37 protein-coding genes and 1 pseudogene are annotated in these 41948 nt (G+C 53.3%); 20 read left to right on the forward strand and 18 right to left on the reverse strand.

The features are described 5' to 3' along the window. Positions 1-460 precede the first annotated feature (460 nt). From FJ147_06590 to FJ147_06605, 4 genes are all read left to right on the forward strand, one after another. Positions 461-2206 carry an amidohydrolase family protein gene (locus FJ147_06590; GenBank protein MBM4255551.1) on the forward strand — a complete coding sequence of 582 codons (1746 nt, stop codon included), beginning with the start codon at positions 461-463 and terminating at the stop codon, positions 2204-2206. Positions 2207-2456: 250 nt separating this feature from the next. Next, complete coding sequence (locus FJ147_06595) at positions 2457-3434, forward strand: Tim44 domain-containing protein (protein MBM4255552.1); 978 nt, start codon at positions 2457-2459, stop codon at positions 3432-3434. Positions 3435-3579: 145 nt separating this feature from the next. Continuing rightward, positions 3580-4593 (forward strand): GTP 3',8-cyclase MoaA, encoded by a 1014-nt coding sequence (gene moaA / locus FJ147_06600; GenBank protein ID MBM4255553.1) that lies wholly within the window; start codon positions 3580-3582, stop codon positions 4591-4593. 59 nt (positions 4594-4652) lie between these two features. Further along, the gene (locus FJ147_06605) at positions 4653-5096 is read left to right on the forward strand and encodes a universal stress protein (GenBank protein MBM4255554.1); all 444 of its coding nucleotides are present in this window, start codon (positions 4653-4655) and stop codon (positions 5094-5096) included. Positions 5097-5150: 54 nt separating this feature from the next. Here FJ147_06605 and FJ147_06610 read toward each other — a convergent pair. Further along, positions 5151-5519, reverse strand: a pseudogene (locus FJ147_06610) (four helix bundle protein). 256 nt (positions 5520-5775) lie between these two features. Further along, positions 5776-6345, reverse strand: a complete 570-nt coding sequence (locus FJ147_06615) for a metallophosphoesterase family protein (GenBank protein MBM4255555.1) — start codon at positions 6343-6345, stop codon at positions 5776-5778. A 122-nt stretch (positions 6346-6467) separates the two neighbouring features. On the opposite strand from FJ147_06615, the gene FJ147_06620 reads away from it, so the two are divergent. The 3 genes from FJ147_06620 to FJ147_06630 all read left to right on the forward strand — a co-directional run bounded on the left by FJ147_06620 (position 6468) and on the right by FJ147_06630 (position 9015). Continuing rightward, positions 6468-7637 carry an acyl-CoA dehydrogenase gene (locus tag FJ147_06620; protein ID MBM4255556.1) on the forward strand — a complete coding sequence of 390 codons (1170 nt, stop codon included), beginning with the start codon at positions 6468-6470 and terminating at the stop codon, positions 7635-7637. Next, positions 7637-8518 carry a beta-lactamase-like protein 2 gene (locus tag FJ147_06625; protein ID MBM4255557.1) on the forward strand — a complete coding sequence of 294 codons (882 nt, stop codon included), beginning with the start codon at positions 7637-7639 and terminating at the stop codon, positions 8516-8518. Before FJ147_06620 ends, FJ147_06625 begins: the two co-directional genes overlap by 1 nt. A gap of 200 nt (positions 8519-8718) precedes the next feature. Next, complete coding sequence (locus FJ147_06630; GenBank protein ID MBM4255558.1) at positions 8719-9015, forward strand: hypothetical protein; 297 nt, start codon at positions 8719-8721, stop codon at positions 9013-9015. A gap of 4 nt (positions 9016-9019) precedes the next feature. On the opposite strand, the gene FJ147_06635 is transcribed toward FJ147_06630, so the two are convergent. Next, on the reverse strand, positions 9020-10603 hold the full coding sequence (locus FJ147_06635) for an ATP-binding protein (GenBank protein ID MBM4255559.1): 1584 nt from the start codon (positions 10601-10603) through the stop codon (positions 9020-9022). 259 nt (positions 10604-10862) lie between these two features. Further along, positions 10863-13925, reverse strand: coding sequence for a hypothetical protein (locus FJ147_06640; GenBank protein ID MBM4255560.1), 3063 nt, complete (start codon positions 13923-13925; stop codon positions 10863-10865). 467 nt (positions 13926-14392) lie between these two features. On the opposite strand from FJ147_06640, the gene FJ147_06645 reads away from it, so the two are divergent. Then, complete coding sequence (locus FJ147_06645) at positions 14393-14602, forward strand: hypothetical protein (GenBank protein ID MBM4255561.1); 210 nt, start codon at positions 14393-14395, stop codon at positions 14600-14602. A 139-nt stretch (positions 14603-14741) separates the two neighbouring features. Continuing rightward, positions 14742-18293 carry a PKD domain-containing protein gene (locus FJ147_06650; protein MBM4255562.1) on the forward strand — a complete coding sequence of 1184 codons (3552 nt, stop codon included), beginning with the start codon at positions 14742-14744 and terminating at the stop codon, positions 18291-18293. A 76-nt stretch (positions 18294-18369) separates the two neighbouring features. Here the strand turns inward: FJ147_06650 and FJ147_06655 are convergent, their stop codons facing one another. From FJ147_06655 to FJ147_06665, 3 genes are read right to left on the reverse strand one after another with little or no spacing between them, the layout of a single operon-like run. Further along, on the reverse strand, positions 18370-18708 hold the full coding sequence (locus tag FJ147_06655) for a hypothetical protein (GenBank protein ID MBM4255563.1): 339 nt from the start codon (positions 18706-18708) through the stop codon (positions 18370-18372). A 15-nt stretch (positions 18709-18723) separates the two neighbouring features. Next, the gene (locus tag FJ147_06660; protein ID MBM4255564.1) at positions 18724-19803 is read right to left on the reverse strand and encodes a radical SAM protein; all 1080 of its coding nucleotides are present in this window, start codon (positions 19801-19803) and stop codon (positions 18724-18726) included. Then, a complete protein-coding gene (locus tag FJ147_06665; protein ID MBM4255565.1) occupies positions 19800-20660 on the reverse strand; it encodes a co-chaperone YbbN in 861 nt (286 codons plus the stop codon). Before FJ147_06665 ends, FJ147_06660 begins: the two co-directional genes overlap by 4 nt. 175 nt (positions 20661-20835) lie before the next feature. Between FJ147_06665 and leuC the strand changes: the two genes are divergently transcribed. The 4 genes from leuC (at position 20836) to FJ147_06685 (ending at position 25498) form a co-directional block, all read left to right on the forward strand. Continuing rightward, entirely contained in the window at positions 20836-22239 is a 1404-nt protein-coding gene (gene leuC / locus FJ147_06670) for a 3-isopropylmalate dehydratase large subunit (protein ID MBM4255566.1), read from the forward strand. A 192-nt stretch (positions 22240-22431) separates the two neighbouring features. Continuing rightward, positions 22432-23049, forward strand: coding sequence for a 3-isopropylmalate dehydratase small subunit (gene leuD / locus FJ147_06675; protein MBM4255567.1), 618 nt, complete (start codon positions 22432-22434; stop codon positions 23047-23049). Between the two features lie 190 nt (positions 23050-23239). Further along, positions 23240-24085, forward strand: coding sequence for an LLM class F420-dependent oxidoreductase (locus FJ147_06680; GenBank protein MBM4255568.1), 846 nt, complete (start codon positions 23240-23242; stop codon positions 24083-24085). 102 nt (positions 24086-24187) lie between these two features. Beyond that, positions 24188-25498 carry a DUF1329 domain-containing protein gene (locus FJ147_06685; protein MBM4255569.1) on the forward strand — a complete coding sequence of 437 codons (1311 nt, stop codon included), beginning with the start codon at positions 24188-24190 and terminating at the stop codon, positions 25496-25498. 103 nt (positions 25499-25601) lie between these two features. Here FJ147_06685 and FJ147_06690 read toward each other — a convergent pair whose 3' ends face one another. After that, positions 25602-26540: a glycerophosphodiester phosphodiesterase gene (locus tag FJ147_06690; GenBank protein ID MBM4255570.1), complete on the reverse strand. Its 939-nt coding sequence runs from the start codon at positions 26538-26540 to the stop codon at positions 25602-25604. Between FJ147_06690 and FJ147_06695 the strand changes: the two genes are divergently transcribed. Next, positions 26449-27354 (forward strand): YihY/virulence factor BrkB family protein, encoded by a 906-nt coding sequence (locus tag FJ147_06695; GenBank protein MBM4255571.1) that lies wholly within the window; start codon positions 26449-26451, stop codon positions 27352-27354. The two genes, FJ147_06690 and FJ147_06695, sit on opposite strands and share 92 nt — an antisense overlap. Here the strand turns inward: FJ147_06695 and FJ147_06700 are convergent. Continuing rightward, positions 27305-28558, reverse strand: a complete 1254-nt coding sequence (locus FJ147_06700) for a hypothetical protein (GenBank protein ID MBM4255572.1) — start codon at positions 28556-28558, stop codon at positions 27305-27307. The two genes, FJ147_06695 and FJ147_06700, sit on opposite strands and share 50 nt — an antisense overlap. Before the next feature lie 310 nt (positions 28559-28868). Between FJ147_06700 and nthB the strand changes: the two genes are divergently transcribed. Together nthB and nthA are read left to right on the forward strand one after the other, a co-directional pair. Next, positions 28869-29654 (forward strand): nitrile hydratase subunit beta, encoded by a 786-nt coding sequence (gene nthB, locus FJ147_06705; GenBank protein ID MBM4255573.1) that lies wholly within the window; start codon positions 28869-28871, stop codon positions 29652-29654. Between the two features lie 51 nt (positions 29655-29705). Further along, positions 29706-30362, forward strand: a complete 657-nt coding sequence (gene nthA / locus FJ147_06710) for a nitrile hydratase subunit alpha (GenBank protein MBM4255574.1) — start codon at positions 29706-29708, stop codon at positions 30360-30362. A 605-nt stretch (positions 30363-30967) separates the two neighbouring features. Here the strand turns inward: nthA and FJ147_06715 are convergent. From FJ147_06715 to FJ147_06730, 4 genes are all read right to left on the reverse strand, one after another. After that, positions 30968-31225: a YgiT-type zinc finger protein gene (locus FJ147_06715; GenBank protein ID MBM4255575.1), complete on the reverse strand. Its 258-nt coding sequence runs from the start codon at positions 31223-31225 to the stop codon at positions 30968-30970. Further along, positions 31222-31557, reverse strand: coding sequence for a DUF4258 domain-containing protein (locus FJ147_06720; protein ID MBM4255576.1), 336 nt, complete (start codon positions 31555-31557; stop codon positions 31222-31224). Before FJ147_06720 ends, FJ147_06715 begins: the two co-directional genes overlap by 4 nt. A 169-nt stretch (positions 31558-31726) precedes the next feature. Further along, positions 31727-32200 carry an aromatic-ring-hydroxylating dioxygenase subunit beta gene (locus FJ147_06725; GenBank protein ID MBM4255577.1) on the reverse strand — a complete coding sequence of 158 codons (474 nt, stop codon included), beginning with the start codon at positions 32198-32200 and terminating at the stop codon, positions 31727-31729. Positions 32201-32253: 53 nt separating this feature from the next. After that, entirely contained in the window at positions 32254-33591 is a 1338-nt protein-coding gene (locus tag FJ147_06730; protein ID MBM4255578.1) for a Rieske 2Fe-2S domain-containing protein, read from the reverse strand. Between the two features lie 161 nt (positions 33592-33752). On the opposite strand from FJ147_06730, the gene FJ147_06735 reads away from it, so the two are divergent. The 4 genes from FJ147_06735 (at position 33753) to FJ147_06750 (ending at position 37371) form a co-directional block, all read left to right on the forward strand. Then, complete coding sequence (locus FJ147_06735) at positions 33753-34052, forward strand: nitrile hydratase accessory protein (protein MBM4255579.1); 300 nt, start codon at positions 33753-33755, stop codon at positions 34050-34052. 178 nt (positions 34053-34230) lie between these two features. Then, entirely contained in the window at positions 34231-35442 is a 1212-nt protein-coding gene (locus FJ147_06740) for an LLM class flavin-dependent oxidoreductase (GenBank protein MBM4255580.1), read from the forward strand. Positions 35443-35560: 118 nt separating this feature from the next. After that, the gene (locus FJ147_06745) at positions 35561-36346 is read left to right on the forward strand and encodes an alpha/beta fold hydrolase (protein MBM4255581.1); all 786 of its coding nucleotides are present in this window, start codon (positions 35561-35563) and stop codon (positions 36344-36346) included. Between the two features lie 95 nt (positions 36347-36441). Next, the gene (locus tag FJ147_06750) at positions 36442-37371 is read left to right on the forward strand and encodes an alpha/beta hydrolase (GenBank protein ID MBM4255582.1); all 930 of its coding nucleotides are present in this window, start codon (positions 36442-36444) and stop codon (positions 37369-37371) included. Between the two features lie 318 nt (positions 37372-37689). Here the strand turns inward: FJ147_06750 and FJ147_06755 are convergent, their stop codons facing one another. The 5 genes from FJ147_06755 to FJ147_06775 form a co-directional block, all read right to left on the reverse strand. Next, positions 37690-39186 carry a hypothetical protein gene (locus FJ147_06755; protein ID MBM4255583.1) on the reverse strand — a complete coding sequence of 499 codons (1497 nt, stop codon included), beginning with the start codon at positions 39184-39186 and terminating at the stop codon, positions 37690-37692. Positions 39187-39192: 6 nt separating this feature from the next. Then, positions 39193-39405, reverse strand: coding sequence for a hypothetical protein (locus tag FJ147_06760; protein ID MBM4255584.1), 213 nt, complete (start codon positions 39403-39405; stop codon positions 39193-39195). After that, the gene (locus tag FJ147_06765) at positions 39395-40366 is read right to left on the reverse strand and encodes an alpha-ketoacid dehydrogenase subunit beta (protein MBM4255585.1); all 972 of its coding nucleotides are present in this window, start codon (positions 40364-40366) and stop codon (positions 39395-39397) included. Before FJ147_06765 ends, FJ147_06760 begins: the two co-directional genes overlap by 11 nt. Positions 40367-40676: 310 nt before the next feature. Continuing rightward, positions 40677-40955 (reverse strand): four helix bundle protein, encoded by a 279-nt coding sequence (locus FJ147_06770; GenBank protein ID MBM4255586.1) that lies wholly within the window; start codon positions 40953-40955, stop codon positions 40677-40679. Positions 40956-41018: 63 nt separating this feature from the next. Beyond that, entirely contained in the window at positions 41019-41867 is an 849-nt protein-coding gene (locus tag FJ147_06775; GenBank protein ID MBM4255587.1) for a thiamine pyrophosphate-dependent dehydrogenase E1 component subunit alpha, read from the reverse strand. Positions 41868-41948: the final 81 nt, after the last annotated feature.

Raw genomic sequence — 41948 nt, forward strand, 5'->3', positions numbered from 1 at the left:
TGCGCGGCATTACCCTGAACAAGACAGCCATGCGGACGGTCGAAGCGCGACTGGAGCGTCATCCCAAGTTGCCCAAGTGGGACATCTTCATCCGCCCCGCTACTCCTGACTGATATAGGGGGATTTTCTTTTCCAGAATTCGCCTTAGATCTTCCCGAATTTCGCTGTGCTTCGTCCGAGCTACAGGAGAGGCAAAAAATTTCCTCTCCGCCCAAGCTTGACAGCAGATAGAGAGATAGTTCATTCTACTAGCCGGATAAGCAAGGTGAGGGATGTTGATCTTATCTGTCGTTCATCGTTTTATGAAAAGGGAGACTGCCATCATGAAACAGCAAGTTGAACATGAGCGAGAACCACCACAATAGACACAAAGAACGCAAGGCACCGCGCTTTCTCTGGCTCCTCTTGATGGATTCATAAAATTTTCGTAACCAATTACCAAACGCTGTAAGGAGGGATTATGCCGCAATTCGATACGATCATTAAAAACGGTACGGTTGTCGATGGAACTCGGGTTCCGCGTTACAAAGGCGACATTGGTATTAAGAATGGCAAAATCGTGCAGATTGGCCGTCTCAATGCCAGCGATGCCAAAAAAGTTGTCGATGCCACTGGCCTCATTGTCGCTCCAGGGTTCATTGACCTGCACACCCACTATGATGCCCAGCTCCATTGGGATCCCTATTGCTCAATCGGTAGCTGGCACGGTGTAACATCAGTCACGATTGGTAACTGCGGCTTCGGCTTTGCGCCGCTGCGCCCACAAGATGCTGACCGCGCGATGTTGGCTCTGTCACGCACTGAGGCCATTCCCTTGGAACCAATGCGCGTGTCGATGAAAGTTGACTGGGAAACCTTCCCGCAATATATGGATCGCCTCTCACGCATGCCGCTCGGCATTAACGTTTCCCACCTGTTCCCCATCGCCCCGGCCGTTGCCTATGTCATGGGCGGTTTCGATGCAGCCAAGAAACGTTTCCCCAATGAAAAAGAGATGGCCACCATCATTGGACATTTCAAAGAAGCCATGAAGTGTGGAGCAGCAGGCTGGTCAGCGCAGCGCTTGGTGCCCGAAGGCCGCGTGTCCGTGCAACGCGACTACGATGGTACGCCGATGATCACCGACATTCTGCCTGATGAATTCTATCTCACCATGGCAAAAGCGATGGCTGAAACTGGTGATGGCTGCATCCAGTTCACACAGTCCGGCGCCAGCGAAAGCTCGTTTGGTATTGAAGACGACTTCAAGTTCCTGGAAAAGATGACAGAGACTGCTGGACGTCCACTGCTCTACAATGCGATCCTGATCAGCGACCGTCATCCAGAATCCCACAAAGCGCAGTTGAATTGGGTTGAAGCTGCTAATGCACGTGGCGTACGTGTGTTCGGTCAGGCTGTCACTGCCCGCGCCCCTGTGCGTATGACATTGGAAGACTGGAACCTGTTCGACAGTATCCCAGCCTGGAAAGATGCGACCCTCGGCACTGTCGAAGAGCGCAAAGCCAAGATGTCGAAGCCGGAACTCCGCGCTGCCATGCGCGCCGACTACGATGCAGGCGGCATGGAAACGTTGAACATCGTCTTCGGCGAATTCCACAAGTTCATTGCTCGCAAAGTGCGTAACACAGACCTCAAGCTGAAATACGAAGGCATGTCAGTCACGCAGATCGCCGAGAAGGAAGGCAAACACGTCATTGACGCAATGCTCGACCTCTCTGTGGCTGACGACCTGCGCACCGAATGGGCAGGCCCAGTCGAGAACTCGAACATTGCTGGCTACAAAGACCTGATGAGTTCACCGTACATCATGCCAGGCGTGTCGGACGGTGGTGCGCACGTGAAGTTCATCACCCCAGCGATCTACCCAACCGAAGTGTTGTCGTGGCTCGTCCGTGAGACCAACACGTTGTCACTCGAAGAAGCGCACTTCCGCCTCAGCGGCTTGATGGCATGGGCGGCAGGCTTCAAGGATCGTGGCACGCTACGTGAAGGCCAAGCGGCGGACATCGTCGTCTACGACATCAACACCGTGAACTCACTCCCAAGTGAGATCCTTTACGATCTACCAGCTAACGAATGGCGGCGCGTGCAGAAGGCGACCGGCTACAAACACATCCTGATCAATGGTGAAGAAACCTTCCAGGATGGTAATTGCACCGGCGCAACCCCAGGCAAACTGCTCCGCAGTGGCCGCGCGGTTGACTAACCAATAGTTAGTCGCTGACTCAACGAACGGGGCAATGGAAACGTTGCCCCGTTTTGTTTGTAGAGAAGAAACAGCCGCAAGACGAAGAGATAAATCCTGCTGCTGGGACGGAAGGCCACACTATAGATTGAGAAAAGGGTGACTGAGCCATTTATTTTTTCTATGCATTAAGCACCTCCCCTATATTTTAGACGAGGGATGTTGGTGCTACCCTTGCTTCATTAACGTATGTCCTAAAAGGAGAGAGTCTATGACTGTATTGGTGCGTCGGCTGCTTCTTTCAGCAATAGGGTTCTTTGCTTTTCTTTTTGCTTCAGTTGTCGTCTTCGAGGAGTACGCAGAAGCCCGAGCTGGAGGGGGTCGTTCGGGAGGTTTTCGCGGTTCCCGCAGTTACGATTCCCCATCGCACTCAGCACCAGGCTATGCAAACCCGCAACGTCAAAATGCGGTTCCTTCAACTCCACAAGCTGCACCAATGGCACCACAAGCCGGTGGTTTCATGCGTGGCCTCGGCACGGCCATGCTCGGTGGGTTCTTAGGTTCCATGTTGTTCTCCAGTCTTGCTCACGCTGGTGGTTTCGGAGGCCTTGGCGGTAGTGGATTCGGCCTCTTTGAATTAGTGCTCTTGGCTGGTCTCGGATACTTTCTCTACAAAAAATTTATGACCCCAGCGGCAGCAACCGGTTATGGTTCGATGCCCTATCGGCAGACCAATTACCAGGCACCCAACACCTTTGGTTCTCAGGCGCCTGTCAATGCTCCGTTCCAAGCGACACCGTCGTCCGATCATGTCGATTACCGAACACTCTCGGCAATGGACCCCGATTTCTCCTCTGAGAAGTTTCTCAAGACAGCTCAGGATCTTTTCTTCAAGATTCAAGGCGCCTGGAATAAGCAGGATACAACAACGTTACGCTCGTTGTGTGGCAATGAACTCATGCAAATGTGGGAAGAGGAGATCAACAATCTACGTTCACGTGGTCAACAGAACAAAATGGAAAATATCGCTTTACGTGAGAGCACCATCACGGAAGCATGGACCGAAAGTGGCGAAGATTTCATCACCATCAAGTTGTTAGCAAATCTGTTGGATTACACCGTTGAGACTAAGAGCAACACGGTTGTCAGTGGTAGCGACTCTGATTCGGTCCAGTTTGAGGAGTATTGGACGTTCAGTCGTTCCGTTGGCCCCAATAGTTGGAAACTCAGCGCAGTACAACAAGCGTAACCAAGAGCTGATACACCATTGACGCCGTGTCGAGAGTTCAGCTCGGCACGGCGTTACCGCTTCATCAAATACACCTGCCAAATACACCTACCCTCCTTGGCTATCAAAGTCTGATGGTTATAATGGCTTGTACTCGGATAGCCATATGTTACAGGACACTTACCGACGACCACTCAAAGACCTGCGAATCTCTGTCACCGACCGGTGTAATTTTCGCTGTACATATTGCATGCCGCTCGATGAATACGAGTGGCTCGAACGGAAGGAAGTGCTGACCTTCGAGGAAATTACTCGCCTCTCGCGCTTGTTTATCTCGCTTGGGGTCGAGAAGATCCGTTTAACTGGTGGCGAGCCGTTAGCACGGCGAGACCTCCACAAACTACTTGCCCAGTTGTCTTCTCTCGATACTCCGCCAGACATTTGTTTAACCACGAATGGATCGTTATTGGCAGAGCGTGCCGCTGCGCTCAAGAATGCTGGCCTGAAGAGAATTAACGTCAGTATCGATTCCTTACAGCCGGATCGATTTCGGCAGATCACCAAGCGCGGAGATCTTGATAAGGTTCTTGATGGACTCTTTACAGCAAAACGGGTTGGCCTGACCCCCATAAAAATCAATGCCGTGATCGAACGTGGCGTCAATGATGACGAGATTCTCGATCTTGTGCGGTTCGCCCGTGAACATCAGTTTGCCTTACGCTTCATTGAATTCATGGATGTTGGCAACGCCAACAATTGGAAATCCGAGAAACTTGTCTCTAAGAAGGAAATCATTGCTGCGATTGATCACCACTACCCGTTACAAGAAGTCGGACGCGACAAAGGGAGTGCGCCAGCGGTGGATTACCAGTTCGTTGATGGCCGTGGCGACATCGGCGTGATTGCTTCAGTAAGTGAGCCGTTTTGTTTTTCCTGTACGCGGGCACGTATCACTGCTGACGGCAAGTTCGTCACGTGTCTTTTTGCCAACACTGGCCATGACCTGAAGACACTGATGCGTAACGGTGCCGCTGATGACGAAGTGCTGGCGTTTATCAGTCGCATTTGGCAGGTTCGAACCGACCGTTATTCCGAAGAGCGTTTGGCCGCGCTCAATTCACCGAAAGGCTACAACCCCAAGGAACATCGTAAGCTGGAAATGATTAGTTTAGGTGGATAGGTCACTTCGGAACTTCACGTTCGCGGAACTGGGGCCGTCGGTCCCAAAGGAGGCGGATCATGGTGGAAATGAAGCGCATCCTGTTCCTCACGGATTTCTCATCTGAAGCGGATGCAGCCTTGCAATATGCAAAAGCACTTGCAACCGAGTTCGATGGTCGGTTGTACCTGCTCCATGTCATTGTCGATCCGACCAGCAAGTTGTACCAGATGACCAGTGGCGATTACCATGCGCTCGATAGAAATGCGCGTGAAAAAGCCCAAGAATGGCTTACTCGCATCCAGCGAGAGCACCTCGGGAATTCGTCACAGTGTGAGACACTGATAGAACGAGGCGAGCTGTTCGAACATGTGCTCCATGCCGTGCATGAGCACCATATCGATGTCGTTGCCCTCAGTGCGCATACACACCCAGGCTTTCATCTGCACCTCATTTCGAGTTTACCAGAGAAGCTGGTGCGGAAAGCTCCATGCCACGTGTTTGTGATTCATAATGCAGGGTGAGAAAAATTGCGGAGCTCGGATTGCGGATTGCGGATTAGTTGCGAAAAATTGTTACTAAGGCATGAAATTGCTCGTTACTGCAAGTTTATGCTTTCTTGCGGTCTTGATGGAGGCAACGGTAATAGCGACGAGTTGATTGGCTTCGGCGAAAAGTTCCTCGACCTCTTTTCTGTGGAGAATTCCCTTCTCTACTGAGAGTTCAAGCCAAGAGCCCGACTCGTCGGCCTCTTCTTCAACAATCCCCATCTTTGCAATAAAGTCAGCCTATGATCTCGCTCGGCATGCGGCTCGGTAATTTGCACCAACCGAAGTTCCACACCGAAGTAACTGTCGACCAATAACGTCAGCAGTTCTACTCCTCGGCAATTTTTCGACTAAGTAGATAGTCCAGAAAGTTTTGATGGATAACTCAAGGAACGTCATTCCCGCGAATGCGGGAATCCAGGCGGCTGAACTACAGGCCACTGCTGAATTTCCCTGGATGCCCGCCTGCGCGGGCATGACGAAACCCTATCCCTCAAAACTAAATGGACTGACTACTAGCTGAACGATTCGCAAAGCGAAAGCTCTTGTGCGTTTCTGCATTTCGCTCGCGTTCACTTTCTGTCTGCCCTTGTCTTTCGTAATCTCAAATTTTCAATCAATGCCCTTCATTCCGCAATCTACAATCCGCAATCCTTTAAAACGTCACCTCTAGCCCCGGCAGTGCTGCCAGCGTCTTCAAATCATAGACCGTGATACTCCCCCCACGATGTTCTTCTAGGGTCAGCACTGCCACGGTTCCGGGTTGCGCACTGTAGTTATGGGGAAATGTGGGGCTGCCGGGATTAATCACCAGGACATTGTCGTAGCGTTTGATCGACTCGACATGCGTGTGCCCACAAATGATTAAATCCGTTGGGCCACTGAAGTAGGTCTCCATCGTCCGAATCAGGGGCCATTTGGGAAATTCGTGCGGGTCGAGCACATCGTGCACCATGCCGATGCGGAACCCGGCACTAGTTGTGACAAAGGTCTCACGCAAACGCGGATCTTCAGGAACCACCTCACGCCCACCAGACCCTTCGTCTCCGTTGCCGCGGCAGGCAAACACAGGTGCAATCTCTTCCAGCCAGTTCAAGACATCTAAGCAGTGGAGATCACCAGCGTGCAGAATCAAATCCGCCCCGGCAAAAACGCTTCGTACTTGTGCTGGCAACTCAGGCATCGCTTCGGGAATATGCGTATCTGAAATCAGACCGATCTTCATGGGTTGTTCCCTATCTCTCGTTGCAACTCTTGCTGCTAAAGGGAAAGACTATAACGTCTAGACAGTGGCAGAGCAACGTGAAATGCTTGCCACGTCTCTCACGAAAAAAGGGAGGTAGCACTATGCCAGACGAAACAGAGACACGCCTACCAGTGACAACACTGACTGACGACGAAGTGCTGTTCCGTGAGGCCGTGCGTGATTTTGCTGAAAAACGCGTTAAACCGCACGTGATGGATATGGACCGCGCGAGCAAGCTCCCGCGCGAACTCATTGACGAACTTTTTGCACTAGGAGTGATGGGCATTGAAATTCCCCAAGCGTATGGCGGGGCAGGGTCGAACTTTCTGATGTCCATCCTCGCTATTGAAGAGCTGGCTCGGGTTGATCCTGCCGTCGCCGTTTGTGTCGATGTGCAGAATACTCTTGTCAACAATGCCCTCTTACGCTGGCTCTCGCAAGAGCAACAGGCGCGATTTTTTCCGCGCCTCGCACGCGACACGGTTGGTGCCTATGCGCTCTCCGAACCAGGCTCAGGGAGTGATGCGTTCGGCATGACCACGACCGCTAAACTCGATGGTGACTCCTTCGTTCTCAATGGCCGCAAGATGTGGATCACTAATGGTGCAGAGGCAGGCATTTATCTCCTCTTCGCTAACGCCGATCCGTCGAAAGGCTACAAAGGGATCACTGGCTTTATCGTTGAACGCGATTTCCCCGGCTTTAGCGTCGGCAAGAAAGAAGACAAGCTCGGCATTCGCGCGAGTTCAACCTGTGAACTCATCCTCGAAGATGTGCGGGTGCCTCGTACTAATGTCGTCAATGAGGTCGGACAAGGCTACAAAGTCGCGATTGAAACACTCGACGAAGGTCGCATCGGCATCGGTGCACAGATGGTCGGGCTGGCGCAAGGCGCCTTTGAAGCAGCTCTCGCATACAGCAAAGAACGCAAGCAGTTTGGTAAAGCGATTGCCGAGTTTCAGGCGTTGCAATTTCAAATCGCCGAAATGGCGATCGATATTGAAGCCGCACGCCTGATGGTCTACAACACCGCGCGCATGAAAGAAGCAGGACAGTCATTTGTCCGCCAAGCGGCCATGACCAAATACTTCTGCTCGCAAGTTGGCGAGCGCGTCGCGTCGCAAGCGTTAGAAATCTTTGGCGGGGTCGGCTTCACCAAAGACTTTCCAGCCGAGAAGTTCTACCGTGATGCCAAGATCGGTAAGATTTACGAAGGAACCTCTAACATTCAGTTACAAACTGTGGCACGCACATTCTTGGGGAGACTGTAATGGCACAACCAACCCGCATTGTTACGGATACGATGGCTGGGATCAAACTCGCGGACTTCGACACGTGGAGTGAGCGAGTTTCGACGGTTCTCGGCAAGAACCCTGGCCCGTTTACTGGGCCAGGAACGAACACCTACCTCATTGGCACGGGGAAACGCCCGATCCTCCTCGACACTGGGATCGGACTAGATGTCTACGATCCCCTGTTGCAACAGGGGCTGAAGGAAACCAAGGGCGGAAATGAACTGCAAGAAATTGTCTTGACGCATATACACCAAGACCACATTGGCGGGGTTCCACACGTACATAAAATGTTTGGCCAAGTAAAAGTCTCCAAACACTCCTGGCCAGGGAAAGACGAAGCGTATAGCAAAGACTTTCCGATCACTTTTATAGAAGATGGCACGCGCATTCAAACAGATGGCGCAACACTGCACGCGATCCACACCCCTGGTCACGCCAAAGATCATATTTGTTATTACCTCGAAGAAGAGAAAGCCCTATTTACTGGTGATTTAGTGCTAGGTGCGGGCACAACAGTCGTGCCGGAAGAAGGCGGCGGGCTGATCGAATACATGGCTTCACTGCGAAAGCTGCTACCTTTAGACCTCGCAGTTATCTATCCAGCCCACGGCCCGGCGATTCGCGAACCATACAAAAAGCTCAATGAGTACATTGCTCACCGAGAGTTACGCGAGCAGCAGATTCTTGAAGCGATGAAAGCTGGGCTCACCGAAATTCCAGCGATGGTGAAACGCATTTACAGTGACGTGCCAGAGTTTCTGCACGGTGCCGCCGGCAATTCAGTACAATCCCATCTCACTAAGTTGAAGAAAGAAGGAAAGGTAAAGCAGGAAGGAGAGCAGTGGCAGCTCGCCTAATGTAAAATGAAAAATGGAGAATGAAAAGTAGAAAGACAAGAAGGGAAAGACAGCAAGTGAATGTCTTTACCCCTTTTGTAATTTTACATTTTACATTCTTCATTAGTTTGAGAGTCGCTATGGGCCAACAACTTTCAGAAGCCATGTCCCCGCAGACTGCTCCATTGAGCGCCTGAAAGGAAAGTGAGCAAACAGAACTTATGACATTTCGTTCGACCCGCTCTCTTATCACCATCGGTTTATTCGCAGCGCTACTGACCTTCACCTCGCAGCCAAGTTTTTCACAGAGTCCATCAGCGAAAGTCTCTCAAGTGTTTCAAGAACTGCTCGACTACAGCCTCAAAGAGAAAAAAGGCCTCACGTTCTATGTCCACGGGCAAACGATTGCTGGCGTCGTTACCAAGATCATCAGCGAGGAAGCGGTCGAAGTGCGAAATCAGACATCGAGTCGTATCATCATTCGTCTTGATCGAGTCGATGCGGTGGCAGCGAACTGAGCTCCTACATCCCCCACACCTGAATGACCGCTCCCTGCACCGTCTCTTTCCGCTGAAAGAGTTTCTCTTCCCACGGCTTGCCCGGCGTGCGGTCGAAAATCACTAAATGTCCTTCGGCGGCCCCACAACGGTCTAGATACTGCCTCGTCTGCTCCAAGCCCGTCCCCAGCGTCTGCTCGAACCCCTTGTGCAGCACTTTAAGTTCGATCACCGCACGTTGGACGCCAGCGGCATGGGGCCAAATGATGAGCAGATCCGTACGCAAATGGCCTAAGCCATATTCCCGCTCAATCCGGCCTCCCCCATTCACGATCCGCTGCAGAAACGCCTGCAATAGCAATTGCGGTCCAGCCTCTTTGTACTGAAACCGCTCCACCCAATGCTCGGAATGCTCACGGAAGAATTCTTGAAAGGCGGTCAGCAGCTTACGCATATCGAGTCGCCCATCCACGGTCACATACCACTGGGTTTGTTCGCTCATGCCCGATTGAATGTTCCACCCCAACTCCCGTGGGATCACCTCTTGGTAGATGCGATTGGCGATATGGATTGCGCCCGCCCGCTCTTGGCGGATGAGTCCTAGATCAAGGACATACGACACATCGTCTTTATTCAGCTCATTGGTGACAACCTCACCGGCCAGCAGGGGTTCAACCACGCGCTGCACGCGCGGTTCCTCTAGCTTGTCCGCCAACTGATCGAGATGCGTCTCACGGCGCAGGATCAGATTCTCTTTCGCCTCCTGCACCCGCTCGTCCGTAATCGGTTGGGCCCGGTCGCGACCGGCTTTCATTTCAAAGCAGGTCTCATAGCCTAAAGCATTGACCAGCCACGGCTGCCCGCGTGTCAATTCCCACATCTGTGCTAACGCCTCGGGGGTAAACACCTGCCCGGTCTCAGCGGTGTGTTGCTGATAAAGCGCCTCAACTTCGGCCTGGGTAAAATCGCCCAACCGCAAGGACTTCGCCTTGACGTTAAACGCACTCCCGCCGGTGATGATCGCTTTGTCGCGGCTGGAGTGAATGCGATAGTCACGCACATCACGCACACCACACAGCACCACGCTTTGGGGAAATTGCGCGGGGCGACGATAATAGCCCGCGCGGAGTTGGCGCAGGACGGCGATCAACGTGTCACCGATGAGTGCATCAATCTCATCGAGCAACAGGATCAGCGGTGTGGCCGCTGCGGCCGCCCAGCGGCTTAACACTTCCCCAAGCGCCGCAAACGGCCCATGGTCTCTGAGGACTGCCGGCCACATGCGCGCCACCGACTCATCGCCAATCGTGCGCTGCGCCTCCGAGCCCAGTACCGAGAGGATCGCCTGCATCGCCGCCGCCACATCCTCACGCGCCGCTTGGGCGGCTTCGACGTTGACGTACACACAACGATATTCTCCGCTCGCATTGAGGTGGTTCATTAATGCTAACAGCGCCGATGTCTTCCCGGTCTGCCGCGGGGCATGCAAGACAAAGTATTTTTCTTGGCGGATCAACCCGAGCAATTCCTCAAGATTCAACCGCGCCAAAGGTGGCAAACAATAGTGTTTCTGAGGATTGACCGGGCCAGCCGTATTGAAGAAACGCATGGCGGCATTGTAACCCGAAATTTGACATCGTGGTACACCGAGAATCTTCGGGCTAGTGAGACATCGGTCCAGTGAAGAAATTGAGTGATCGAACCATCGAGCTATTGAAAAAAATGTTTCTCCGATGACCCGATGGCTCGATGACTCAATGAGAAAATGCCCCAATTGCCCGATGACTCAATGGCTCAATTCCTTTAAAAGTTCTTTCGCCTCTTGCAAATCCTTAGTCTCAAACCCCTCAGTGAACCAGTGGTAGACGTCAGATAACATCTTGTGTGCTTCCACAAGGCGGACGCTGGAAGGCTGGGACGCTAGGACGCTCGAAGGTAATTCTGGCTTCCCCGCTTCCTGGCTTCCTCGCTTTCCAGCAGTTTCGTTCTTTGTCCCCTGCTCCCTGCTCCCTGCTCCCCGCTCTTGGACTTGTTGTTGTCGCAACCGCACGAGGCTCATCACTGCACGTAACTCCAGCGACTTGGCTTGTTGTTGGCGGGCAATGGCAATGGCTTTCAGGAAACAGGCTTCGGCCTCTTCGGAACGATGAACGATGGATGATGAATGATGAATGATGAATAGAAGAAGCATCGCATTCCTCTTTCGGGGTTCTCCGTTCATCATTCCGCGTTCCGCGTTCTGCGTTGAGAAGAAGCTCCCCCTTAATCCGCCACAGCTCGGCTTCGTAGAACCGCTCGCCGCTCCGGCCTATGATCGTCATGGCTTCATCTACAATCGCCAGCCCCTCCTGTAGTTGTCCACTTTTTCCATAGGCTTCGGCGAGCAAGGTCAGATAATACGGGCGTTCCAACTCCGCCACTGTCGCTTGATACGTCGCCAGCCCGTGGCGCATGCGCGGAAGGCCGCTGTCGTAGTGGCCTTGCTCGGTCAGCCGCCACCCGTGGCGGATCTCACCGCCTGGTAGATAATGGATGAATCCGTGCTCCCGCGCCACGGCGAGCAGCGTCTCAGCTTTCTCTTGTGCCGTATGTTGCTCGCGGCAATACTGATACACACGGGCCGCATAATCGAGAGCCCGCGTTACACTGAAAGGATGCCCCATCGCGTGCGCATGATCCTGTGCCCGCTGAATCGTTGCCACGGCTTGGGTGGCAAAGCCTAAGAACCAGAGGCTGAGCGCAAGAAAGCACAGGCAGGATACATACGGATCTTGTACCCCACGGGCGACAAACCGCCTATGCTCCTGGGGTTGATACAGTACGAGTCCTTGCTCGAGATGGTCTTTGGCTCGCGTAAACTCTCCCGCACAGCATAAGACCTGCCCTAACGCATAGTGAGCCCACATGAGCCGTGTCGGGTTGGGGTCACGTTGGGCCTGCGTCAGACATAACTCCGCTAATTCGCGCGCAGTGGAGAATTCCGCACGGGCAAAATGAAATCCCGTCAGGCCAAGTAAGGGGGAAAAGAGCTGCGGCGTATCTCCAAGTTGTCGACAGAGTTCGCGCGCGCGGGTGTAAGCGTACGCTACCTCAGGCGCGGTATACCCTTTGGTCGCTACCAGCGGAGCCCCTAAAGCAAACTGCAGAGTCAGCTCTTGTTCCACCCGAGCGGGAGTGTCTGGCCATGCCGGGAGCAAGGCGAGCGCATGCGACAACAGCCTGATCGCTTCCACATACGCATGGCGTCGTAAAGCTGTGTCTGCCGCAGTCTTGAGATACGAAACTGCACGCTGAGCATCATGCCCACGCTCGAAATGCATCGCTAGTTCTGCCGCGATCTCTTGGGCACGCTCCCTGTAGCCACGCTCTAATCGCTCCCCTATGGCCCGATGCATCCGCACCTGTCGGCTGCCACTCACTCGCTGATACAGCACTTCCTGATACAGGGCATGGCGAAAGGTATAGCGCCCACTGAGTGTTCCATCCGGCCACATTTCCACCTCTCGCTCGGCAATGAACTGTCCACGTTGTACCAACGCATCACAAATAGTTTCTATTTCCACTTCGCTACTTCCTAATCCAGCAGCGATACTGGCCACGGTAAACTCGGCACCGCTCACACTCCCGCTCGCTAACACGGTTTGCTCCTCGTCGCTCAGGTACCGCAGTTGGGCCTCAATAGCCTCCCGTAAGTCCTGTGGCAAGGTTTGCTCAACCGCTGTGAGGTCGGTCGGCAACGGAGCGGCATTCCCACCCTGCTGGACGATATAATCCGTTACCTGCACCATAAACAACGGTTGACCATCCGTACGCCGGTAGATCACGTCGCCGAGGGTGTCCGCGACTCCAGTCTCAGCCACCCGTTGACTGACATAGTCCCGGACGGCTGCCGGACTCAGCAGCTCCAACGCCACCTCTACGGCTTGCTTTCGCGCCACCAACTCTTGCTTTGCGGTCCGCAAGGGATGATTAGTCACAACCAGTTCGGCTGCGCGATATGTCCCAATCACGAGCAAACGGGCTGACTCACGGCGTCGGCCGAGGGCCGCGAGTAATTCGACCGTTGAGGGGTCACTCCAATGCAAATCTTCAAGGACCAGCACCACGGGATGGGCGGCAGCGAACACATCAAGCGCCTCACTTATTTCGCGTAACATCCGTTCCCGGGTCGCGCCCTGGATGCGCCGTTGCACCGCCTCTAGCTCCGCTGGGCTCACCAGGGCGGGCAGTTGCACTAACCATGTCGGTGCATACTGATGGAGTACGGCGAGTAACGCCTCCTTTTGCGGCCCACGTCCCAAGCGCCCCAACGCTTCCAACACGGGGAGATACGCTTCACCAGAGCCGTACTGCTCGATACACTGCCCCCACGCCACCCACCAGCCTGGGGTTAGGGATTGGGGATTGGGGATTGGCTCGGACTGCGGACCTCGGACTGCGGACTCTAGACTTGTTTTGACTCTGGACTCTGGACCTTTTGTGACACGAGATCCTAGACTCTGAACAAACGTGTCAACGAGTGCCGTCTTGCCTATCCCCGCCTCTCCAGTGACAAACACCATCTGCCGCTCGCCGTTCAGCGCTTTGGCAAAAAGGGCGTGAAGTTGTGTGAGTTCAACGTCGCGACCAACAAGCAGAGTTTCAGGTTTCAAGTTTAAGGTTCCAAGTTGGGAAAACGGCGCAGCCTCCGGAGGACTGCTCACGGCGAGGAGCGGGGTGGAACTTTGAACTTGAAACTTTAAACTTTGAACTGGCGGAGTGGTCACGGTGAGGAGGAAGCGGTATCCTCGCCGATGCACCGTCTCAATAAACCGAGGCTGTCTGGGCTCGTCCTGCAATGCCCGCCGTAACTCTCCTATACAGTTTGTGAGGGCTGTTTCACTGACGATGGTCTCCGGCCACACGGCCGCAAACAGGGCGTCTTTCGTCACTAATTGCCCGGCATGCTCCACCAAATAGCATAAGACGGCAAACGCTTTGTTGGTCAGCGGGAGCAGCTGATCCTCGCGCCGCAGTTGTTCATTCTATACATCGACCACATACCCCGCAAAAGTCAGCAGAGCTCGTGTCGCCATGTCGTCCTACCTCACTCTCGCGCCCGCCACAGCGTAGAGAAAAAAGGGTGAGAACTGGAGCAAGGCTGCGAGGCTCACGTCCTCACTGGCGTTAGGTCCATGACGCATAACACAGGACGTTAGTGCGAGACAAGGGAAAACTGCAATGATTTCACGGAATTCTCTCCCGTGCGGGTGTCTGCGGTTCCTGCCTGCGCATCCCGTATATGTGAGAAATGTGTGAGAAATGTGTGAACTTTGTGCGGACTTTGGCGCGGTCGTTCTGCTATCTCCTGGCTCACACGGAACGGGAACGATAGGTGTTCCGTACACAGGAGAACGACATGAAACCCCAGTGGTCAACGCAGTCACGGTATCCAGCCCAGCGCGCCTTTGTCGTACAAGTGGCCCAACCGGCTCCTGGAGATGAACAGGTCCCGTTGGGGCGCGCCGAACATCTGGTGTCCGGCCAGAGCACGCACTTTACCACTTGGGCAGAACTCGAAGCGTTCATTGCTCAGATCTTAATCAAGACGGAGAACAAACCACCGTAGCGGAAAGTAGTCAGTCGTCAGCAGTCAGTAATCAGTAGAGGAACAACAAAGCCTTTTTCATACTGACTACTGGCTCCTGACTACGCGCCTTCACGCACCACGTAACACGCACCACGCAACACATAAAAAGGGGAACACCATGAATGCCACTCACACCGATCAATCGCGACTACGGCGGTCTACACCCCGCTACTTTTACCACACCCCGTTTTCTTACATTGCCTTCTGGCTCACGCTGCTGATGATCGTGCCGATGTCTGGACGGGTCACTCCTGTGCCTGACGCGCAAGCTGATGGGGCGAATGGAATCTGTCAATTCACGTGCACCACGCAGTCAGATGGGACCGGCTTCTGTACCAAGGATCTCACTGACCCGGATTGCAGTGGGAACGGAACGGTCATCGGTGTCAGCCCGGTGTGCAGCTGCCAAGATGGAACCTCTATTATTCCAGATGTAATCGCAAGCGACCCCTGCGGTAATGCCTGCCAGAACCATGGCGGAGAATGCAGTCTCTTGTCGTGCTACGTGTTCCCCCCTGAGGAGCCGAACGTTGTCGGGGGATTAGATTTTTTCAACAGCGACGCTTCTCCGCTGCGGGTCTTTGCCTTTGACCCTGATACCAACGCGCTGGTGCTCAACAAAGCTATCCATGCCATCATTCCCTTAGGCAACCTCGTATTCCGAGCAACGACCGAAGTCTTAACCGATCATGGCTTGCCGGCGAGCGACAGAAGTCTTGTGACCACCTGGGCACGGGATCGGGTGCGGGCGCAGATCTTGACCGATTTTGTCAATATCATCGGTAAACCCACATCTACCAAGATCTGTAGCGAGCGAAAGGCCACGGTACGTTCGTGCGAGGAGGATCAGCTTTACGACTGGTTGACCCATCTGGTCTGGAAAAAGCGCATTGCCACCGCCCAAATCGCGTGGGATCAGTACCGTTCCTGGCGATACGCGGTGGATTTCGCCAAATGTGATTGGCAATCCCCCACCAAAGACGGCATCTATACGTTAACGGCCAAAGAGAACTGCACCCCAGGAAATGGACCTGACGGTCGGCCAGCCACCGAGGACGATGAGACGTGCTTCTTTAATAAGCAATCTCCCGGGTGTTCCCCAGGGATTGATGGCGTCCCAGGTACCGATACGTCCCCCAATCAGGGATCATTTGAAGATGTGCTTGCCGGACGCGATGATGGGGAGATCTGTTTTGCACTGCCAAAGGAGGACAGTTTTGTAAAGACAGTCAGTCTGGGTGACAACGACACGCCAAGCTATGATGCCATCACAGCGTCGCGGTGCAACGGTGCGCCGGTTTTTTGGGACGTCAACTTGGCGGCCCACCCGACCGTCGAGCATTTCCTTGAATATGGCCTCGCCATAGCCAGAAAAAATGAGATCATCACTCCTGGGTTTGCCTCAGTGATGGGCAACACCTTTAAAGATGAAGCGTTCGGCATTGGGGCCGGTATTGCCTTGGGAACTGGGGTTGCGACCGGAGCCGCCGTCTATCGAGCCGGAGGGTGGACAACGTATACCCACAAAATTGCCCCATACATCGGTCGGGCTCTGCATAAGGGGGCGTCAGAAGCGGCAAAAGCCACGGCCAAGATCATTGGTCGTATCGCTTCTGCCGCCGCCGCCGCCGCTGTCGTGGTTGAAGTCATTGGCAATATTGTCACTGCGATCCTCACCATTATTGATATCGTCGAGTTTAATGATGTCCCGATTAAGTTAAAAGAAGTCGTGCGTGGCGCTTATGGGGTGACAGAAACATCGGTAAAAATCTCGGACAACTACACGTTTACCACCGGCAAACCCAACCTTCAGACGCTCATTGCTACCGATGCCGGGAAAGATGAAGTTCGTTTCGCCCTGGTCGAGGCGATGTCACCAGATAAAGACGTGAGCGATACCACAGCACCATTACCAGATCCCACTCAGTTTTGGGCCCAGAAAAAGCAAGACGGTACCCCCGTGAGCGTCTCGCCTCTGAACCAAAAACTCCTGCTGACCTCGTGGGATGTCAACAAACCGTACGAGCTGCAACAAATTGGACTCTACGGTGGCTGGTTTGTGTCCTTCATGCGACAAGAGACCGGGGAGATCGTGCCGAGTTTAGATTTAGGTCTTGACTATAAAGATTGTGACGGAAAACAGCGTCGGGTGTGGCGCGTAGGCGGCGAGGAATTTGTGACGATGCCCATGGGCGCGACGGCTGCAGAATTTGACCTGACCACCACGACCAAATCCAAAGAGTTTCAGTATCTCTCATATGATCAAACGCTCGGCTGCCTGACTGCGCGCATTAACCATGCACCAACAGTGACCGGCTTTACCATCACCAGTAGTGAAAATCTGACTGAAGGACAGCCAGCTACTTTTACCGGGACCGCTTCTGATCCTGATAACGACACCGTCAACCTGACCTGGAGTTTTGGTGATAGGACGAGCTCGGCTACCGGATCATCGGTTCAGCACACCTTTGCTGATAGCGGATCACTACAAGTGGTCCTGCTGCCGCGGGATGTGTTCGGCGCATCCGGGGCCACAAAAACGCAGCCCATCACCGTGGCAAACGTAGCACCGACAGCAACCCTGCCTACACCCGATCCGGTGGGCGAAGGCAGTCCGTTTACGCTCAGCCTGACCAATCCGTCTGATCCCTCGACAGCGGATACGCAAGCCGGCTTTCAATATGCCTTCAACTGTGGCAATGGCTTTGGCAGTTTCGGCAGTAGTAATACCGTGCAGTGTCCTACTGTTGATAATGGCAACTTCGCTGTGGCTGCCAAGATCAAAGATAAAGATGGCGGTGAGAATCCGTACACTGCCACGGCAGTGGTGAACAATGTGGCACCGTCAGTGGAAACAATGACCATCTCCGCGGGCCTCACGCAAGAGGGCAGTCCCTTGACCGTGCAAACGACTTTTTCTGATCCTGCAGGAACGCGCGATGCTCCGTTTACGTGCGCCGTGGATTTTGGGGACGGGACCGGCCCGCACGCGGGGCAAGTCTCCAGCTCCACCTGCACGGTCACCTACGCATATCCTGACAATGGTCCGAGTTTTTTAGTGGCGGGCATCGTCACGGACAAAGATCGCGACTCAGGCCGACTCACAAACCGATTTGCTATTGGCAACGTGCCACCGACAGCAACCTTCACGGCGACGTCGCAGATCTTCCAGGGCGAGTCGGCGACCTTAGCCTTTAGTCAGCAAGCTGATCCCAGTCCTGCCGATACGACAGCGGGGTTTACGTACGCCTACAACTGCACGACAAGCGGGACGTTGACGGTGGCCAACAACCGCGCGGCCTCGGCGACGTGTAAATATCTTACCACTGGGACCTTCACGGTTGGCGGAACAATCCGCGATAAGGACAACGGCGCGAACAGCTACCCGGCCAGTGTCAACGTGATTTCACCGCAACAAGCCGCAACCGACCTCAAAGCCCAAGTTGTGGCCCTCAATTTGGGCGCAACGCGGACGAGTGATCTGAACACAAAAATTGATAATGCCCTGCAGAAACTTGCTCAGGGACAGAAGGCTGGTGCACAAAAGCAACTGCAGGACTTTATTAAGAAGGTCAATGATATCGTAAAGCAAAAGCTGATTACCGCCGCGCAGGGTCAGGTGCTGATCGATACGGCCAACCTTATCATTGCCTCGATTGCAGTGAGCTAAGCGCAGGGAGTAACAGACCTGAGGTAGGGTGGCAATGTCCATCCTACCAAGGCATGTCTGAAGAGAACGCGTACGACTAAGACAGCGAATCCACATTAGCTATGAGTTTACGGACGGCTTCCCTTGGTTGAGCGAATCGAATTCCTCGCTGCACTTCCTCATTGAGCTGTCTCGCAAAATCACTGATAGTTTGAAACTGTTGATACGCCGCTTGGGTGCGTTCGAGAGGAATCACCGTCTTGTTCGTCAGCAACGGGTCAGCATCAGCAGGAAACGAGCCGTTGTCGATCGCGCGTTGGTAATCAACTGTGCCTGGGATTGGCGAGAACGACGACAGACGAATTTGTACCCCAAGGCTGTTGGCATAGAGGATCGTATCGATCACTTCATCGAGCGGCTGCCGCGGGAGACCCATGATGATGTACGTTTCTCATTGGCCAGGGGCATAGCCAGCTTTTACTAAATACTGCACCGCACGGGTCATTTCACCCGGAGTGATCTTGTTGTGAATATCACGGAGACGCTCTTTCGCGACAGACTCCAGGCTCAGTCGGATCGTCTTGAAGCCACTGCGATACATCAGATCAGCCAGCTCTTCGTCGATGTAGCGGGCGTGTAGACCATTGGGCGTGTGAAAACGTAGAGGACGTTGGCTGGCGATAATCTCGCGCAGGATCGGTTTAATGCGGCGCTCTGGTTGCATCAGTAAAGCGTCATCATAAAAGGCGACATCTTGCACGCTGAAGCGTTCGGTTTGAGAAAGGATTTCCGCAACAACGGCTTCTGGTCGTCGCTGGGTAAATGCACTGTCCACTTTGTAGGTCGCGCAGAAGGTGCAACGAAACGGACAGCCGCGTGAGGTCATGGCAATCAGGTAGTCGTTCTTGCGCAACAGGTCGAAGGCGGGTGGTGGGAAGTCATCGATATGCGCAGGCAATTGCTCACGTAGTGATGGCATGGGCAACAAGTCAGCAAGCAGTTCAGCCAGTGGATACTCACCAGGACCAGTAATCAGATAATCGGGCTGAATCACACGTTGTGCGTGCTCTGGCATTAACGACGCGTAAATCCCGCCCAGCACAATCGGCACGCCAGGAAAGACCTCACGGCACAGTTCCACGACCCGCTGTGGCCCCATGTACCAATAGGTCATGAACGAGGTGACAAGAATGGCATCTGGACGCGGGCGACTTTTTAGTTCGGCAAGAAAAATATCTTCGGGCAAACCATAGCGTGCAAAGTGACGAGGAATGAATGTGATACTCTCCGGTTTCGGGGCAATTTCACGATGGAAATGGCCAATCCCGTAGAGATTCACTTTCGGTTGGCTACGCTGCTGACGACGCAACAATTCTGGATGCCACTTATCCAGACAGTCGATGAAATCAACGGCAACGCCGCGCTCGCGCAAGAAAGCCGCAAGATAGAGTAACCCTAACGGCTTGCTCCAATAGTCATACGCTGCGAAGTCGTAGATCCAGGGGTTGATGCAGAGAACACTCTTTTTCAACTAAACAACACCTTCGCTAACTCCGAGCGATAGTGTTCGGCCAAGTCACTACGGGCACCAACGACTTCGAATATTTCCAACATACCTTTCCGAGCGCCGTCGTCACGGAACTTGCGGTCTTTTTTTACAATCGCCAGTAACTCGGTCAGTGCTTCTTCATAACGTCCCACAGCAGCCAGCACTTGTGACAGTTCAAATCGCGTATCAATATCATTCGGATCGGCGGCTAAGCGATCACGATATTTTTGTTCATCTCCAGCACTCGCACCAGTCTGCTTGAGTCGCAATTGCGCCAGGAATTGTTGCGCCGCCGGATGCTCTGGAGACGTATTGGGAATGCGCGTGAGCAGAGTTTGCGCGTCGTTTTCCTCGCCACGCTGTACCAGCACCCGTGCCAAGCCAAGCAGCGCCAGCGGTTGATTGGCTTCCTTCGCTAATGCCGCCCGGTAGAGGCTTTCAGCTCCTTGGGCTTTCCCAGCTTCTTCTAGACGTTGCGCTTCCTGCGCGAGGGCCTCTGCTTCTGATGGCAGCAACTGTTCGATAAAACGCCGGACATTCGGTTCAGGTTGCGCTCCGAGAAATTCGCCAGCTAACGCTCCGTTACGTACGGCCTTCACAGCCGGAATACTCTGAATCTGAAACGCCTGTGCGAGCATCGGGTTCTCATCAACATTGATCTTGGCAAGAATGAATTTTCCTTGTTGCTCTTCGGCCAATTTTTCCAGCGTTGGCCCAAGGGCCCGGCATGGACCGCACCACGGTGCCCAGAAGTCGATCACCACTGGTACTTGGTGTGAGCGTTGCACCACAGCTTGTTCAAAATCTTGCTCTGAGACATCGACAGTCCATTCGTTCATGAGAGCCCTCCATATTCACATTACGCTTCCCCCTCCCATCGGGAGAGGAACAAGGTGAAGAGGTAGAGTAACACAGCAACTCTTCTGCTTCTACGCTCGCTATGGTGACTTGCCAGTCTGTGGTAAATCTGCGAAATGTAGGCCCTCACTACAGTCTTATTCAAAGGAGCGCCTTATGGCTGCCAAGACCATGTTCGAAAAGATCTGGGAGTCGCACGTCGTTCGCACGGAACCAGACGGCACCGCCCTCCTCTATATTGACCGTCATCTGGTCCACGAAGTGACTTCCCCACAGGCATTTGAAGGCTTGCAACTTGCTGGACGCAAACCCCGTCGTATCCATGCGGCCATTGCTGTCCCTGATCATAACGTCCCTACCATCGACCGTGATAAGCCGATCGCTGATGCCGTCGCCGCCAAACAAGTTGAGACATTGCGCGATAATTGCAAAGAAACTGGCATTCCGTTGTTCGACATGAACGATATTCGCCAAGGCATCGTGCATATCATCGGTCCCGAGCAAGGGTTCACACTGCCAGGCACGACCATTGTCTGTGGTGACTCACACACGGCCACGCATGGTGCGTTCGGTGCGCTTGCCTTTGGGATTGGTACCAGTGAAGTCGAGCACGTGCTGGCAACGCAATGCCTCCTGCAACGGCCAGCCAAAACCATGGAAGTGCGCGTCGAAGGTAAACCCCCGGACCGCTGCACGGCAAAAGATATTATTCTTGCGGTCATCGGCAAGATCGGCACGGCTGGCGGCACTGGCTATGTCATTGAATATACAGGTTCAGCAATTCGTGAGTTATCGATGGAAGGCCGCATGACGTTGTGCAACATGTCGATCGAGGGGGGAGCGCGGGCTGGCATGGTCGCGCCAGATGAGAAGACGTTTGCGTATCTCAAGGACCGTCCTTTCGGTCCCAAAGGGGAAATGTTCGATCGCGCCGTCGCTGCCTGGAAACAACTCGTGAGTGACCCGAGCGCAGAATTCGACCAAGTTGTGACTTTGCAAGCAGCAGATATCATTCCGCAAGTGACGTGGGGAACCAGTCCCGGCATGGTCACCGACATCAATGGCAAAGTGCCAAATCCAAAGGACATGCCTACTCCGGCACTACGCGAGGCAACCGAACGCGCGTTAGCGTATATGGGCTTGCAAGCTGACACCCTGATCAAAGACATCAAAATTGACCGTGTCTTTATTGGTTCGTGTACCAATGGCCGCATTGAGGATATTCGCATCGCCGCGCAATTTGCCAAGGGCAAGAAAGTAGCCGCTACAGTCAAAGCGATGGTCGTTCCTGGCTCTGGTCTGGTGAAAAAACAAGCTGAAAAAGAAGGGCTCGATAAGATTCTCACAGAAGCTGGGTTCGAGTGGCGCGAGCCAGGATGCTCAATGTGTCTGGCGATGAACGACGATACCCTCCAACCAGGCGAGCGTTGTGCGTCGACCAGCAATCGTAATTTTGAAGGACGCCAAGGCAAAGGCGGACGCACACATTTAGTGTCACCAGCAATGGCCACGGCTGCCGCGATCGCCGGGCATTTTGTTGATATTCGGACGTGGAGTTGAAACGTAGTGTGTAATGTGTAGTGCAATGCGTGAACGCTTTGGGACTAGGGGCTAGGGACTTGGGGCTTGTGGGAAAGAAAAACTAGTCCCTAGCCCCCAGCCCCTAGTCCCTAGTCTTCACGCAACACGCAACACGTCCCGTATATCCACTAAGCTGGTGATCCATTCACCATTGATAAGGAAGGACTCCCCATGGACGCATTCACTAAACTCAAAGGCCTCGTCGCCCCGCTCGACCGGGTCAATGTTGATACCGACCAAATTATTCCCAAGCAATATCTGAAAACGATTAAACGTTCTGGTCTGCGTGAAGGCTTGTTTTCTGACTGGCGCTACGGCACCGATGGCAAGGGCGATCGCACCTTTGTCCTCAATCAGGACCGTTATCAAGGCGCCAGCGTTTTGTTGGCGCGTGATAACTTTGGGTGTGGCTCGTCGCGCGAACACGCGCCGTGGGCGCTGATGGATTATGGCTTCCGTTGCCTCATTGCCCCAAGCTATGCCGACATCTTTTTTAACAACTGTTTCAAAAACGGCATGTTACCGATCGTGCTGAAAAGCGACGAAGTCTCGCAGATCTTTCAAGAAGTTGAAGCTCAGCCGGGCTATCAAGTCACGGTCGATCTCGCTGCACAGGCGGTGACGACTCCATCTGGAAAGTCTTTCCGTTTTGAGATTGATGAATTTCGCAAAGAATGCCTCCTCAAAGGGCTCGACGAAATTGGCTTGACACTCCAGCATGAAAAAGAGATCACGGCTTACGAGCAACGACGGAAGCAAGAAGCGCCGTGGTTGTTCACGGACCTTTAGGACTGAGCGATGAGGACTGAGCGCTAGGAATTCAGAAGTCAGAATCCAGAAATCAGAAGTGAAGAGAGGGCATCCTAGGCATTCTGACTTCTGGCTCCTGGATTCTGGATTCCTATTTTTACTCAGTCCTCAATCCTTGTTCACTGACGGATAGTAGTGAGTCGCTGATCGAGCAGCAAAGGAGGGCGTAATGAAATTCGGCGTTGTCATCCGTAACATGGGACCGCAGTCAACTCGCGAGACAATCGCCGCGTGTGCGCGTGCGGTGGAAGATTGCGGCTTTGATGCGGCGTTCGTAGTCGATCACCTCACTATTCCGCCAGATCAGACTGAAGGTTCAGGCGGACGCTATCTCGATCCGCTGACAACCTTGGGCTACCTCGCTGGTATCACGCAAAAGATTCGCCTTGGCATCTCTGTCCTCGTTATTCCGTACCGACCTGCGTTGTTGATCGCTAAGCAGCTCGCCACGTTGCAAGAGTTATCCGGAGAACGGATCATTCTTGGTGCCGGTGTCGGTTGGATGCGCGAAGAGTTTGCTATTCTCGGTGTCGACCCTCGCAAACGTGGCGCACTCACCGACGAAGCACTGCAAATTCTGCACAATCTGTTCGCTAATGATGTCAATTCATACGATGGCAAACTAGTGAAGTTTCCACCATTTGTCTTTGCACCACGTCCAGCTCGTCCACCAATCTGGATCGGCGGCAGTGGCCCCAAAGCCTTAGAGCGTACCCTGCGATTCGGTGAAGCGTATTATCCGATCGGCTTGAAACCTGATGAAATCACACACCTGAGTTCCTATTTCCGTGAAGAAGCGCAGAAGCTGAACCGTCCGACTCCAGAGATTATTGTCGGCGGTATGATCCGCGAAGGTGAAGGTGGCAGCGCAAGTATGATCGACCGCATCTCGGCGTATCGTGACGCCGGGGCGAGTTACTATGTGTTAGGTCTTGGTCGCTATCCTGATGCTGATACGTTCCGCCGTGGGATTGAGCGGTTTGCGAAGGATGTCATACCGAAGATCTCAGGGTAGCGTAGCGTGCGCTGTGCGCACGACGTTCTGCCCTGTACTGATTTCCGTGCGTATAGCACACGCTACAGATCGCCAATTGCACCCATAGGGAAGAACAGAGTAATGCCAATACTCATCATCATTTGTCTGATTGCCATCTTCACGCAGAGCGTAGCGTGGGGAGAGCAACCTGCCACAAAAACCTGGCGTCTCGTGAGCGAACTCACCGCTGAAGAAAACAAACTCTTCGACCCGCGCAGCGACACACCCCGCGATTCGCAGTTTCCGAATCTCCCCGCTGAACGCTATCCATTTGAACCGCCCTTCACTGCTGAAGAGATGGGCTATCGGGCAATGGAATATAGCCATTCACCGCGGTGGTCATGCAATCTGATCGATGTGACTGGCGCTCTGACTGCCGAAGGTTTTCTGCGCACATCTAAAATGTACAGCCCGATTTTCTATGTCCCCAATGCTAGTGGCCAGTATGGATTGCACGGTGAGCTCTATGGTACTGCCCCTGGAGGTGCGACCCGAAAGATTACTGGGCAGAATATTTTCCCTCCTGAGGATCTTGGGAATCAGATGGTGCTGATCCAGTATCGTGCTGGAGGCAACGCTGCTGCACGGTGGGATATGTATGCGTACTCGCCCGCCCTGCGTCGTGTACGTCGACAACCCCAACCACGTCGTGGTGATAAACTCGCCCAAGGAGCGGAAAGCTTCGATGACATCTTTGGCCGTGACCCGTGGGAGTTCTCTTGGCGACTTCTCGGGGTTGACACGCTCTCTCAGACGGTGAGATTTCCTAACACGCGTCCAACCGTCACACTCGCAGATGCCGACGGAACCTTACATGATATCCCGACCGACAAGATCCGCGTGATGGGCGACGACTACCCGTTCTACACGGCAAACGGTGGAATCGAATGTTGGGTGGTAGAATCGCGCGCAAAAGATGAATGGCTACCTAATTACTATGCCCCTCGCATTATCTACTGGCTCGATAAACACTACTTCTATCCATTGCGCATCGAACAGTTCGATAACGAAGGAAATCTGATTTTTGTCGAAACTCGCATCGCCAAGCACCACAATAAAGAGATGGGCGACAAGGGCTACGGGATTTTGTTTAATCACTATTGGGATGTGACGTTAGATTACATGCGCTACAGCGTTCACGATGCCCATGAAACACGACAGTGGTCAGAGAAAGACCGTGACGTGTTCTTCAATCCAGGTGTGCTGCCGCGTGTGTGGTTCTTCGCTCCACTGAAGAGTCAGTCTGAGGTGCTCACACCAGAGCAATACTTCTTACGACCAACCTTAGATCGTGACAAATTCCCGGCGGCGCGGAAAATCGCGCTAACTCCGGAGATTGAAGCGAAGTATCAAGCGCAGGAAACGGCTGGTCACTTGGTGTTTCAGGAGTAAGTTTCAGGGAAAATCTGGAACGGGGAACCGGAGAAGAAGACAGGTGGGGCAGTCTCCGCTTCTCCCCGTCTCCGATTCTCCGTTTCTTTCTTTTTTTCCCCCTTTACCCATTTCCCCCTTTTCTTTTTCCAGCCACCTCAAGCAATCGCGCCGGAAAATTCGACATAATCCCATCTACACCGACGTCGAGCAGACTGTCCATTTCTTGCGGATCGTCGATCGTCCAGGCATGCATCTCACAGCCAAACGTATGAGCAGCATCGACCGTTTGTGAGGTTACAAGAGGGATGCCTTGAAATGATGGCGGAATCTGCAGTGCGTGTCCCGGCGGGTGATAGTCAGCAAGCTGATTCGCTGCTACTCGCTGGATGAATTCGAAGACCTCAGCATAACCTAGATTCGTCGCGATTTCTGGGGCGTGTCTTCGTACCCGAGCCAACACTGCGTCATGTTCGGAAGCAACGATCACCTGCTGTTCACGACCGATTGCACGCACGGCGGCTATGACCAGTTCTTCGATTGGTGGATCAGTTTGCTTGATTTCGATGGTGAAGTGAAGCGTGGGAAATTGCTCCAACACCTCCAGCAGCGTTGGGACTCTCACCTCAGTAGCCCGAAACGGAAACGTGTGCCCGCTATCTGAAGAAAAATGATAGCCCGCGTCGAAGGTCCGGACCTCAGCCAAAGACAATGCACGAATCTGTCCGTGACCGTTGGTGGTCCGTTCGAGTGTCGCATCGTGGCACACAACCACATGACCATCACGGGTCGCGTGCATATCGAGTTCGGCATACACGATCCCCAGATCGACTGCGCGTTGAAACGCAACCAGCGTATTCTCGGGAGCTTCCCCACTCACCCCGCGATGAGCGAAGAGGCGCGGCTTTTGTCCATCGAAAAAGGTACGCATAGATTTGTCATTGAGCGATGATCCGTCCACAATAGAAGAGATGCAAACAGTAATCAAAGAGATCTGGTACCTCGTCGCGGAAACGTTCGCCAAATGGTACGCAGACAATCCCTCCCAGCGGGGAGCAGCCATGGCATTCTACGCGATTTTTGCCATTGCTCCACTGCTGGTGATTGCGGTCGCCCTTGCTGGGTCGATTTTTGGTATTCATGCTCCTGAGAATCAAATTGTCGCCGCACTGCAAGACCTTGTCGGACGAGAACTTGCCTCGGCGATTCAAGTCACGATCATCAATGCGAGTCGACCGGCTTCAGGTACACTGCCCACGATCCTTGGTGTTCTCACATTGTTGATCGGTGCACTTGGAGTGATGGGAGAACTCCACAACACGCTCAATACGATTTGGCATGCGAAACCACAACCAGGAAACCGCCTCCTGAGTTGGCTGAAGGACCAACTGTTTCTCCTCCTCATGGTCGTTGGATTAGGATTCTTCTTGTTGTTGTCACTCGCTGCCAGCATGGCCTCGACCGTTATGAGCCGATCGGTTTCTCGCTTCATTCGTGATAGTGCGCCGTTCTGGCAGTGGGTCGATTTGATTGTGTCGTTCGGAATGCTCACCTCACTTGTCACGATTATCTACAAAGTCGTTCCTGCGGTACGGATCGCGTGGCGCGATGCGTGGGTCGGCGCGATCGTCACGTCTGCGCTCTTTACCCTCGGGAAATGGCTGATCGGTTGGTATCTGCTACACAGTACCGTAACGTCAGCGTACGGCGCCGCCGGCTCACTGATTGCCATCTTGTTATGGGTCTACTACTCAGCGCAGGTCTGCCTCATCGGTGCCGAATTCACATGGGTGTACGCGCACCACTACAGCTCAGGCATCGTGCCGATCACCGCTTCTGATTCAGCATCTCCGTCCGAATCGTCACGATCGAAGTAAACCATTTCTCCATACTTGCGGCATTCATTTTCGACCAATCAGGAATTTCTGTAACCAGCGCCCGGCCCAACTGATTGCCAAAGCGTACGAGGTTGTTGTCGGTCTCCGTCCGCACCCGGTTCCACTGCGCAAGCGCTTCGTCTAACGACGAGTGATTTCTAAGATCGTCACCCAGCGCGGTCGCGTCGTTGATCCCTTTCAGCGCGCCAGCCGCGCTATGCGGACGCGCAAAGGCTCCGGCATCACCGACTAAACAGATACGCCCCTGGCGATAGGCTGGGACCTGACAGTCATAAATCGCGTAAGCAAAGGTATTTGGGCTCTTATCAGTAATGTCTGCGTAATAGTCTGGGATGCGCTCGTGCGATTTCTGTCTCAGAGCGGCTTCAGTGGCAAGTGGCATCGCACCAGGAGGAAGCGATCCCTCATGTTGGTAGCCATTTTTGTCGGTGAGAAAGTCGGTAAGCGTCTCCTCAGGCACTGGCACATACATGCCCCAATTCACGAGCCGCTTGCCAGGCGTCACCGAACCATTCGGCCCCGGCACAAAGTAAAAGATCCCATGCCCTCCCGGATAGCCGAGACAACGCACTCCACTTTCCATTGGATGTGACTCTTCAAGTTCGTTTTCCAGAATAAACCCACGCCACAAGACATACCCGGCGTATTTGACATTCACGTCAGGAAATAACGTCCGGCGACCTAACGAAGCATATCCATCCGCACAGACGACCAAGTCGAATTCATGGATAGTCCCATCGGCTAATTCGACACCAACCCCTTTCCCATCACGATCATGCAGCGCTACGACTCTATGCCCAGAGCGATACACAGAATTCGGCACGCGCTTGCGCAAGTTTTGATACAAACCACCCCAGTTCAGCAATTCAAGACGCGCAGGTTGATCCCATGCCAGATAGCCATATTTCCGCTCGGCCTCCGTGCGCCAAATACGCATGAAGGTACTCGATGCAAAATAGGGAAGGTTGGCATCGACCAAGTCACGTTTGATAAAAGTCTCAATTACCGAAGGGGGAACACCAATACCCGCCCCCCGGTCCTTTAACTCATCACCAGTTCGTTCGAACAGTGTCACTGAACATCCTAAACGACCAAGTTCAATAGCGACCGTGCATCCGGCAATCGATCCACCGACGATGCCAACCTTGAGTCTAGATGAAATTCCATTCCTGGCTTCAGACATAACAGGCTCCTCTCTACTTCTGTTGCGCGCCTATACTAAATGGCAGTTTGAGGTTGAGGAAGGAGGCTATCTTGTGGAGAGGAAACAGAGAATCGGAGAGTGGGAGAACCGAGATGAGAAAACGCAAGGGAGAACGGGAGATGGGGCGAACCGGAGACCACCCCACCACTCTTGTGCCCTGTTCCCTGTAACCTGTCACCTGTAACCTCCTTGAGCTGAAAGCTAATAACTGACTGCCTCTTTCCAACCTTGCCCTCGCCCATCCTCGATGGTACGCTCGCCTGCGTTTGAACCAGGAGGAGCAATCATAATGAATGGTGTGCACGATATGGGAGGAATGACTTGTTTTGGGCCTGTCGTTCGCGAGAAAAATGAGCCGCTTTTTCATGCGCCATGGGAACGGCGGGTGTTTGCCATGACGATGCTGGGGATGGGACGCTTGGACACACTCGATGCCTTTCGTCACGCGATTGAACGCATGGACCCAGCTCATTACTTAGAATCTTCCTATTACGAACATTGGCTGGCAGCTCTGGAGACGCTTGCACTTGAACAGGGGGTGCTCACACCAGGGGAGATCGCTTCGGGTCGAACCTCAACCAAAGGCAAGAGCGATCAACCTCCACTTCCACCCGAGGCAGTTCCAGTCGTTGTAAACGGTGGAGCGCCAACGAGTCGCAAAACCGGACGCCAGAAACCACGCTTCAAAGTTGGCGACCGCGTTACGACCAAGAACCTCAATCCTTCTGGTCATACGCGCTTGCCACGCTATGTACGAGGCAGAGAAGGTACGATTCACATCGTTCACGGCACCTTTGTCTATCCAGACACCAATGCCCATGGTCAAGGAGAAAAACCACAGCCGTTGTACTGTGTCCGTTTTGAAGCACGTGGGCTGTGGGGACCAGACGCCGCCCGGCGCGATCACCTCTATATTGATTTGTGGGAAGATTACCTTATACCTGTTGCTTCACCACAACCAACAGCCAAGAAGCAAATAATGATAAAAGCAGCAAAATCAGGGGCCGTGCAGAAAGCCACGCCCGTACGTAAAGCAGCAATGAAATCTGCGAAGCATAAGTCTTCACGTTCCTAACATTCTGAATTCTACATTCTACATTCTGTATTCTTTCCGTTGAGGTCTTCTATGAGCACCAAACACCAAGATCACGATCATAGCCATCACAACGCCGGGCCCGATCCGCGCACGGTCAAACACCACACGCCCGCACAAACCCAAGCGTTAGAAGAACGCGTCCGCAAAATCGAAACGCTGCTTGTAGCAAAGGGGTTGGTCAACTCAGCCACACTCGACAAGATGGCGGAGACCTATGAACATGACTTAGGTCCCATGAATGGAGCAAGAGTTGTTGCTCGTGCCTGGACCGATCCTGCCTACAAGAAACGGCTGCTCACCAATGCCACCGCAGCAATCAACGAACTCGGCTTTAGTGGACTTCAAGGCGAACACATGGTCGTCGTCGAAAATACGCCTAAGGTCCACAACGTCGTCACCTGCACCTTGTGTTCATGTTATCCCTGGCCGGTGCTAGGTTTGCCACCAACTTGGTACAAAAGCGCGCCCTATCGTTCACGTATTGTGATTGACCCACGCAGTGTACTGCGAGAATTTGGCACTGAGCTTGATGAGTCAGTCGAGATTCGCGTGTGGGATAGTAGTGCAGAGATACGTTATATGGTGTTGCCAGAGCGCCCCAAAGGAACCGAGAAGCTAAGCGAAGAACAACTCGCGAAACTGGTAACACGAGATACAATGATAGGGACAACAAAGGTCGGAGTGTAGAGCGTTAAGCGATCGGATCATCGAGCGATCGGGTCATCGAGCCATTGAAAAAAATGTTTCCCTAATGATCCGATGGCTCGATGGCTCAATGAGAAAATTCCCCAATTGCCCGATCACTCAATTCTTCCAAAAGTTCTTTCGCCTCTTGCAAGTCCTTCGTGTCGAACCCTTCGGTAAACCATTCGTACACCTCGGATAACATTTTGTGTACTTCGGCAAGAGCAGTGCGTGATTCGTGACTCGTGATCGGCGGTCGCTGTTGCGTGCTGCGTGCTCCCCGCTCGAAGGCATGCTGTTGCCACAGTGCCTTCAGTATTAGACCAGAAACGTCATGTTGTTGATCACTTCATCGTTATTGATCAGCACGACTTTCTTATAGGCGACCTTGAAGCTATCACCCTCTAGTCTCAGTTTGTGAGCCATGCGGCTAGTGGAAGAAAAAAGCAAGAAAAAAGGGCAGATCTTGCCTTATGACATTTCAACTCGTACGGAATCATATGTCTGTGATATCTGAATTTTTCTACACCCCCAATGTCCCAACAATATCCCCGAATTCGCACCATTTACAGAAGTAAAACCCTGTCCCTCTTTCCTTGACAGCTGGGTTACGCCACTGCGGCGGTCAACGGTCCCTTATGTTGCTGGTTCTGCCTAGCAAGCGCAAATAGCCCATTGACGGCTTCCACTAATGCTTGGGCACCGCCCGGCGCAAAGTATGTCTCACCACATTTTGTACACACGTGGGCACGAATACCGGACACAATAACACGCAAGCCCTCGCGTTCAAACTCTTGGGTAATTGTCCGTGCGCGCACGGCACTGCCACATTCAGAACATGGGGCATGGAGAGGTTGTTTCTTCATCGTCTTTTTCCTCGCAGCGTCGGCTTGATCCACCAAGGTCGTTGCGGAATATACGCCGTCACCAAATCAACGACACCCGCGTTCGAGAGATCACAGAGGATATGAAGAGGCGACAGGACTTTGGTTGTGAAGTGGAAATAACCGAGTACAAGATAACGGGAGTCCTGGCCATACGCTTCTACAAGCTGCAGTTTACCAGTCAATGCTTGCAAAAGTTGATACTCATCAAATCCCTCCTCGATCATATGTCGTACTGCATGTGACCTGACACGATAGAGGCGGGCTCGCACCAGCCGCTGGATTTGGATAATTGGGTCAGTTTGCGACGCCATGCTGTTGTTTTACGGTTTTCGTAGCGTTTTTTCAGTCGGCCTTCTACCCTCCCTCTGCCCTACTTGTCAGGCGGCTTTGGCCCTTCTCCCATTCCTTCTTGGCTGTAGATCTCAGATAGCGGCTCGAACAGTCCTAACGTAACAGCAGATGAATTTGCCGCAACCTGTTTTACACCAGAAAGGTCATATTGTTGATCACTTCGTCATTGTTGATGAGGACCACTTTCTTGTATGCGATCTTGAAACTGTCCCCATCCGGTCTCAGCTTGTGAGTTGTGCGTCCGGCAAAGGTATCCATCTTGCTGCGGCGCAGGGCGGTTAAGTTAAACGTCGAATAGACAATCACCTCACCGTTCTCTCCCGCTTCGATCTCGACGTTCGAGATGATACGACTCACACGTGACCGTGGATCTTGCGCGTAGGCAGCGCCACTTTTGAGACGAATAATACGATCTTCAATACGCGCCTTATTCTCGTAGACAATCGAGACGTGTTTCTGCGGATCGAAGTCGTCATCGTTGGAGGGAATCCAATACAGTGCGTCATCGGTCCACAGCGCAAACCATTCATCATAGGCATGCGAGTCCATCAGACGTGCTTCGCGATAGAGAAAACTTTCGATGTGGTGACGATCTGGAAGCATACGAGTGTTCCTTGGTTGCGTGTAGGGGCGTATTGCAATACGCCCATCCCTTGTCACTGCGCGACTCTGCGTGCGGTTCCATTCGCCCGCCGACGCGCCGGAGCCTCGACTCCCTGCAGCATCACTTTCTTCCACTGCTTCCAGATCGCTCGTTGTGTGACTTCATCGGTGACCTGGCCAACAAGCGTTCCGTCAACATCTTCGACTTCTTTGTGCAATCCGCGCCCGAGGTACAGCCACGGATCGAGCTGCGCGCTCAGGCCCATTTGGTTGCGCTCGAACATCTCCAAGTCGTCGGTCGCGCCACCACCTGCCGGGCCATAGAACGATTCATGCCCACGCAGGCGCGTGACGTTAATGTCTTCCGGTGCATCCTTCAGTCGCGCCGGATAGAGGAAGACTTCAGTCTCATCAATTTTGATGGGACTAATCACACGGATATGCGCGCCGATGAGGACAAGATTGGGAAAGACCAATAAATGTGTCCCACCAGAGGTGAGGATTTCCTCTGTACGCTCGTTACCATAGCGTGCAACCATGGCCTCGTGGTACGCGCCCCCTGAAGGCGTCGTCGGCAGAGCAGTACGAAGGCCCGCGCCGTGCTCTTTGTTGTAGCGTCGGTAGTCTAACAACGCGTGACCATTCCCTAGATCGCGTGCTTGCGCTAAAGACTGACTGGCAAAGACGCCGGTAATACTCGAAGATCCGGTCTTGCGTTTGATGTTATCGAAGAAGGTCTGATGGACGAAGTTCGGATGGTAGCCGTCCATGCTATTTTCGATTTGAAACTTCCAGTTGGCACGATAGCCATATTTGTGAACACCAGTACTCACCTCGAGTTCACCCGTTGGAGACAGATCGACAAAGAGATCAATCTGCTCTTTGGCTGGCTTGCCGAGATGTTCATCAAGAGTGATACCGACGGGGCTCAAACTGCCAAAGACAAACCCACGATAGATACCTACGCGCGGAACTTTACGCAGCCCGAAATCTTCTTTACGAAACGACTCATCGTAGCGATCTTTGTAAGTGACCCCTAAGAGTTCTCCATTCGTGCGGAACGTCCAACCATGATAGGCACAGCGGAACTTGGCGGTGTTACCGCGTTCAACCTGACAGACAGCATTGGCGCGATGCGGACAGCGGTTCATCAGCAACTGCACGTTGCCGTCTTCATCACGCACCATAATGACCGCCTGTTGCCCCATTTTCCGCAGACGAAAGTCGCCTGCATTGGGAATCTCACTGTCGTGGCCAACGTAGACCCAACCACGGTGGAAAACGGTATCCATTTCTTCGGCAAAGATGTCCGGGTCAGTGTAGACTCGACCATGCACGCGGTCTTCTTTCACAAGATCAGTGTAGTCAATTGTTGTCCGGGATGGCTTCATCTGTTCCTCCTTGTTGGTGGAACGCCTCGCGTCCCAGTGCTGAGTATCGCGGCAGGCGCACTCCTGATCAAAAGCTTCCTCATACTCCTAAACCGACACGACCTCTGTTGTCAAGAAAAATATATCGCGCTAGAGAAGCTACGCCAAGGAGAACACCGATTATGACCCAAGTCACCAATCCCAACATCGCAGAAATGACGGGAAAAGCATCACTTCCACGCAGTAGTGGAGAATTGGTCTTTCACGATCCATGGGAACGACGGGCATTTGCTATGGCCGTGTCGTTATGGGAGCAGGGATTTTATCAGTGGGATGAGTTTCGCGATCATTTGATCGCCGAGATTGCCGCAGGAGAAAGAGCCGCTGGGCCGGACGCACCTCCGGAGGACCTTCCCTCGTATTATGAGAGCTGGCTGGCCGCGCTGGAAAAGCTACTGGCGAAGAAGGGGCTCTCTCTCTAGCCTATCGTTGCCCCAGTGTGCTGAATTTTCTGTAGCGTGCGTGTAGCGCACGACTTCCCCCTTGTCGCTGTTCGTGTGCATGGCGCACGCTGCGTCATGCTAGAAGCTCAGATTTTGCTTCTCTTGATCTTTACCAGCAAGACGCGATAGTGTCCTCTGTCGAAAGGAGGGAGACAGCATGTTTCTCATGCGTTTTACCGAACGAGCGTATGTCGACTATACCGCAGAGGATGTACAGAGCAGTTTTCGTAGCTCGGTGCGACTAACCTTCCCCAATAAGCATTTTAATCCCGCCCGTGGCGCGGATCTCTATAACGAGTATCTCGATGAATATGAGTATTCCGATCAGATTGGCTTTGACGGTTTGATGCTCAATGAGCATCACAACACGCCGACCTGTCTTGGTGCCGCAATGAACCTTGAAGCGGCGATTCTCGCGCGCACGACCAAAAAAGCCAAGATCGTGTTGCTTGGGAATCCGCTGCCGATCTTCGATAACCCCCTGCGCCTCGCCGAAGAGCTGGCTGAGATCGATATGATCTCGCGCGGACGTTTAGTCTCTGGTTTCGTGCGTGGCACAGGAATCGAAACCTGGGCAACGAACACCAACCCGGTCTACAATCGTGAACGCTTTGAAGAGGCGCACGATCTGATTATGAAGTCGTGGACCACGCCAGGCCCCTTCCGTTGGGAAGGCAAACATTATCATTTTCGTGTGGTCAATCCATTCGAGCGTCCACTGCAGAAACCACATCCACCGGTCTGGATTCCTGGGATCGGCAGTCCAGAAACACTGGTGTGGTGCGCACAACATCACTACCCGTATATTTATCTCGAAACCGATCCGCAGGTGACAGTTGATCTGATGTCGATCTATGCCCAAGCCGCGCGCGAAGTCGGCTATGAGCCAGGGCCACAGAACTTCGGGTATCTCGTGCGTATTCATGTGCAAGATACCGACGAGAAGGCATACGAAGTCGGCGAAGGATTTTTGGTCGGCAATGCGGGAGTCGGGCGTGTACCAATGCCGGGCGATTTCATGGCTCCTCCGGGGTACAACTCACGTGAAGGGGTGAAGCGACTACTCGAACAATATAAACATGCCTTGAAACCGGATCCCCTGTACGGTGGTATCGATGCCGCTGGATGGGAAAAAGTCGTCGAAAGTAATCGTGTCATTGTCGGTAGCCCAAAGACGGTTGTCAAAAAAGTGCGACAGATGCTGTCTACCCTTCGCCCTGGCATTCTTGGGGTCTGGACCAACGACGGCACGATCAGTCACAAAGATACCATGCGCTGTTTGCAGCTCATGGAACAAGAAGTGTTGCCAGCAATGAAAGACATGGGTAAAGAGCTCGGGCTGCCTGGGCCATTTGAAGTGGCACCGTAAAAATAAGTCTAAAGTCCAAAGTCTAAAGTCTATGCTTTGGGGCTAGGGAATTGGGACTTGGGGCTTGTGGGAAAAAGAAAAACCAGTCCCTAGCCCCATTTTCTACAAAAGGTGACTTATGCCAACTGAACCACAGGAACAATTTATTGACGTAGCTGGAACAAAAATTCAGTTACGAAAAGCTGGGCAAGGACAACCGTTAGTGATCTTGCACGGTGTAGAAGGCAGTCTCGACTGGCGTGCGTACCATCGTCAGCTGGCTGAACACTTCACGGTGTATGCGCCAAGCCTTCCAGGTTTCGACCAGTCACGACGCCCGGAGTGGCTGGAGAGTTTTTCTGACTTAACACGTTTTACTCTCTGGTTCTTACAAGAACTCGATTTACCAAAAGTCTCGCTGCTTGGCCATTCGATAGGCGGCTGGCTCGCAGCAGAAATGGCAGTAAGCTGCCCGCAGATTGTCGATCGCCTGGTGCTGGCTGCTGCTGCTGGTATTCAACCACACAAGGGAGAGATCACCGATATTTTTCTGCATGGACAAGATAGCACGCGCCAGATGGCGTTTTTCGATCTCAAAACGATTCCTGAGTACGAGGAATTGTTTGGGCGTAAACCGTCGCGTGAAGAACGTGAGATCGTCGTCCAGAACCAGGAGAATACGATCCGCTATTGCTGGAAACCGTATATGTTTAATCGCAGCCTCCCCCATTTGTTACCACGGCTACGGGTTCCCACGTTGGTCATCTGGGGAAAAGACGATCGCATCATTCCGCTTGAGTGCGGCGAACAGTACCAACAAGCGATTCGTGGCGCGCGACTCGAAGTGCTATCACAATGTGGACACAATCCGCATCTCGAAAAAACCGCACAGTTTGTTGGCCTTGTACGTGAATTTCTGAAATAGGTTACAAGGGACAGGGGACAGTCAAAAATGGACACGCCCTCAGTCATTGTTTTCCCTGAACCCTGTAACCAGTACCCTATCCCTTAGGAGGACCCATGCCATTACATCCACAAGTCAAAACTGTTCTTGATCTCATGACTAAGGCCGGACCGCCGATGCATCACCTTACGCCGGAAAAGGCACGTGAACAGATTCTCGCCATGCGTGCGAACAAAGGTGATGTTGAACCAGTCGGTAAAGTCGAAGACCGTACGATCAAAGGGCCAGCTGGTGATATTCCCATTCGTATTTACACGCCAAATGGACGCGGTCCGTTTCCGCTGCTCGTCTATTTTCACGGTGGCGGGTGGGTCGTAGGGAGCATTGAGACTGTCGATGCCTCATGCCGTTCGCTGACGAACCAAGCCGGTTGTATCACGGTTTCAGTTGATTACCGCCTCGCCCCTGAACACAAGTTCCCCGCTGCCCCGGAAGATTGCTACGCGGCAACAACCTGGACGGCGCTCAATGCCTCATCAATCCACGGCGACCCATCTCGACTCGCCATTGGTGGCGAAAGCGCAGGGGCAAATCTTGCTGCAGCCGTTGCCTTGATGGCGCAAGAGCGCGGTGCACCATCAATTGCATTGCAACTGCTGCTGTATCCGGTCACTGATTACGCTTGCAATACGCCGTCGTGCCGAGAGAATGGGGAAGGCTATTTTCTTACCACCGAGATGATGCGCTGGTTCTGGAATCACTACTTGCGTAATAGTGCAGATGGCGAGAACCCGCTTGCTTCTCCATTGCGAGCAAAACGCTTGCAAAGCTTGGCACCCGCAGCCATCTTTACGGCTGAGTTCGATCCGCTGCGTGACGAAGGCGCAGATTACGCGAGGAAACTCCGTGATGCAGGTATTCCCGTTGAATACAAATGTCAGGAAGGACTTATTCACGGCTATATGGGCATGGCCAAGGTGGTAGAGCCCGCAGAAAAAGCCGTGCAAGATGCCGCAAGCTCATTGAGGAACGCGCTTGCGAAGTAAGACCACATCTTTTTTGATGGTAGCGTTTCCGAATCTGAGCGCCCTGTCATTCTGAGTCGCGGCGCAGCAAAGAATCTCTCTGAGAGACTCTTCGTTGCACTCAGGGTGACAGCACTCGTGTACCAATCTTTCATGGTCCGATTTAGATAAGAGTAACGAGGACAGGACGAATTGCGTCTTCTGCTCAGGTGCAGCCACACGCGGACGAAGTTCGGCCTTCGTGTCTGAAGACGAAGAAAGAACAGCAAGAGTAGAAAGTACGCAGAGTCACTCCTTATCAAGAGTGACTATCCGGATTTAGCCGTAGGTATTAAATGCTTACCTGACGGGCGGATGAACAACTAATTTGAGCGCCAATTCAATCTCTGGCTTCAGTACGCCGCTTACATAACAACCGCGTTTCGCGACATCTAACAACGCATGCACGTGGCCTTCAGGGTCAGGACTCCACACCTCAAGGGTCAGGGCAATAGCCTTCACCTGCCCTTGCGGATTCGACTGTACTCGTCCAGTTATCCGCTCGACTGTCACCTTACGCCGTCGTGCCGCGGCTTTGAATGAGATTGTCATGCACGACAACAATGCGCCAAGAAATGCCGACACCGGGTCTGGACCCGTATCGTTTCCCCCATCACTGCTGGGCTCATCAAGCGACCATGAGTGGCTGAGGCTCTGGACTTGAACGGTATAGCCACTGCCATCAGAGACCGTACAGATTTCACGTTTCTCGTGGGGGCCGGTATTCGGAGACCCTGGACCCTGGACTCTGGACTCTGGACTGTCCTTACCTTTGGACTCTGGACTCTGGACTCCGGACTCTGGACTGTCCTCAACTTTGGACTTTGGACCTTGGACTTTGGACTCTTCACTAGACTCTAACCGTTGTTTGAGGTGTTGCGTGAACCCAGCCGCCCCCACCCCATCTGTGACACGATGATCATACGCTATGCTGAGTGTCATCATCGAACGGACAACAACCTGTCCATGATCGATAACTGCACGATCTTCCACCGCACCAACAAAGACGAGAATGGATTCACCGAGGTTAATCACGGGCATGCCGAAACGAATACCAAACATGCCAAGGTTAGAAACCGTGAGACTCGCGTTGCCGATATCATCCGCTCCGAGTCGGCCATTGCGCGCGGCCTCGATCAATCGTGCGCTTTCAGCCGCTAGCTCCTTCACAGTCAGTTTGTCAGCATGGCGAACGACTGGCACGACTAACCCACGCGGCGTATCCGCGGCAAAGCCAATATCGATACCATCGTACAACACGAGGGTGTCGCCCTCGACGGTTGCATTTAGCTCTGCATGCTCAGCCATCACCCGGGCCGCTGCCTGCAGTATGAGGTCATTGAGAGTCAACGAGGCAATCTCTGCTTTCAGCTGGGCGCGGGTCGCAAGCAGTGTGGTCGCATCGACATCGACCATCTGCACGATATGCGGGATAGTCTGCCAACTTTCTTGGGTGCGGCGAGCTGTGGTTTTACGAATGCCTGTCAGTGCGCGACGTTCGCGAACAGAGCGACCTACCGCCTCAACAACCACGGCTGGGGTCGTTCCTTTAGCGGCGATCGCTTTCTCAACATCGACCGCAGAAATGACGCCATCGGCACTCGAAGCAGTCACGGTTGCAAGGTCGATCCCGCGCTCAGCCGCAAGTTGTTTCGCCTTCGGCGAGGCAAGCACTTTCTTACTTCGCGTTGCGGTTTTCCCTGCCATTGATGGAGTCGGGGCTGATGGCGCAACTGTCACGGCTTGAGCGCCAATGGCAGCATCACCGATTTCACCGATAACGGTCCCGACACGCACTTCTTGTCATTCAGCAACAAGAATGTGGAGAACCCCACTCGCAGGGGCTTCGATCTCGAAGGTGGCTTTATCCGTCTCGATGGTGAGTAGCAACTGCCCGTGCTCGATCCGCTCACCGTCTTTGCGATGCCATTGTTGCACCGTCCCTTCGGTCATGGCTTGACCGAGTTTCGGCATCAACACTGGAGTGTTCGTCGTAGTGTTCGTTTCAGCCGACAATGTCTTTTACCGCCTTATAGATAGAATCAACCGAAGGAACGATATGATCGACCAGTTGCTGCGCTGTCGGGAGCGGCACGTCGGGAATCGCCAGTCGTTTGAACGGCTTATCGAGGTAAGGGAGGGCATGTTCGGCTAATATCGCCCCAATTTCTGCACCGACACCAAGCGTGCGATAGGCTTCTTCCACCACCAGGCATGCACCAGTCTTCTTCACTGACTCAATGATCGTGTCCTTGTCGAACGGATTGAGGGTCCGCGGATCAACGATCTCCACTTCAATGCCTTCTTTGCTGAGTTGTTCTGCTGCTTTCAGCGATCGTCGCAACATCTCTTGCCAGGCAACGATCGTGACGGCATCGCCCTCACGGCGAACGACGGCTTTACCAAACGGCGTGGTGTACTCACCGTCCGGGACTTCGCCGCGCATGGCATAGAGCAACTTGTGCTCAAAATACATCACCGGGTTATCCGAACGGATCGCAGCTTTCAGCAATCCTTTCGCATCTTCAGGGGTCGAAGGCACGGCACACAGCAACCCAGGCGCGTGCATGACGAACGCTTCAGGGCATGCAGAATGCTCTGGTCCGAAACCAGACCCGCCGGAAGGGCAACGAACAACAAGCGGTACGTTAAAGGCGCCACCGTGCATAAACCGCCACATCCCCGCTTTGAAAAATACTTCATCACCAGCAGTGAAAATAAAATCAGCAAATTGCAATTCGACAACTGGTCGGAGTCCCATCGTCGCGGCCCCAACTCCAGCACCGACCAGGACGTTATCAGAGATTGGCGTATCAAAGACCCGGTCTGACCCGAACTTCTCCAATAGCCCTTCCGTGACTTTGAAGATTCCACCCCACACGGCGACGTCTTGACCGTAGAGGATCACATCTTGATCACGGCGCATTTCTTCTTCAAGGGCTTGGTTGATTGCTTTGCTGTAGGTTATCGTTGGCATATGTCTTTCCTTGAAATTACCAATTGGAAACTAAATCAGACCTGAGAACATTCGTACACGTTACACTCCAGACGCCAAAGCGAGTCATTCTGAGCACAGCGAAGAATCCCTCCGAGAGACCCTTCGTTGCACTCAGGGTGACAGCGCGAGTGTACCAATCTTTCATGGTCCGATTTAGTGTCTGAGCTTTATGCACATCAAGTTTGGCTTTAGGCTCTGGGCTCTAGGATTCGGGGTATTTTGACAACGCAATCCTCAGAGTAGAGAGCTGCTTACCTAGCGAGTCCGTCTGCTTAACAAGATCATGATGTTATTCTGCGGAGCAGTACTTGAGTCGGAGTGTGATCTCAAGTTGCGTTTCAAGTTCAGCCAGAGAAGAACGAGCGATCGAGACATGGTGCATATATTCCTTCGTATATCCTCGCGTCTGTCCCTCCGCGATATTTGAAGGAATTGACACTGCAGCACGCTGCATTTGACTGGCAAGGCCGTATACTTCATGCTTAGGGAATCCTCGGGTCAGTAGACAAATTTTCTCCACCGAATCGATCGCAGCCTGCCAAACTCGCAAATCCCGAAAGCTCTTGATTACAGCCCTCTCCAGATTTCTTTCCATTTCTAGAGCCCAACTCCCAGAGCCCAGAGCCTGTTCCTAGGCATACAAGTCCTGCAACGCCGCCTCCGGCACGATCGGTGGGGCAGCTTTGACCGTCGCTACTGCAGCCTCAATCTGTCGTTGCGTATCTTCTTCAATCTGTTTCACCAGTGCATCAGTCAAAACACCGGCTTTCAGTAGCGTGTCTTGAAATTTGGGCAGTGGGTCTTTGGCGGTTAGGACCGTGGCTGCGTCTGAGCGATACTGTTGTTGGTCAGCCACATAGTGACCCATCAGGCGTGTGACTTTCGCTTCGATCAGCGTCGGGCCTTGCCCAGCACGAGCACGCTCGACGGCCTTTTGCATCACTTCGTACACTGCGACTGGATCAGTACCATCAACGACCACGCCAGGAACACCATACCCCGCAGCCCGATCAGCAATGTTTTCCACTGAAGTTGAGCGACCCGTCGGCATCGACACGGCAAAGCCATTGTTCTCGCAAAAATAGATGCACGGCAGTTTCTGCACGGTCGCCCAATTGAGGGACTCATGGAAGGTGCCACGATTGGATGTCCCATCACCAAAGAAGTACGTCACCACTCGTCCCGGCATCTTGCGCTTCAACGCCATGCCGACACCAACCGAGATGACAAAACCACCGCCAAGCGTGCCACTTTCACCCAGGACGCCGCGCGGAACATCAACCACATGCATGACACCACCTTTACCGTTGTTGGTTCCGCCTTGCTTTCCGGCAACGTCAGCAAGAATGGCTGCGATCGGCGTTCCGCGTGCGATCATGTAGGCAATGCCACGATGCCCATAGAGCACGTAAGGCGGTGGCAGGAAACAACTTACCGCAATAGTGATTGACCGGAGTGGAGAGCCTCTGCACAAGAGCAGGGATGAGAGACGAGACCATTGTGTGCTGGCTTCGGTCTAAGTATCGAAGTCTGGTCGAAGAGCTGGATGAACGCGGGCGAC

The organism is Deltaproteobacteria bacterium, assembly GCA_016874775.1.
Classification (GTDB): domain Bacteria; phylum Desulfobacterota; class Binatia; order Bin18; family Bin18; genus VGTJ01.

Bases quoted from the DNA above. Each gene is read 5' to 3' on its own strand.
- nthB (MBM4255573.1), top strand. From the start codon at position 28,869: ATGAATGGTGTGCACGATATGGGAGGAATGACTTGTTTTGGGCCTGTC.
- FJ147_06645 (MBM4255561.1), top strand. From the start codon at position 14,393: ATGAAACCCCAGTGGTCAACGCAGTCACGGTATCCAGCCCAGCGCGCC.
- FJ147_06730 (MBM4255578.1), bottom strand. From the start codon at position 33,591: ATGAAGCCATCCCGGACAACAATTGACTACACTGATCTTGTGAAAGAA.
- nthA (MBM4255574.1), top strand. From the start codon at position 29,706: ATGAGCACCAAACACCAAGATCACGATCATAGCCATCACAACGCCGGG.
- FJ147_06735 (MBM4255579.1), top strand. From the start codon at position 33,753: ATGACCCAAGTCACCAATCCCAACATCGCAGAAATGACGGGAAAAGCA.
- FJ147_06650 (MBM4255562.1), top strand. From the start codon at position 14,742: ATGAATGCCACTCACACCGATCAATCGCGACTACGGCGGTCTACACCC.
- FJ147_06630 (MBM4255558.1), top strand. From the start codon at position 8,719: ATGACATTTCGTTCGACCCGCTCTCTTATCACCATCGGTTTATTCGCA.
- FJ147_06725 (MBM4255577.1), bottom strand. From the start codon at position 32,200: ATGCTTCCAGATCGTCACCACATCGAAAGTTTTCTCTATCGCGAAGCA.
- FJ147_06590 (MBM4255551.1), top strand. From the start codon at position 461: ATGCCGCAATTCGATACGATCATTAAAAACGGTACGGTTGTCGATGGA.
- FJ147_06620 (MBM4255556.1), top strand. From the start codon at position 6,468: ATGCCAGACGAAACAGAGACACGCCTACCAGTGACAACACTGACTGAC.
- FJ147_06740 (MBM4255580.1), top strand. From the start codon at position 34,231: ATGTTTCTCATGCGTTTTACCGAACGAGCGTATGTCGACTATACCGCA.
- leuD (MBM4255567.1), top strand. From the start codon at position 22,432: ATGGACGCATTCACTAAACTCAAAGGCCTCGTCGCCCCGCTCGACCGG.
- FJ147_06750 (MBM4255582.1), top strand. From the start codon at position 36,442: ATGCCATTACATCCACAAGTCAAAACTGTTCTTGATCTCATGACTAAG.
- FJ147_06655 (MBM4255563.1), bottom strand. From the start codon at position 18,708: ATGGGTCTCCCGCGGCAGCCGCTCGATGAAGTGATCGATACGATCCTC.
- FJ147_06665 (MBM4255565.1), bottom strand. From the start codon at position 20,660: ATGAACGAATGGACTGTCGATGTCTCAGAGCAAGATTTTGAACAAGCT.
- FJ147_06605 (MBM4255554.1), top strand. From the start codon at position 4,653: ATGGTGGAAATGAAGCGCATCCTGTTCCTCACGGATTTCTCATCTGAA.
- FJ147_06680 (MBM4255568.1), top strand. From the start codon at position 23,240: ATGAAATTCGGCGTTGTCATCCGTAACATGGGACCGCAGTCAACTCGC.
- FJ147_06595 (MBM4255552.1), top strand. From the start codon at position 2,457: ATGACTGTATTGGTGCGTCGGCTGCTTCTTTCAGCAATAGGGTTCTTT.
- FJ147_06695 (MBM4255571.1), top strand. From the start codon at position 26,449: ATGCAAACAGTAATCAAAGAGATCTGGTACCTCGTCGCGGAAACGTTC.
- FJ147_06625 (MBM4255557.1), top strand. From the start codon at position 7,637: ATGGCACAACCAACCCGCATTGTTACGGATACGATGGCTGGGATCAAA.
- FJ147_06720 (MBM4255576.1), bottom strand. From the start codon at position 31,557: ATGGCGTCGCAAACTGACCCAATTATCCAAATCCAGCGGCTGGTGCGA.
- FJ147_06690 (MBM4255570.1), bottom strand. From the start codon at position 26,540: ATGGCTGCTCCCCGCTGGGAGGGATTGTCTGCGTACCATTTGGCGAAC.
- FJ147_06745 (MBM4255581.1), top strand. From the start codon at position 35,561: ATGCCAACTGAACCACAGGAACAATTTATTGACGTAGCTGGAACAAAA.
- moaA (MBM4255553.1), top strand. From the start codon at position 3,580: ATGTTACAGGACACTTACCGACGACCACTCAAAGACCTGCGAATCTCT.
- FJ147_06635 (MBM4255559.1), bottom strand. From the start codon at position 10,603: ATGCGTTTCTTCAATACGGCTGGCCCGGTCAATCCTCAGAAACACTAT.
- FJ147_06615 (MBM4255555.1), bottom strand. From the start codon at position 6,345: ATGAAGATCGGTCTGATTTCAGATACGCATATTCCCGAAGCGATGCCT.
- FJ147_06685 (MBM4255569.1), top strand. From the start codon at position 24,188: ATGCCAATACTCATCATCATTTGTCTGATTGCCATCTTCACGCAGAGC.
- leuC (MBM4255566.1), top strand. From the start codon at position 20,836: ATGGCTGCCAAGACCATGTTCGAAAAGATCTGGGAGTCGCACGTCGTT.
- FJ147_06715 (MBM4255575.1), bottom strand. From the start codon at position 31,225: ATGAAGAAACAACCTCTCCATGCCCCATGTTCTGAATGTGGCAGTGCC.
- FJ147_06700 (MBM4255572.1), bottom strand. From the start codon at position 28,558: ATGTCTGAAGCCAGGAATGGAATTTCATCTAGACTCAAGGTTGGCATC.
- FJ147_06765 (MBM4255585.1), bottom strand. From the start codon at position 40,366: ATGCCAACGATAACCTACAGCAAAGCAATCAACCAAGCCCTTGAAGAA.